At 62.5% G+C, this 54,707-nt stretch carries 43 protein-coding genes (1 of these 43 only partly in view); 24 read left to right on the forward strand and 19 right to left on the reverse strand.

All coding sequences use genetic code 11. The features are described 5' to 3' along the window. Nucleotides 1–275 carry the end of a UDP-glucose dehydrogenase family protein gene (locus HMPREF2743_RS09350; RefSeq protein ID WP_210400260.1) on the forward strand. Its footprint begins 1,048 nt before the window's first position, so the window shows 275 of its 1,323 coding nt (coding positions 1,049–1,323); its start codon lies off the left edge, out of view; it ends in the stop codon at nt 273–275. On the opposite strand, the gene HMPREF2743_RS09355 is transcribed toward HMPREF2743_RS09350, so the two are convergent. Beyond that, nucleotides 205–1,431 (reverse strand): YibE/F family protein, encoded by a 1,227-nt coding sequence (locus HMPREF2743_RS09355; protein ID WP_070525852.1) that lies wholly within the window; start codon nt 1,429–1,431, stop codon nt 205–207. The two genes, HMPREF2743_RS09350 and HMPREF2743_RS09355, sit on opposite strands and share 71 nt — an antisense overlap. A 121-nt stretch (nt 1,432–1,552) precedes the next feature. Here HMPREF2743_RS09355 and HMPREF2743_RS09360 point away from each other — a divergent pair, with 121 nt between their 5' ends. Next, nucleotides 1,553–2,746: an HNH endonuclease signature motif containing protein gene (locus HMPREF2743_RS09360; RefSeq protein ID WP_070818656.1), complete on the forward strand. Its 1,194-nt coding sequence runs from the start codon at nt 1,553–1,555 to the stop codon at nt 2,744–2,746. A 95-nt stretch (nt 2,747–2,841) separates the two neighbouring features. Here the strand turns inward: HMPREF2743_RS09360 and HMPREF2743_RS09365 are convergent, their stop codons facing one another. The 7 genes from HMPREF2743_RS09365 to HMPREF2743_RS09395 all read right to left on the reverse strand — a co-directional run bounded on the left by HMPREF2743_RS09365 (nt 2,842) and on the right by HMPREF2743_RS09395 (nt 13,128). Further along, nucleotides 2,842–4,065 (reverse strand): pyridoxal phosphate-dependent aminotransferase, encoded by a 1,224-nt coding sequence (locus HMPREF2743_RS09365; protein WP_070531971.1) that lies wholly within the window; start codon nt 4,063–4,065, stop codon nt 2,842–2,844. Between the two features lie 10 nt (nt 4,066–4,075). Beyond that, nucleotides 4,076–4,696, reverse strand: coding sequence for a DUF1707 SHOCT-like domain-containing protein (locus HMPREF2743_RS09370; RefSeq protein WP_227485910.1), 621 nt, complete (start codon nt 4,694–4,696; stop codon nt 4,076–4,078). 9 nt (nt 4,697–4,705) lie between these two features. Then, entirely contained in the window at nt 4,706–5,926 is a 1,221-nt protein-coding gene (locus tag HMPREF2743_RS09375; RefSeq protein WP_070818657.1) for a cation:proton antiporter, read from the reverse strand. Nucleotides 5,927–5,995: 69 nt separating this feature from the next. Next, nucleotides 5,996–8,791, reverse strand: coding sequence for a (Fe-S)-binding protein (locus HMPREF2743_RS09380; protein WP_070818658.1), 2,796 nt, complete (start codon nt 8,789–8,791; stop codon nt 5,996–5,998). A gap of 77 nt (nt 8,792–8,868) precedes the next feature. Further along, nucleotides 8,869–10,812: an ABC transporter ATP-binding protein gene (locus HMPREF2743_RS09385; RefSeq protein WP_070818659.1), complete on the reverse strand. Its 1,944-nt coding sequence runs from the start codon at nt 10,810–10,812 to the stop codon at nt 8,869–8,871. Continuing rightward, a complete protein-coding gene (locus HMPREF2743_RS09390; protein ID WP_070818660.1) occupies nt 10,813–12,531 on the reverse strand; it encodes an ABC transporter ATP-binding protein in 1,719 nt (572 codons plus the stop codon). Between the two features lie 180 nt (nt 12,532–12,711). Next, a complete protein-coding gene (locus tag HMPREF2743_RS09395) occupies nt 12,712–13,128 on the reverse strand; it encodes a methylenetetrahydrofolate--tRNA-(uracil-5-)-methyltransferase (RefSeq protein WP_070818661.1) in 417 nt (138 codons plus the stop codon). 162 nt (nt 13,129–13,290) lie between these two features. Between HMPREF2743_RS09395 and HMPREF2743_RS09400 the strand changes: the two genes are divergently transcribed. From HMPREF2743_RS09400 to HMPREF2743_RS09410, 3 genes are read left to right on the forward strand one after another with little or no spacing between them, the layout of a single operon-like run. Further along, complete coding sequence (locus HMPREF2743_RS09400; protein WP_070818662.1) at nt 13,291–14,073, forward strand: phosphoadenylyl-sulfate reductase; 783 nt, start codon at nt 13,291–13,293, stop codon at nt 14,071–14,073. After that, nucleotides 14,073–14,969, forward strand: coding sequence for a sulfate adenylyltransferase subunit CysD (gene cysD / locus HMPREF2743_RS09405; RefSeq protein ID WP_010188641.1), 897 nt, complete (start codon nt 14,073–14,075; stop codon nt 14,967–14,969). Before HMPREF2743_RS09400 ends, cysD begins: the two co-directional genes overlap by 1 nt. Then, nucleotides 14,969–16,261, forward strand: a complete 1,293-nt coding sequence (locus tag HMPREF2743_RS09410; protein WP_070818663.1) for a sulfate adenylyltransferase subunit 1 — start codon at nt 14,969–14,971, stop codon at nt 16,259–16,261. Before cysD ends, HMPREF2743_RS09410 begins: the two co-directional genes overlap by 1 nt. 43 nt (nt 16,262–16,304) lie before the next feature. Here the strand turns inward: HMPREF2743_RS09410 and HMPREF2743_RS09415 are convergent, their stop codons facing one another. The 4 genes from HMPREF2743_RS09415 to HMPREF2743_RS09430 form a co-directional block, all read right to left on the reverse strand. Continuing rightward, entirely contained in the window at nt 16,305–16,931 is a 627-nt protein-coding gene (locus tag HMPREF2743_RS09415) for a hypothetical protein (RefSeq protein ID WP_070818664.1), read from the reverse strand. 24 nt (nt 16,932–16,955) lie between these two features. Further along, complete coding sequence (locus HMPREF2743_RS12650; RefSeq protein ID WP_101736102.1) at nt 16,956–17,840, reverse strand: flagellar basal body-associated FliL family protein; 885 nt, start codon at nt 17,838–17,840, stop codon at nt 16,956–16,958. A gap of 92 nt (nt 17,841–17,932) precedes the next feature. Beyond that, nucleotides 17,933–18,544 carry an LppP/LprE family lipoprotein gene (locus tag HMPREF2743_RS09425; RefSeq protein WP_070818666.1) on the reverse strand — a complete coding sequence of 204 codons (612 nt, stop codon included), beginning with the start codon at nt 18,542–18,544 and terminating at the stop codon, nt 17,933–17,935. A gap of 55 nt (nt 18,545–18,599) precedes the next feature. After that, nucleotides 18,600–19,094 carry an LppP/LprE family lipoprotein gene (locus HMPREF2743_RS09430; RefSeq protein WP_070523669.1) on the reverse strand — a complete coding sequence of 165 codons (495 nt, stop codon included), beginning with the start codon at nt 19,092–19,094 and terminating at the stop codon, nt 18,600–18,602. 111 nt (nt 19,095–19,205) lie between these two features. Here HMPREF2743_RS09430 and HMPREF2743_RS09435 point away from each other — a divergent pair, with 111 nt between their 5' ends. Further along, nucleotides 19,206–19,784, forward strand: coding sequence for a nucleosidase (locus HMPREF2743_RS09435; RefSeq protein ID WP_070523666.1), 579 nt, complete (start codon nt 19,206–19,208; stop codon nt 19,782–19,784). Nucleotides 19,785–19,907: 123 nt separating this feature from the next. Here HMPREF2743_RS09435 and HMPREF2743_RS09440 read toward each other — a convergent pair whose 3' ends face one another. Both HMPREF2743_RS09440 and HMPREF2743_RS09445 read right to left on the reverse strand, forming a co-directional pair. Further along, a complete protein-coding gene (locus tag HMPREF2743_RS09440; RefSeq protein ID WP_180952073.1) occupies nt 19,908–21,182 on the reverse strand; it encodes an AI-2E family transporter in 1,275 nt (424 codons plus the stop codon). 35 nt (nt 21,183–21,217) lie between these two features. Next, entirely contained in the window at nt 21,218–24,661 is a 3,444-nt protein-coding gene (locus HMPREF2743_RS09445; RefSeq protein WP_070818667.1) for a proline dehydrogenase family protein, read from the reverse strand. Between the two features lie 508 nt (nt 24,662–25,169). Between HMPREF2743_RS09445 and dnaK the strand changes: the two genes are divergently transcribed. From dnaK to HMPREF2743_RS09470, 5 genes are all read left to right on the forward strand, one after another. After that, complete coding sequence (gene dnaK / locus HMPREF2743_RS09450) at nt 25,170–27,014, forward strand: molecular chaperone DnaK (RefSeq protein ID WP_070818668.1); 1,845 nt, start codon at nt 25,170–25,172, stop codon at nt 27,012–27,014. A 3-nt stretch (nt 27,015–27,017) separates the two neighbouring features. Further along, nucleotides 27,018–27,683 (forward strand): nucleotide exchange factor GrpE, encoded by a 666-nt coding sequence (grpE, locus tag HMPREF2743_RS09455; RefSeq protein ID WP_070818669.1) that lies wholly within the window; start codon nt 27,018–27,020, stop codon nt 27,681–27,683. 134 nt (nt 27,684–27,817) lie between these two features. Continuing rightward, entirely contained in the window at nt 27,818–29,023 is a 1,206-nt protein-coding gene (gene dnaJ / locus HMPREF2743_RS09460) for a molecular chaperone DnaJ (RefSeq protein WP_070744167.1), read from the forward strand. Nucleotides 29,024–29,035: 12 nt separating this feature from the next. Next, the gene (locus tag HMPREF2743_RS09465) at nt 29,036–29,458 is read left to right on the forward strand and encodes a heat shock protein transcriptional repressor HspR (protein WP_070744165.1); all 423 of its coding nucleotides are present in this window, start codon (nt 29,036–29,038) and stop codon (nt 29,456–29,458) included. Between the two features lie 342 nt (nt 29,459–29,800). Then, complete coding sequence (locus HMPREF2743_RS09470; RefSeq protein ID WP_070818670.1) at nt 29,801–31,321, forward strand: acetaldehyde dehydrogenase ExaC; 1,521 nt, start codon at nt 29,801–29,803, stop codon at nt 31,319–31,321. Here HMPREF2743_RS09470 and HMPREF2743_RS09475 read toward each other — a convergent pair. Together HMPREF2743_RS09475 and HMPREF2743_RS09480 are read right to left on the reverse strand one after the other, a co-directional pair. After that, on the reverse strand, nt 31,318–32,469 hold the full coding sequence (locus tag HMPREF2743_RS09475; protein WP_070818671.1) for an alpha/beta hydrolase: 1,152 nt from the start codon (nt 32,467–32,469) through the stop codon (nt 31,318–31,320). The two genes, HMPREF2743_RS09470 and HMPREF2743_RS09475, sit on opposite strands and share 4 nt — an antisense overlap. Then, the gene (locus tag HMPREF2743_RS09480; protein WP_070525796.1) at nt 32,466–32,726 is read right to left on the reverse strand and encodes a hypothetical protein; all 261 of its coding nucleotides are present in this window, start codon (nt 32,724–32,726) and stop codon (nt 32,466–32,468) included. Before HMPREF2743_RS09480 ends, HMPREF2743_RS09475 begins: the two co-directional genes overlap by 4 nt. Nucleotides 32,727–32,828: 102 nt before the next feature. Here HMPREF2743_RS09480 and HMPREF2743_RS09485 point away from each other — a divergent pair, with 102 nt between their 5' ends. Further along, nucleotides 32,829–33,638 carry a carbon-nitrogen hydrolase family protein gene (locus HMPREF2743_RS09485; RefSeq protein WP_070818686.1) on the forward strand — a complete coding sequence of 270 codons (810 nt, stop codon included), beginning with the start codon at nt 32,829–32,831 and terminating at the stop codon, nt 33,636–33,638. A gap of 32 nt (nt 33,639–33,670) precedes the next feature. Here the strand turns inward: HMPREF2743_RS09485 and HMPREF2743_RS09490 are convergent, their stop codons facing one another. Further along, a complete protein-coding gene (locus tag HMPREF2743_RS09490; RefSeq protein ID WP_070818672.1) occupies nt 33,671–34,870 on the reverse strand; it encodes an FAD-binding oxidoreductase in 1,200 nt (399 codons plus the stop codon). A 168-nt stretch (nt 34,871–35,038) separates the two neighbouring features. On the opposite strand from HMPREF2743_RS09490, the gene HMPREF2743_RS09495 reads away from it, so the two are divergent. The 10 genes from HMPREF2743_RS09495 to HMPREF2743_RS09540 all read left to right on the forward strand — a co-directional run bounded on the left by HMPREF2743_RS09495 (nt 35,039) and on the right by HMPREF2743_RS09540 (nt 48,278). Continuing rightward, complete coding sequence (locus tag HMPREF2743_RS09495; protein ID WP_070818673.1) at nt 35,039–36,409, forward strand: sodium/glutamate symporter; 1,371 nt, start codon at nt 35,039–35,041, stop codon at nt 36,407–36,409. Between the two features lie 206 nt (nt 36,410–36,615). Then, entirely contained in the window at nt 36,616–38,010 is a 1,395-nt protein-coding gene (locus HMPREF2743_RS09500; RefSeq protein WP_070818674.1) for a TetR/AcrR family transcriptional regulator, read from the forward strand. Nucleotides 38,011–38,291: 281 nt separating this feature from the next. Next, nucleotides 38,292–40,853 (forward strand): ATP-dependent chaperone ClpB, encoded by a 2,562-nt coding sequence (clpB, locus tag HMPREF2743_RS09505; RefSeq protein WP_070818675.1) that lies wholly within the window; start codon nt 38,292–38,294, stop codon nt 40,851–40,853. 94 nt (nt 40,854–40,947) lie between these two features. Then, nucleotides 40,948–41,799, forward strand: a complete 852-nt coding sequence (locus tag HMPREF2743_RS09510; protein ID WP_070818676.1) for a sulfurtransferase — start codon at nt 40,948–40,950, stop codon at nt 41,797–41,799. Between the two features lie 64 nt (nt 41,800–41,863). Continuing rightward, on the forward strand, nt 41,864–43,123 hold the full coding sequence (locus tag HMPREF2743_RS09515; protein ID WP_070818677.1) for a type III secretion system chaperone family protein: 1,260 nt from the start codon (nt 41,864–41,866) through the stop codon (nt 43,121–43,123). An 83-nt stretch (nt 43,124–43,206) separates the two neighbouring features. Further along, nucleotides 43,207–43,752, forward strand: coding sequence for an orotate phosphoribosyltransferase (gene pyrE, locus HMPREF2743_RS09520; RefSeq protein WP_070509837.1), 546 nt, complete (start codon nt 43,207–43,209; stop codon nt 43,750–43,752). Then, nucleotides 43,745–44,419: a TrmH family RNA methyltransferase gene (locus HMPREF2743_RS09525; RefSeq protein WP_070818678.1), complete on the forward strand. Its 675-nt coding sequence runs from the start codon at nt 43,745–43,747 to the stop codon at nt 44,417–44,419. The genes pyrE and HMPREF2743_RS09525 overlap by 8 nt, the downstream gene beginning before the upstream one ends. 63 nt (nt 44,420–44,482) lie before the next feature. Continuing rightward, nucleotides 44,483–45,679 (forward strand): glycoside hydrolase family 76 protein, encoded by a 1,197-nt coding sequence (locus HMPREF2743_RS09530; RefSeq protein WP_070818679.1) that lies wholly within the window; start codon nt 44,483–44,485, stop codon nt 45,677–45,679. A gap of 185 nt (nt 45,680–45,864) precedes the next feature. Further along, nucleotides 45,865–46,899, forward strand: coding sequence for a class II fructose-bisphosphate aldolase (fbaA, locus tag HMPREF2743_RS09535; RefSeq protein WP_070525780.1), 1,035 nt, complete (start codon nt 45,865–45,867; stop codon nt 46,897–46,899). Nucleotides 46,900–47,057: 158 nt separating this feature from the next. After that, nucleotides 47,058–48,278, forward strand: a complete 1,221-nt coding sequence (locus HMPREF2743_RS09540; RefSeq protein ID WP_070525778.1) for an FUSC family protein — start codon at nt 47,058–47,060, stop codon at nt 48,276–48,278. Nucleotides 48,279–48,290: 12 nt separating this feature from the next. On the opposite strand, the gene HMPREF2743_RS09545 is transcribed toward HMPREF2743_RS09540, so the two are convergent. Together HMPREF2743_RS09545 and HMPREF2743_RS13045 are read right to left on the reverse strand one after the other, a co-directional pair. Next, nucleotides 48,291–49,220, reverse strand: coding sequence for a hypothetical protein (locus HMPREF2743_RS09545; protein WP_070818680.1), 930 nt, complete (start codon nt 49,218–49,220; stop codon nt 48,291–48,293). A gap of 1,045 nt (nt 49,221–50,265) precedes the next feature. After that, a complete protein-coding gene (locus HMPREF2743_RS13045) occupies nt 50,266–50,313 on the reverse strand; it encodes a hypothetical protein (RefSeq protein ID WP_118781210.1) in 48 nt (15 codons plus the stop codon). Nucleotides 50,314–50,630: 317 nt separating this feature from the next. Here HMPREF2743_RS13045 and HMPREF2743_RS09555 point away from each other — a divergent pair, with 317 nt between their 5' ends. Together HMPREF2743_RS09555 and HMPREF2743_RS09560 are read left to right on the forward strand one after the other, a co-directional pair. Further along, entirely contained in the window at nt 50,631–51,923 is a 1,293-nt protein-coding gene (locus HMPREF2743_RS09555) for an adenylosuccinate synthase (protein WP_070448047.1), read from the forward strand. A 607-nt stretch (nt 51,924–52,530) separates the two neighbouring features. Then, the coding region (locus HMPREF2743_RS09560) for a Rib/alpha-like domain-containing protein (RefSeq protein ID WP_210400259.1) at nt 52,531–54,707 on the forward strand (2,177 nt) is incomplete at its 3' end.

Here is a 54,707-nt window from a genome sequence, read left to right on the forward strand (position 1 = left end):
CTGTGACGGTCTATGACCCGCAAGGTATGGAGAACGCTAAGAAGGTGTTCCCGACGTTAAACTACGTGGCGTCGGCAAGCGCGGCACTCAAGGACACCGAACTGGTCATCCTCGCCACCGAGTGGCAGGAATTCCGCGACCTTGACCCGGCGGAGGCCGGTGAGCTCGTGGCCCGCCGCCACATCATCGATGGGCGCAACGTGCTCAGCGTCGATGCTTGGCGCGAGGCTGGCTGGACCGTCGAGGCGCTTGGTCGCGTCCTTCCGGCACAGTAAACGCCGCAATCGCGGTGGTCAGCGGTACCGCAAGTGTCAAGGCCATCGCGCCCAGCAGGGAGCGCAGAACCTCCGTGGCGACGAGGTCACTGGAGAGGATCTGCAGGGCTGGGCGCTGCGCCGCCGTGATGAGCATGAGCAGGGGCAGGGCCGCGCCGGTATAGGTCAGCACGATGGTATACACCATGGAAGCGATATGGTCGCGGCCCACCTTCATGGCTGACATGAAAAGCGCGCCGGGCCCGGCTGCGGGGTCGGCGGCGTGGAGCTCGCGCACGGTGGAGGCCTGCGCCACCGCGATGTCGTTGAGGCTGCCGAGCGCGCCGATGATGAACCCGCACAGCAGCACGCCCACCACGGAAACCCCTGGCATGTAGAGCAGTAACTTGAGGTTATCTTCCGAGCTCGAGCCTGTTAGCGCCGTGCTGCTTATCGACGCCCACCCCAACGCCCCCGACAACGCCAGCGCCACCAATGCTCCTCCCAGGGCGGAGGCGGATTTCCAGTTCACGCCGTGCACGAGAGGAACGGCGAGGAAAAGGATGGCCGCGCAGGTCACGAGCGCTAGTGGCAGCGCCGAATGGCCCTCAATGAGAGAGGGGATGAGGTAGAAGAAGACGATTGCCAAGCTGATTACAAGACCCACCAATGCGCGCAGTCCGTGCCAAGCGGCGAAGCCGACGATGACAAGGGCCGCGATGATAGCCCACAACGCAAGGTTTCCATTGCGCTGAAAATCAGCGAAGGCATAGGTGCCGTCGCTGGAAACTGTCAGAATTACCTCGTCACCGGGGTGGAGGGTCGGGTCACTGGCCACGCCATAGAATACGAGCTGCGTCTTGCGGCCTGCGTCTGCGCCGGAGGTCAGGTCAATGAGGGCGCGGGAGCAGGAGGTGTCGTCGCCCTCGGCGGGGATGAGCGGGGCCTCATCGAAGGCGCGGCCCGTGTGGGGATCGGAGCACAGGTGGTTATCCACGGTCTCGACGGTGCCTTCGACTTGTGGATGATTGAGGGCGTAGGTGGTGGAAAAGTCCGGGCTGGTGTGCTCGGATGGCGGGGTGGTGGGGCGTAGTAGAAACAAACCCGCAAGCGTTATCAGAGCGGTGAGGCTAAGAAAACTGATGAGCCCAGTACGCCACGGATTCAGGTTAGTCATGCCTATCATTGTGAATGAGTTTCATTAAAAAGAAAACTAATGATGACGCGATCAACAAGTTATCCACAGGCTGGCGGCGGCGCCGTTGTGCGGTGCGGGTGGGGCGTTTAGCGTTGCTGGCATGAACCTTGTTGAAGCGCATCTACGCAGCCAGGCGGCAGGCATCGAGCTCGTCGCCGGCGTTGCGGGGCTCAGCTTTGAGCAGCTGCGGGCGTGGGGTCCAGAGTCCGTGGCGCGTTCTCTGCTGGCGCTTTTCGACGTCTACTTTGCCTCCACCTCCTTCACCCGCAAACAAGCGCGTGCCATTGCGGCGGCCCGCGATAATGCGCACGACCTTCCCACGTTGCTGCTCATTGAACGCTTCGCAGGAAGGCTGAAGAAACAGCGTGAGGCGTGGGATCTGCGCATTGAGCTTTGCGGAATTGCTGGCGATGAGAAGGCCGTGGCCCGCTATGCCAGCAAGCGAATTCGCGAGCTCAGCCCGCCGCCCGCGCCGAAGCCTGGCGTGACAATTCGCCGGGGAAAGGAGCTATCCAAGCTCACGCTCACGGCCCCGGCCGCGCTCATCGAGGATTTGCGGCCCAACATCGATGAAGACGATCCGGTCGGCTCGTTTACGGCTGCGTTTCGCGAGGGCCGTCTCGCCCGCCCCGTACCCCAGACCCTCGCCGTCATGGAGCTTCCCGAGTACGCCAAGATCCTGGGCCGCTTGGGCGACCCGTCCACGCCGCGCCCCGACTCCGCCGCGCCCGCGGCGCCGGACCTCGGGGATATCGTGATTCAGTTATCGAACGGCGCCAAGATCACTGGTCAGGAGCTCATCGAGCGCGAGTTCGCTGAAGAAGGCCTCGTGATGCTCGTTGACCGCGTCAAAGGCCCCGTCGAACTCCACCGCACCCAGCGCGTAGCCTCCGAGAAACAGCGCATCATGGCCAGCGGTGAGCAACCCACCTGTGCCTGGGGCCGCTGCCTGTGCGGCGCCGACTATTGCCAGATACACCACATCAAGGAATGGAGACACGGCGGCGAGACGAATCCCGAAAACCTCACTCCGCTGTGCAAGTACCACAACGCCATCAACGGCCTGCCGGGCCGGGGCCGGATCGTGCGCGAAAACGGCAAGATTAAATGGGTACCGGCTGGGCCCCGCGATCCGCGTGAACCGGCCCACCCGCATCGCGCGCCGCGTGCCCAGCGCATCCGCAAGCATGAGACAGCAAGCGCGGGCTATGGACACGCCCCTCCCCGCACCACAGAACCCGTGACGCCGCCGGCACGTTCCGAGCCGGGCAGCCCCGCCCCGCCCGAGCGCTAATGCTTGAGGCAGGGGGCGCGCACGCTTGTGTGCCGAGCGGCGCCTCTTTACGCCTGCCCGATCGTGGGAAGCCTGGCCGTCAGTAGCGTGCAGGGCTACTGGCGGTAGCTCACCAGGAAGTTGCCGAGGCGCTCAATCGCGTTCTCTAACTGCGAGGCCCACGGCAGCGTGACCACGCGGAAGTGATCCGGCGTGGGCCAGTTGAAGCCGGTGCCTTGCACCATGAGGATTTTCTCGGCGCGCAGGATGTCGAGCATGAGCTTCGAGTCATCGTGAATCTCATACACGTCCGGATCCAGACGCGGGAAACAGTACAGCGCGCCCATCGGCTTCGTCACCGACACACCCGGAATCTCATTGAGCTTCTCGTAGGCAATATTGCGCTGCTTGAGCAAGCGACCACCCTCACCGGTGAGCTCATAAATCGACTGCCGCCCACCAAGTGCGACCTGAATCGCGTGCTGCGCCGGTACATTCGGGCACAGGCGCGTGCCCGCCAGCAAATCCAGGCCCTCAATGAAACCGCGGGCATGGGACTTCGGGCCCGTCAGCACCATCCAGCCCGCGCGGTAGCCGGCCACGCGGTAGGCCTTCGACAGGCCATTAAACGTGATCGTCAGCAAGTCCGGCGCCAGGGAGGCAATCGAAATGTGCTTCGCACCGTCATAAAGAATGCGGTCATAAATCTCATCCGCCAGAATCAGCAGATTGTATTCGCGTGCTACCTCAACGATTTTCTGCAGCGTTTCACGCGAGTACACAGCACCCGTCGGGTTATTCGGATTAATGACCACAATTGCCTTGGTCTTCTCCGTTACTTTTGCGCGAATATCCTCAATGGACGGATTCCAATCATCCTCTTCATCGCACAAATAGTGCACGGGCGTGCCACCCGCCAGCGACGTCGCCGCCGTCCACAGGGGGTAGTCAGGGGCGGGGATGAGAACCTCATCGCCGTCGTCAAGCAGCGCCTGCGTGACCATCGAAATCAGTTCGGAGACGCCGTTGCCCAGGTACACGTCATTGACGTCGAAGCTGGGGAAATCCTCCAGCTCATAGCGCGTCACAATCGCGCGACGCGCCGGGATAATTCCCTTCGATGTGGAGTAGCCCTGGGAGGTCGGCAGCGCCGCAATCATGTCGCGCATGATGACGTCCGGCGCATCGAAACCAAACACTGCCGGGTTGCCGGTGTTGAGCTTCAAAATGCTGTGCCCGTCGAGCTCCATGCGCTCGGCCTCCGTGGAAACCTCGCCGCGAATATCGTAGGCAACGCCTTGTAGTTTGGTGGATTGATCAAAAATCCGGTTGTGTGTCATGCCGGATATGTTACTTCTGGTTCCACTGCTCCAGCTTGCGTTTGGCCAGATTCATCGCATCGCCGGTGATTTCGCTTGCTTGGCGACGCCTCTCCGCCCATTGCGCCTGCTCCAACGCCCGCATCTGCGCGCGTTCCTCCGCGCCCGCGGCCTTGAGCTCGCGCATGCGCTGGCGCTCGATCTGGCGCGGCGACGGGCGATGCCAGGATTCCGGGCCCACCTTGGCCACGTACAGCATGATCCACAACGCGGGGATGAGGAAAAGCAGGCCCGTTCCGGTCAGCGCGGCGGTGACGCCGGACATGGCACCGAAAGATGCAATCGAGCCGAACAACAACCCCAGCGTGCCTACCATGGCCGTGGCCAGTCGAGGCTTCTTCGTAGCCTGGTAGGCGCGCTCCATTTCACCTTGGGAGTAGATCTTGAGCTCCGTGCTGGCTTTGGTGGGGATATCCATGAAGACGGCCGCCAGCTCGCGGCGAGTCGTCGCCTCCATTATCGCGTCGGTGCGCTGTTCAAACTCGTCCATCGATAGACGGCCTTCACCCAAGGCCTGGGCGAGGTCGTTGACGGCGTTGGTCCGTTCGGCGTCGGAAAGCCGCATGCTGAAAGGATTAGTCACAATAGCCATCCTAACAGCCTATTTAGCTTGCTCCTTTTCGCGAACGAGGCCGGATAGGAACGGGAAGATTGCGACGGTGAGCGCGCCGCCGGCGATGAAGATCGAGGCCATTTCTGTATCGACGATGCCCGAACCCACCGCAAGCGTCATCACCGCCACGATGATGGGCAGGCCGGTCGCCGCGTAAAGAGCCACCTGGATGCGCTCGCGGGTGGTTTCGACGTCGGAGCCGGTTTGGTGGAGGTTTTCGCGCAGGAACACCGGCAGGCCGCGGGTGACCAAGATGAGCAGCGGAATGCCGAGGACCTTGAGGGGTTCGTTCACGATGACTTTCCAGTCAATCGCCATGCCGGAGACCACGAAGAAGACGGGGATGAGCATGGAATAAAACACCACGTCGAGGCGGTTCTCCAAGCCCTTATGGAACTCATCGGGCACGATGCGGTTCAGGATGATACCCGCCGCGAAGGCACCCAGCACGATATCGAGCTCAAAGACCGCCGTGACCGCCATGAGAATCGCCAGAATCAAAATGATGAGGCGCATGATGGTCTGATTAGTGGAACCCGCACCAGAGATGAAGGCGTCCTTGAACCACGGCATGAGCGTCGTAATGGCAAAGGGCATGATGGCCACGGCCACCGCGATTGCGATGAAGGCGAGAAGAATCAACATCGTTGTCCACGTGGAGCGCGTTCCCAAAAGGAGCGCCATCGCGGTAATCGGCGCGACCTCACCGATGGCGCCGTGGATGACCACGGAATCGCCCACCCGCGTGCCAAGCAGCTTGTCCTGCTTGAGCATCGGCGTAATGGTGCCCAGGGCCGTCGACGTCAAAGCAATTGCCATGACGATGGCGCCGGGAATGTCATCCATGAGGAAGTACGCGCCGACGCCACACACCACCATGCAGATGAGCCACGTGGACAGCCCCGTCGCGGCTTCTTTCGACTTCAAGCTGGCGAGGTCGATTTCAAAGCCCGCAAGCAGGAACAGCGCGCCAACGCCAAGTTCCTTGAGCATCCCGATGCCGGGGTCTTCATGGGCCAGGCCCAACATCGATGGGCCGATGAGCATGCCGAAGAAAATCAACAGCGCCACGGCCGGCATCTTCTTGCCCAGGGCATGAGACACCAACGGCGCCAACAGCGCCACCGCCATAATCCATGCGAAGGACACCAGCGAGTTGGTGTAGTTGGTCTCGCCCGAGGCGAGGACGTAGGTTACGTCAGTTTGCATGGGGTAGAGCGTACCTGTGGGTCATCAGGCACGCCTACCCCGAGCGTTGGTGGTGTGGCCGACGTCGCACTAGTCGCCCTTGCTTGCCGACGCCCCCGGCGCCTTCGGCACTGCTGGATCACTTGGCGCCGCCGGCGCCGCGGGTGCCTGAGGTGTGCTGGGGGCCGCCGGTGCACCAGGGGAGGAAGGAGCGGTTGGGGCGGCCGGTGGCGTCGGTGCGGACGGCGCGGCGGGAGCGCTTGGCGCAGTTGGAGGTTGCGGTGCCGCTGGAGCACTCGGCGTGTTTGGAGCAACCGGCGCCGCGGGTGCTTGGGGTGCGCTTGGCGCGGACGGTGCCTTGGGAGTGCTGGAGGCGGTTGGAGGTTGCGGTGCCGCTGGAGCACTCGGCGCTTTTGGTGCAGACGGAGCTGCGGGAGCGGTGGGGGCTGCGGGTGCCTGAGATGTGCTGGGGGCCGCCGGTGCACTAGGGGCGGATGGAGCCGTTGGGGCAGCCGGTGGTGTCGGTGCGGACGGCGCGGCGGGAGCGCTAGGCGCAGTTGGAGGTTGCGGTGCCGACGGAGCCGCCGGTGCAATCGGAGCGACAGGGGAGGAAGGAACCGTTGGAGCAGTAGGCACGGTTGGCGCGGACGGAGCTTGCGGCGCAGTGGGTGCTGCAGGAGCGCTGGGGGCGGCAGGTGGCGTCGGCGCTGCAGGTGTTTGCGGCGCAGAGGGAGCGCTTGGTGCGGACGGCGCAGCGGTGGGGGCCTGTGGGGAGCTTGTCGGGGCAGATTGTGCAGCGGGTGCTTCCGGGGAAGGCGCGTCGGAATCTTCCACGGGCAGGCGGCGAGGCGTGTCGAGGAAGGCCTTCTCGCGCGGGGCGGGAAGGTCGCCAGAGGGGGCAATGGCTTCGCGCAGCATGAGCGCCACATCGCTGACCTGTGTCTCCGGCGCAATGGACTTCACGCCACCCGTCAGCATGACATTGCAGAACGGGCAGCCCGTCGCGATCTGCTCCGCGCCCGTCGCCACGGCTTGCTCCGAGCGGAACTCGTTGATGCGCTTGCCCAGCTTTTCCTCCATGAACATGCGCGCGCCACCGGCACCGCAGCAGAAGGCTTCATCTCGGTTGTGGTCCATCTCCGCCAGCGATGCACCGGTCGCCTCGACGAGCTCACGCGGCGGGTCGAAGACCTTGTTGTGGCGGCCCAGGAAGCATGGGTCGTGATACGTAACGGGGCGGCGGTTCTCCGGGGAACGCGGCACCGGCACGAGCAGCTTCTCCCGCACCAAACGATTGAGCAGCTGCGTGTGATGCAGCACGTCGAAGTGGCCGTCGAAGTCCGGGTACTCGTTGCGAATCGTATTGAAGCAGTGCGGGCACGTCGTGATGATTTTGCGCTGGCCTTTGGGGACGCCGGCAAAGGCGTCGTTAAGCGTGGCAACATTCTGCTCCGCCATCACCTGGAACAGGAACTCGTTGCCGGCACGCCGCGCCGGGTCACCGGTACAGGTCTCGCCCGTGGCCAGCACACCGAACTTCACGCCCGCAGTGTGGAGCATGTCCACCACCGCGCGCGTCGTGGCGCGGCCCTTGTCGTCGTAGGCACCCGCGCAGCCGACCCAGAACAGGTACTCCAGGTCCGAAAAATTTTCCGCGTCCTCGCCGACAATCGGCACCTCAATGCCATCGGCGCGCGCCTCATCAATCCACGTGCGCCGCTCCGAAGCGTTGCGGCCCCACGGGTTGCCCTTCGTCTCCATGTTCTTAAACAGCCCGGTCAGCTCTGACGGGAAGTCGGACTCCGCCAGAACCTTGAAGCGGCGCAGGTCCGCCACGTGGTCGATGTGCTCGATATCCACCGGGCACTGGTCCACACACGCACCGCAGTTGGTACAGGCCCACAGGACGTCATCATCAATCGTGCCCGCCATCGCCAACACGTTGAGCCCCTCGTGCGGGTTGTAATTATCCAGCGCGCTCTGGCGCAGGTCCATCATGAGCTTCTTCGGGCTCAGCGGTTTGTCGGTGTTCCATGCGGGGCACAGGTCCTGGCAGCGGCCGCATTCGGTGCAGGAGGAGGCGTCGAGAAGCATCTTCCAGCTCCCCGGTTCGAGGTCCTCCAGGTCGGGTGTGGGCACTGAGCCCAGCGCCTTTTCACCCGTGGCGTTGCGCTGGAAGAAGATGTTGAAGAAGGCCATGAAACGGTGCCACATCACGCCCCACTGGAAATAGCGCGCGATGCAGGCGATGAACACCAGGCCCGTCAGCAGCTTCACTAGGGCAAAGAACTGCACCATGCTTGGCGACGCCTGCATAATCCCCGCCACACGCATGGTCAAGAAATCAGCCCACGGTGAGCCTCCGCCATAGGTGGCGATGGCGGAGGCCTTGACGGCGAGCATGCCTAGGCCCTCGAGGAGAACGATGGCCTCCACCAGGCGTGCGGGGAAGACTTGCGAGTTGTAGAAGCGGCTGCCGCGCTCGGTGTGGCCGAGTTTCAGGCGCACGCCAATGAGGAAGCAGATGCCCAGCACGGTGCCGATCGCGAGGACCTCTTCGATGAAGTGGTAGACCGGCCAGTCGCCCAGCCACGGCCAGCCTTTATCGGGCGCGAAGGTTTGGATATAGGCCTCGAACCAGACGATGGCGCCGAAGAGGAAGCCCACCATGACGAGCCAGTGCGCGGCATTGACCAGCGGCCGGCCCTTGAAGTGGGTATGGCCGAAGACTTCGATGAGCACGCGGCCGAGGCGCGCCATGGGGCGGTCGGTGCGGTTCAGCTGCGTGGGACCGCCGGAACGGATAAACCGAAACAGTGCCGTCAGGCGGTAGATGAAGTACAGCCACACCGGGATCGATGCGGCGATGGCAACCCAGCCGAACATGCGCGCTCCTTTAATTGCTGCTGTGCGTGCCTCCTACCTTAAATCCTTAGCCCCGAAATCAGTGAGTCAGGATTCAGCTAGTCCTCGCGGAACTGGGACTGGTGGAGGCGCCAGTAGGCGCCGTGGGCGTCGAGAAGCTCGGCGTGGGTGCCTTGTTCGACGATGCGGCCTTCTTCCATGACGATGATGAGGTCGGCGTCGCGAATTGTGGACAGGCGGTGCGCGATGATGAAGGACGTGCGGTCCGCGCGCAGCGCATTCATGGCCTGCTGAACGAGCACCTCGGTGCGGGTATCCACGGAAGAGGTGGCCTCATCGAGGATGAGCAGCGCCGGCTGCGCCAGGAAAGCGCGCGCGATGGTGATGAGCTGGCGCTCGCCAGCGGAAATCGCGCCGCCATCCTGGTCAATCTTGGTGTCATAGCCGTCGGGGAGGGAATGGACGAAGCGGTCCACGTAGGTGGCCTTCGCGGCGGCGATGACCTCCTCGTCGGTGGCATCGAGGCGGCCGTAGCGGATGTTGTCCATGATGGTGCCCTCAAAGACGACGGCGTCCTGCAGCACCATACCTACCTGGGAGCGCAGCTCGTGGCGCGAGATCTGCGCGGTGTCCACGCCGTCGAGGCGGATGGTGCCGGAATCGATGTCGTAGAAACGCATGATGAGGTTGACCAGCGTGGTCTTGCCAGCGCCCGTGGGGCCGACGATGGCCGCGGTTTGGCCCGGCTCCACGCGCAGGTTGAGGTCCTGGATGAGCGGCTTGTCGGGGTCATAAGAGAAGTTGACGTCGTCGAACTCCACGAGCCCTTTCGCGCGCCCACCCAAGCGGGAGGTGGGCTCTTCGGCCGGCTCTTCCTCGGCGTCGAGGAACTCGAAGACGCGCTCGGCCGACGCCACGCCTGATTGCACCTGCTGCATCATTCCGCCGAGCTGGCCCAGCGGCTGGTTGAATTCGCGGGAGTACTGGATGAAGGCCTGGGCACCACCCAGCGTGAGGTTGCCGGAGGCCACCTTGAGCGCGCCGAGCACCGCGATGACCACGTAGGACAGGTAGGAGATGAACTGCATGATCGGCATCATCATGCCCGCCAGGAACTGCGCCAGCGAGGCGGAGCGGAACAGCTCCTCGTTGCGCTTATCAAAATCCTCCGTCATGGAGTCGATGCGCCCGAAGACGGTGGCCAGGTCGTGGCCGGAGAAGGCTTCCTCGACCTGCCCGTTGAGGTCACCGGTGGCCTTCCACTGCGCCTTGAACTGCTTTTGCGCGCGCGAGCCGACGACCCCGATGACCACACCGGTCAGCGGCAGCGCCAGCAATGCCACGAGGGCCAGCTGCCAGGACACGGTGAACATCATGACCGTGATGCCGACGACCATGAGCAGGTTATAAAACAGCTGCGAAATGGCCTGCTGCAGGGCTGTTTGGACGTTGTCGGCATCGTTGGTGGTGCGCGACAGAAGGTCGCCGCGCGACTGCGTATCGAAGTAGTTCAGCGGCAGCCGATTGATCTTCGCCTCGATGCGTTCACGCAGATCGAAGACGACCTTCATCACCAGCGAGTTCAGAAGGTAGCCCTGCCACCACTGGAAGAGCGAAGACACGAGATACATCGCAATCACGATGCCGATGATCGTGCCCAGCTTGGAAAAATCAATGCCGAAGCCGGGGTTCAAGTCCATGGCGGAGGCCATGTCCGCGAACTTGTCCTGCCCGCCCGCGCGCAGAGCGGCGATGGCCTGCTCCTTGGTCATACCGGCGGGCAGGTGGCGGGAAATGACGCCGGCAAAAATAACGTCGGTGGCCATGCCCATGACCTTCGGCGCGGCGACAGCGAGGAACACGCAGATGATATTCATCGCGGCAATTGCCCAGAGCTGCGCCTTGAACGGCGCGAGCAGACCAAAAAGACGCTTGGCGGAGGGCCAGAAGTTCTTGGCTTTGCGCGGGGCGTTCTCGCCGGTCTTCTCCTCGAGCTCGGCGGTGGTGTCCTCATTCAAAGTAGCGTTATCCTGCTCAGTCATTTAGGCCACCTCCGAGGTCTTCTGGGATTCCACAATCTCGCGGTACGTCTCGGAGGACTCGAGCAACTCCTCGTGCGTGCCGCGGGCCACGACGCGCCCGGCGTCCATGACCAGGATCTGATCCGCGTCCACAATCGAGCTCACGCGCTGCGCCACGATGATGGTCGTCGCCTCCGCGGTGTATTCCCGCATGGCGTCGCGTACCGCGGCATCCGTGAGGACATCGAGCGCGGAGAAGGAATCATCAAAGAGGTACACCAGCGGTCGCGCCACCAGCATGCGCGCGATGGACAGACGCTGGCGCTGGCCACCGGAGACGTTGGTGCCGCCCTGGGAGATGTGCATGTCGAGGTCCTCAACGAAGTCAGCTTGCGCCACGCGCAGCGCCGCCCACAATTCCTCATCGCTGGCCTCCGGCGCACCCAGGCGCAGGTTGGAGGCCACGGAACCGCTAAACAGGTACGGTTTCTGCGGCACGAGGCCCACTCGCTTGACGACGTCCCCTCGTGCCATATCGGCGATATCGGTGCCGTCGAGAAGCACGCGGCCCTTCGTTGGGAGGTAGAGGCGCGGGATGAGGGACAGCGCGGTGGTTTTGCCGGAACCGGTCGCGCCGATGAGAGCGGTTGTGGTGCCGGGGGTGGCGGTGAAGGAGACGTCGTGAAGCACGGGCGCTTCCGCGCCGGCGTACTGGAAGGTGACGTTGTCGAACTCGACCACGCCCTCGGAGCGCTCCGGGGTGAGCGGGGTAGCGGGCTCGACGATGGAGGGATCGTGCTCGAGGACGTCGGTGATGCGGCGCGCGCAAATGACGGCGCGGGGCAGCATCATGGCCATGAAGGTGCCCATCATGACGGCCGCGAGGATCTGCAGCAGGTACTGCAGGAAGGCGGTCAGGGAGCCGACTTCCACGAGGCCATCGTCGACGCGGTGGCCGCCGAACCACAGGACCGCGCCCGTGGCTACGTTCAGGATGACGGTGATGATGGGGAACATGAGGATGAACAGCTGGCCGACCTTCAGGGAGAGGTTGGTGATGTCACGGTTGGCGGTGCGGAAGCGCTCGGACTCGTGTTCCTCGCGGGTGAAGGCGCGGACGACGCGGATGCCGGCGATTTGCTCGCGCAGGGTGCCGTTCATGACGTCGAGCTTGCCCTGCCAGGCGCGGAAGAGCGGCATGAGGCGGACGATGATGACGGAAATGGCAGCGAGCAGCACGATGACGGACACCGCGACGAGCCAGGACATGCCGGCGTCTTCGCGAATGGCCATGATGATGCCGCCGATGGACATGATCGGTGCGGCAACCATGAAGTTGAGCATCATCATGTAGACCATCTGGATCTGTTGGACATCGTTGGTGCCGCGGGTGATGAGGGTGGCGGTGCCGAAGTTGCTCATGTCTTCGGCGGAGTAGCGGGTGACGCGGCGGAAGACTTCGGAGCGCAGGTCGCGGCCGAGGCCCATGGCGGTGCGGGATCCAAACCAGATAGCGGCGATGGCGGCGCTGACCTGGATGAAGGCCACGATGAGCATGATGCCGCCGGTGTGCCAGATGTAGTCGATGTCTACTTGGGCAACGCCCTTGTCGATGATCTTCGCGTTGAGCGAAGGGAGGTAAAGCGTTGCTGCGGTGGACAGTGCTTGGAGAAGCAGCACCGCGATGACGTAGCCGGTATACGGCTTCGAGCGGGATATGAGGATACGTAGGAGTTCCATAGACCAACGTTTCGTGTGAGCGGCCTGGAAGGCCAAAGGTCAATGACCGCGCAAGTCTATCCGTTTCCCTGCGCGAGCGTCTAGCTTGCGCGTCTAGCGAGTGCGGTGGTGCAAGGACTGGCAGCAGGCTTCCCCATTTCCCTGCGCGAGCGTTGAGCTCGCGCGTTTAGCTCGCGCGCGTTAGAAGCAGACCGGTGCGCGCTGCGCGCGGGCCGTGACGGCGGCCCAGTCCTCAACGTCGTCGGTGGGGCCGCACAGGCCCTCCCACGTGGTGATGGCCACGCCGCGGGCCATGAGTTCCAAAAGAACAAGGTGGCGGTCGCCGGAGGCGGAGAGCTGGTTGAGATCCGAGTGGTTGATGTCCGCGTCCGGGCCATAGCCCACGCGGACGTTGCCGATGAGCCGCAGGCGCGGCGTTGTCCCCTTCGGGCAGGGGGCGGCAGCGGATTCCGCGCCGGAGAGCCCGGCGAAGCGGCGCAGCAAACCGAAGGGCGCGGGGCGCTCGCAGTAGAGGTCCACGCACAGCCCGGCCCTGATGAGCCGTTCGGCGGTGGAGAGCGCGGCGGGGCTGTCCCCGACAATTGCGACACGCTGCATGAGAACCTCTTCAGTTCGGTAGAGATAGACTGTCTAGTCTGTAAATCTAGTCCGCTCGGTTCATTCTGGCTAATTTTTATTCTCCCTACTACCCAAGCTCACAGCCCTCGCACCCCACTGTGGGGCTGCGCACACGCCCGCCTCCCTTTAATGTGAGGTGTCATGACCGAACCGATTAACCTGCTGGACCGCAGCGACTACCGCGACCCCAGCATTAGCCCCGAAGGCACCCGCGACACCGCGCCGCTCGAGCCTGCCGTGGCCCAGCGCAACCAGGAACTCGTCGACGAGTGGGCCGACAAGCTTTATGACGCCTCTGCCGAGACCATCACCGAATGGGCCGCCGAGCACGCGCCCGGCCGCCTCGCCGTCACGATGTCCATGGAAAACACCGTGCTGGCCGAGCTCGCGCACCGCGCCCACTTAGACGCCGACCTACTCTTTATCGATACCGGCTGGCACTTTCCGGAGACGTTGGGGGTGGCGGGGGACGTCGCCAAGCGCTATGCGGACCTGCCGCTGGTGACCGTGCGCCCGCTGCTGAGCCCCGAGGAGCAGGACAAGATTTACGGCCCGCGCCTGTATGCGCGCGACGTTGCGGCCTATAACCGCATGCGCAAGGTGGAGCCGCTCAACATGGCCATGGACCCCTATGTTGGGTGGGTTACCGGCCTGCGCCGCGCCGATTCCGAGCACCGCGCCACCGCGCCGGCGCTGAGCCTGGACAGCACGGGCCGGCTGAAGATTTCCCCGATTATTACCTGGGACCTCGATGACACTGACGCTTATATCAAGGAACACGACCTCATCATCCATCCCCTCACCCTCCAGGGCTACCGCTCCATCGGCTGCGCGCCGTTGACCTTCCCGGTAGGCGAGGGCGAGGACGCGCGCTCCGGGCGCGTTTTCGCTGACGGCAAGACAGAATGCGGGTTGCACGAATAATGACTCTTTCACCACACCTTAAAGACTTAGAGAACGAATCCCTCCACATCCTGCGCGAAGTCGCCGGGCAATTCGACAAGGTAGGCCTGCTCTTTTCCGGCGGCAAGGACTCCGTCGTCGTCTTCGAGCTCGCCCGCCGCGCCTTTGCGCCGGCCACCGTGCCTTTCGAGCTCATCCACGTCGATACCGGCCACAACTTCCCGGAGGTCATCGACTTCCGCGATCAGCTCGTCGCGGAGACCGGCGCGCGCCTGCACGTCGCCCACGTCCAGGACTGGATCGATCGCGGTGACCTCCAGGAGCGCCCCGATGGCACCCGTAACCCGCTGCAGTCCGTGCCGCTGGTGGAGACAATCGCCGAGCGCGGCTACGACGCCGTCCTGGGTGGTGCCCGCCGCGACGAGGAACGCGCCCGCGCCAAGGAGCGCATCTTCTCCATCCGCGATTCCTTCGGCGGCTGGGACCCGCGCCGCCAGCGCCCGGAGCTGTGGGACCTCTACAACGGCGGCAAGATGGCCGGCGAAAACGTCCGCGTCTTCCCCATCTCCAACTGGACCGAGTCCGATATTTGGGAGTACATCGGCGCGCGCAACCTGCAGCTTCCCTCCATCTACTACTCGCACCAGCGCGAGGTGTTCAACCGCAACGGCATGTGGCTGACCCCTGGCGAGTGGGGCGGCCCGCGCGAGGACGAGCCGCTGGAGACCCGCACCGTGCGCTACCGCACCGTGGGGGATATGTCCTGCACCGGTGCCGTGGAATCCACCGCCGCCTCGCCCGATGAGGTGCTCGCGGAAATCTCCATTTCCACCCTGTCCGAGCGCGGTGCCACCCGCGCCGATGACAAACTGTCCGAGTCCGCCATGGAGGACCGCAAGAAGGAAGGCTACTTCTGATGACGACTACCCTCGCACCGAATGTCGGCGCGCTCAAGCAGCGCGATACCCTGCGCCTGTGCACCGCCGGTTCCGTCGATGACGGCAAGTCCACCTTCGTGGGCCGCCTGCTCTATGACACCAAGTCCGTGCTGGCGGACCAGGTGGAGTCCATGGAGCGTTCTTCTGCTGACCGCGGCTTCGACGGCATGGACCTCTCGCTGCTTGTCGACGGCCTCCGTGCCGAGCGCGAGCAGGGCATCACCATCGACGTGGCCTACCGCTACTTCGCCACGGACAAGCGCACCTTCATCCTCGCTGATACCCCGGGCCACGTGCAGTACACGCGCAACACGGTCACCGGCATGTCCACCTCCCAGGTGGTGGTGCTGCTTGTCGACGCCCGCAATGGCGTCGTCGAACAAACCCGCCGCCACCTCAACGTGGCAGCACTCTTGGGCGTGCGCCACGTGATCCTCGGCGTGAACAAAATCGACCTGGTGGACTATGACGAGGCCACCTTCCGCGCAATTGAGGCGGAGTTCAACGAGGTCGCCGCGCGTTTGGGTATCACCGATTCGGTGGCCATCCCGATCTCGGCGTTGAAGGGCGATAACGTGGTGGAACGCTCTGCCACCATGGACTGGTACGAGGGCCCGACGGTCCTCGAAACGCTGGAGACCGTCCCCGTGGCCACCGGCCGCGCCGATGATCTGGACCTGCGTTTCCCGATCCAGTACGTCATCCGCGAGCACGCCTCCGACTACCGCGGCTATGCCGGCCGCGTGAAGGCCGGGCACGTGGCGGTGGGGGATGAGGTGACCCTGCCGGGTGGGCGAACCTCGACGGTTACCGCGATCGATACCACCGACGGCCCGCTTGGCTCGGATGAGGCGGCGCGCGCCGGGGATTCCGTGGTCCTGCGGCTGGCCGATGACATCGACTTGGCCCGCGGCGACCTCATCGCCGGTTCGCAGCGCCCGGAGGAGGTGCGCGAATTCGCCGCCACCGCGGTGGTCCTCACGGACAAGGAGCTGCGCGCGGGCCAGATGGTGAAGCTGCGTTATGGTGCCGCATTGGTCAAGGCGCGCGTGGCATCGGTGGAGCGCATCCTCGACCTTGATGGCGTGGCGGATGTTGAGGCACCGGAATCAGCAGCCCTCAATGACATTGCGTTCATCACCGTCCAGACACAGGCGGAGCTTCCCGTGGAGGATTATGCCGCCCGCGGCGCGGTGGGCAACTTCCTGCTCATCGATCAGTCCAGCGGCAACACGTTGGCAGCAGGATTTGTGGGCCAGCGCCTGCGTTAATCCCCCCCTGACCCGCGGCTAGATGGCCGCGGGTTTCGGCGTTTTAAACGTTCTTCTCAGCTTGCTTGCGGCCCAAGGTCTTGCGCAGGGACCAGATGAACTCCGCAATCATCAGGTAGACCGGAGTACCGCCGGCGACCATGAAGAAGAAGGCGCCGGCGGAGCAGGCCTCGTCGACGTAGTCATCAGCGCCGTAGAGGAGCTCGACGCCGCTGGCGTTTCCGACCTCCGCGAGGGCACCGAGGCCGCGAATGGTGGAGATGATCCACATGAAGGCCAGCAGACCCCACACGATGCACCACTGGATCGACTGGGCACGCTGGCGGGAGGGCTCCACGGCGAAGGAGAAGTTGCTCAGGTCGACGTTGAAGTTGGAGGAAGCCTGGGCGGTCGAAGGCTGGGGCATGAGCTGCACACCGGAGCCAGACGTGGCGATCTCGCGGATGCGGGCGACGTCCACCTCGGGGCCAAAGGGATCCGCGATAGCTCGGTCATACTGCTCGCGGCGGTCCTGGCGGGAGAAGATGCTGTGGGCGGTGGAGAGTTCGTCGTAAAGCGCGGCGTTGGACGGGTCAGTCGCGGAGAGGCGGCGCTCGATATCCGAGGTCAGGGTCGCGGAATCAGCGGAAGGGTCAAGGTTGAGGGAGTTATAGAGGTTGTAGTGTGCCACGAGGCGAAAAGTCCTTTCGAGGGGTTAGCAGGGATCGCTGAAATCTGCATTGTTATTGAGCGAACGGGCGTTGCCACCGTATCGCGCCTTGAGCTTACAGACCTCATCCACGCTGTGGCCGGCGTCGTAGTAGGCCGCATAGACCTGCTTGCCTTCGTGTTCCGAACGCAGCGAGCTGCATGCTGTTCCCGGCATGATCTTGACCCCGGCGTAGTGGGCCTCCACGCGGTTGATTTCGGATTGCGGGGACTCGCCATAAGGGACGAGGAGGGAGTCCACGATGAGGATATAGCGGCCATCGCAGGTCTCTTGCGCTTGTGTGCTCTCAGCGCTGTCCTCAGTGCTCTGCTCGCAGAGGGGGATGTCATCCGTGATTTGCTTCGGGACATTGTCGGCACTGAGGCGGTTGGAATCCCAGCATTTGATCGTCGTTGAGTCAACGAGGCCGTCGTTTTTATAGGAAACCCATTCTCCGCCGCCCCAGGAATAGAGATAAAAAGAGGAGCTGTTTTCTGAGGCGAGGTAGAGCCAGTCGTCATTGCAAAACAGCGTCATCGGGCGGGGAATATCGTTCCTGGTCTTTTCAGCTGCTGTACCGCACCTGTCTGCCTTCTGAGGTGTGGCTTTAGACGTCACGGGTTTCGCAGTGCTCGTCTTAACGCTGGTAGTGCGGGTTTCACTGCTTGTTGTGGTGGCCTCAGCATTTGTTGTGCTGGTGCTCGGGGCCACCTGCGTAAAGAGGGCCTCCTGCTCTGTGGTTTCAGAAGAGGAGCGCGACATTAACAGCCACGTGACACCAGCAATGATCGCAAGGAGTACGACGACGGCGATGATCACAATGCTTCCCGAGCGTGCAGGACGTTCCGGGCCCTCGTTGCTTGGCGGGGCCCAGGGGTTGCTATTAGTCACGCAGGAAGCTCCTGAAAACGGGGGCGGCAGACAGCAGCTTCCACAGGAAGCCGTGTCACACTATAGCCGCATTTACCCTCACAATAAGGGGTTTAATTCGGTGGGACATCACCGCTCATGACTGTTTTCTGCTGGTCTTCGTCCCAGCGGAATCCGGCATGCGTTTCGCCGGTGCGCCCGGCGGTGGTCTCGCCCTCACGCGCCCAGTGGTAGGTCACGGCGATCACAGTGTCACTCACTCGCTCGACGGTGGGGAAGAAACCATAAGGCTCGAAGGTGGCGGTGCCAAGGTATTCGCCTTTGTGGAAGAGCATGATGTGGTGCGGTGAGGAGGCCGTGGCACCCTCGATGGTGATAATTTGCCAGCTCAAAGCCGCGCAAGGGTCGAAACCGGCGGAAGAGGAAAGCTGCCAGCCGTAGTCATTCCACGGCGCGATGCTGCCAATGCCTGATTGATAGGCCTCGTCGGCGTCAATATCCTCGCAGGACTCCGACTTGTCCGCGCTCTGGGTAGGGGAAGGTGCCTCGTTGCTCGTCGGCTCAGGGCTTATCTCCTCTTCCGTGGTGCTTTCGGCGGCAACGCTCGCCGAGCTGTTGTGGACCGCACTGAACATAGGGGTCTCTGCCTCGTCCTGATGGCTTTGCGCACAAGCAGCGAGTGGGAGGCAGATGAGGATAGCGCCCACAAAGGCAGGCCTGAGCATTATTTTTCCTTCCATAAAAAGTGCGCCTCGTGTGAGGCGCACGATTAGTTTTATTTTAGCGAGGAGGAACGTCACCGCTCATGACGACTTTGTTCTGGGCGGCGTCCCAGCGGAAGTTTGCTTCCGTGGTGCCCGTCGGAGCGGCATTGGCGTCGCCTTCTTGCGGCCAGTGGTAGGTCACGGAAATCTCACTGCCATTGACTTGCTCGACGCTGGGGAAGAAGGCGTAGGGCTCGGCGGTGGCGGTGCCGATGTACTCGCCGTAGTGGAAGAGCATGATGTGGTGCGGTGAGGAGGCAGTTGCGCCTTCGACGGAAATGGTCTGCCAACTCAGCTCCGCGCACGGATCGAAGTGGGCGGAATCAACCAGTGCCCATTCATGTCCATTCCACTGGGGAACCTGGGCGATGTTGTCGGCGAATGCGGCGTGGGCATTGCCAGCCTCGCAGACTTCGGCGACGGGGCTAGCCTGAACCTCTTCTGGGCTGCTGCATGCAATGAGGGGGAAGCAAAGTAGTGCGGCTCCGGCGAAAACTCGTGGTGTGAACATTGTGTTCTCCTTTCTGAGGTCTCGGTGTGGTTCCAGACCCTACAAAGGCCGCAGAGACCCCGGCCAGAGTTACGGAGAGCATTCCTCGGGTCAGCGGGTAGTCTCTCAGGCATGGAGAATCTGTCTGGTCGTACACTGTTCGTCGCCGCCGTGGATGCCGAAGCCACGCATGTTCCTGAGGGAGCGCCGCTGCTCATCACGGGTATTGGTACGGTTCCCGCCGCCATCGAGCTGACAACGGTGCTGGCGTCGGCAGAGGTGTTGCCGGAGCGTGTCATCAACATCGGTACTGCGGGCGCGCTTCGCGACGATCTCTCAGGCGTCTTCGAGATCTCCCACGTACGCAAGCACGACTTTCACCTGGAGGTGCTCAGCGATGTCTCCCGCTATCTGCTCCCGGAGGTCATCGAGCTAGAGACTTCCGGTAAGCTGCCGACCGCCACGCTTGCCACGGGTGACGCCTTTATTTCGGATACCCCGACCCGCACGCGCCTTGCCCAGGATTCTGCGCTGTGCGATATGGAGGGCTACGCCATCGCTGCGGTGTGCCGAAAGTTTGGTGTGCCGTGCACGCTTCTCAAGCAGGTTTCGGACACCGCTAACGAAGAATCCTATGGCTCGTGGGCCTCGGTGCTCGACCGCGCGGCGGAGGAGTTGGCCGCCGCCTTCGGCACGGTGTCCGCGGATTAGACCCCACATACGGAAAGTGCCCTAGTTGCCAAAACCATCGCTCCCGCCGCGGGTGGTGGGGGAGAAGTTTGGCAACTAGGGCAGTTGCACGGCCAGGGCTAGAGCCATGCACCGGTTGTGTGGCTAGCGGGCGCCGCTGGCCTCTAGGTTCTCGTAGAGCTCCATGACGTCCTCATGGCCCTCCGCCGTGGAAATCTTAATGTTTTTAGCTTCGATTTCGCCGGCACGCAGGCTGGCCATCTCCTGGTGGTAGCGGAAGACCACGGCAATGGTGGCAGCCACCGGCACAGCCAGGAAGGCGCCGATGATGCCGGCCAAGGCGGAGCCGACCGTGACGGAGAGCAGCACCATTGCCGCGTGCAGGCCCATGGCCTTGGATTGCAGCATCGGCTGGAGGACGTTGCCCTCCACCTGCTGGACGATGATGATGAGAGCCAAGGCGAGCAAGGCCTTCGTCAGCCCATCGGAGACCAGCGCGATGATGACGGCCAAAGCGCCCGCAGTGACAGCGCCAATGACCGGGATGAAGCTGGCGAAGAACGTAACTACGCCGATGACAAGGGCCAGCGGTACCTGGAGAACCCAGAGGCCGAGGCCGATGAGGATGCCGTCGACGGCCGCGACGGCTGCTTGCGCCTGAATGAAGCCAGATAACGTGTTCCACACGCGAGTCAGCAGCTCGGTGGCGTGCCAGCCGGCGGAGTAGCCGGTGTAGGTGCGCAGCCACGGCAGGAATTTATCGCCGTCCTTGAGGATGAAGAAGGCTACGAAGAGCATGATGGCGAGCGCCATGGCGATGGAGCTGGCCATCGATACACCGGAAATCACCCCGGTGGCGATGTTGGAAGCTTGGCCCTTGATGAAGGTGATGGCATCATCGAGGACTTCCTGGACCTTCGCCGCATCAATCTCAAAGGGCAGATCCTTGGCCATATCGACGAGCTTGTTTAAGCCGCCTTCGGCCTGGCTGACCAGGGAGGCACCTTGGGAGGACACCACCGGGGCCATCGCCGCGAACACGCCGCCGATGATGGCTAAGAATCCCAACAGCGTGGTGATGGAGGCCAGCGCGCGGGGGAACTTGTGCGCGCGCAACCAGTTGGTCACGGGGAAAAGCACCGTGCACACCAGGATGGCCAGGATGACCGGCAACAGGCCAACCCAGATGAACTTCAACAGGTAGCCGGCCAGGCCGACGCCCGCGACCACGATGATGAAAATCAAGCACACCTTGGCCAAGGAGATGGCATCGCGCCCGAGGACGCGAGACTTGTCATCGGTCTTCGACACCGGGAGGGTAGCTTCTTCATTAATGGGCTCCGCGGCGGCAGAAGCCGCCGCGCCAGAGGCCGTGGAGGACGTGCCCGAGCGGGCACCGTCATCATTGTTGTTTGTCATGCGCTCCATCTTCTCATATGAGCGCAGAAAACGAACTATGCGCGGATGCTGCTTACCTGGCGGATGATGCCGAAGCGGTGCATCGTCACCGAGACCGCCTGCTCGAGGAGGAAGGGAAGGAGCTCGCGGCGGCCGTCGGCCAGCACCGGCTGGTCTAGGACCACGGAGTTGGATTCCACCGCGGCCTCATAAACACCCGGCTCGACAGAACCCACGGTTCGAATGCGCGCGGACTCCAAGCCGGAAACCTCGCGGGCGAAGGCGCTTGCCTCCACGGCATCGACGTCAAAGCCCAGCTCGCGCAGCTCCGCGGCCTTTACCGGGGCGGCGCTGAAGCGCACGGGGGAGCCGGTGCGGGTGGCGGCGAGGGCGAGGCGGGAGACGTCGCGAAGCGCGGCATCAGTGCCAATGCGCACCTGGAGCGGGGTGAGCACCGGGCGGTAGCGGAAGACGTTGGCCTCGCAGACCAGGCCGGCGCGGTCGTGCTTGCGGCCGAATTCCTGCTGCCAAGCCAGCTCATCGAGCTCCGCCGCGCGCCACAGCCAGGCGGTGTCCTCCTCCGAGAGCTCCAGATTTCCAAAGGCACGCAGCTGGGCTGCCACCGGCTGCGAGATGTCCACGTCGAAGGGGCGCAGCGGACCCTCGGACCAGGTGCCGAACTGGGTCACGTAGTTCGGGCCGCCTGCCTTGGCGCCCGGGCCCATGACGGACTTCTTCCAGCCGCCGAAGGACTGGCGCTGCACAATCGCGCCCGTGATGCCGCGGTTGACGTAGGCGTTGCCCACCTCGACGCGCTCGAGCCAGTAATCGATTTCGTCGTTATCCAGCGTGTGGATGCCGCCGGTCAGGCCGTAGCCGGTGGAGTTCTGCCACTCGATGGCCTCATCCAGGGTCTCCGCATGCATGATGCCAAGCACCGGGCCGAAGCACTCGTTGACGTGGAACCAGGAACCTGGGCGCACGTTATCGCGGATACCCGGCGACCACAGGGTGCCCTCCTCGTTGAGCTTCTCCGGCTTCACCAGCCACTTTTCACCCGGCTCCAGCTGGGTCAGGCCGCGCAGCAGCTTCTCGCCCGGGGCCTCGGCTAGGCCATTCATCGTCGTGGTGATGTCGTAGCCGGGGCCGGTGATGAGGGTCTTGACGGCGTCGACAAGCTGCGAGCGCAGGCGCTGCGACTCGCCAGCCGCGCCGACGAAGATGACCAGGGAGGATGCGGAGCACTTCTGGCCGGAGTGGCCGAAGGCGGAGAGGTAGAGGTCCTGGATAGCCAGGTCCGGGTCCGCGGACGGGGTGATGATGAGCGCGTTCTTGCCGGAGGTCTCCGCCATGATGTTGAGCTCTGGCTTCCAGGAACGGAAGAGCTTGCCGGTATCGGAAGCGCCGGTGAGGATGACGGCGTCGACATCGTCGTGGGAGATGAGCGCGCGGCCGGCGTCACCCTCATCGGTGAAGACGAGCTGGACCAGATCCGGGTCGAGGCCCTGTGCCTCCAGACCGGCGCGGAAGGCCTCCACGACGAGCTTCGCGCAGTGCACGACCTGCGGCGCTGGCTTGATGATGACGGCGGAACCCGCAGCGAGGGCTGCCGCGATGCCGCCGGTGGGGATGGCCACCGGGAAGTTCCACGGCGGGGTCACCACGGTCACGCGGTGGGGCGTGAACTCGGCGGCGTAGCTCTCCAGCAAGCGCGCGGACTGCGCGTAGTAGGTGCAGAAGTCGATGGCCTCGGAGATTTCCGGGTCGGTCTGCGTGACAGTCTTGTTGGCCTCGTAGGCGGCCACGGAGATGAACTCGCCGCGGTGGTTGGCCAGCTCATCGGCCACGGCTTCGAGGGCGCGGGCGCGGTCCTCGGCAGGGCGCGCGCCCCACTCGGCGCCGAGCTCGGCGGCGCGGGCCACGTGCTTGTCGACGACCCCCGCATCCGTCACCTCCTCCACCCCGTGCTCACCCGGGTCGGTGGCCAGGGCCTTAAGCGCCCACTCGCGGTTGGCTTCCAGGGCCGGGTCGGTGTCTGGCTCGTTGGCGAAGCGCCCTGTGCGCGGTGCCTGGCGGCCGGCAGCCTGCTCGGCCTCCTCCAGGCGGTTTTGGGTGCGGCGCGGGCCGGCGAAGGTATCCCAGCGCTGCTCGACGGCCTCGCGGAAGACCTGCTCCTGGTCCTTAAGCGCCTGCTCCTCCGGGGCGAAGAGGGCGTAAAGGAAGTTCTGTGGTGCGGAGTTTTCCTCCAAGCGGCGCACCAGGTAGGAGACCGCGACATCGAAGTCCTCCATGTGCACCACTGGGGTGTAGAGGATCTGGCGGCCCTCGAAGGCATCGCGGACCGCGGCCTGCTGGGCCGGGGACATGCCCTGGAGCATTTCGGAATCCATCATGCGCATGACACCGCGCTTGGTGCCCAGCTTGTAGGCAAAAGCCGCGGTGTAGAGGTTGTGGGTGGCCACGCCGATGCGCACGCAGTCGGCGAACTCGGGGCGCAGAATGTAGTCGAGTAGGCGGTAGTAGTTGGCGTCCACCTCTTCCTTCGTGGCGTAGGGAGCAGACGGCCAGCCGTGGATTTCTCCCTGCACGTGCTCCATAGAAAGGTTGGCGCCCTTGACGATGCGAATCTTGATGTGCGCACCGCCTTCAGCCACGCGATTCTTGGCGAACTCCGCGAGGTGGGCCAAGGCGTCGAAGGTATCGGGCAGGTAAGCCTGCAGCACGATGCCGGCTTCCAAGTGCATGAACTCCGGCTCGCTGAGGAGCTCAGTAAACAGGCGCACGGTGAGGTGGAGGTCGTGGTACTCCTCCATATCCAGGTTGATGAAGACCTTGTCCGGGCGCTTGACCGCGGCTTCATACAGCGGGCGCAGGCGCTCCTTGAGGCGAACCAGCGAGCCCTCGATGTCCCACGGGTTGAGCTGGGCCACCATGGAGGAAGCCTTGACAGACACGTAGGTCACGCGCGGGTTCTGGATGAGCTTCAAGGTGCGGTCAGCGCGGGAGCGGGCTTCCTTATCACCGAGCACGGCCTCACCGAGGAGGTTCAGGTTGAGCTGCTCGCCGGATTCTGCGGCCTTGTCCAAGGTCTTGTTGAGGGCTTCGCCCTCGGCATCGAGCACCAGGTGGCCCACCATCTGGCGCATGCGCATGCGGGCCAGTGGCATGACCAGGTTCGGCAGGATAGGCCCGAAGAAACCGCCCAGGCCCACCAGCGATCCGTTGATGAGGCCGAGGAAGGAAGCGTCATAGGTGGTGGTGACGGACTTCAGCGCGTGGGCGGCTACCTTGTCATCTTCGGGGCGCATGACGCGGTCCACGAAGTCCATGGTGAAAGCCACTCCATCCGGGTTGCGCAATAAGTCAGCGAGCTGTTCTGTGGCCGGGTCCTGCTCGTCGGCGGTGGAGGCGAGCCAGGAGTGGGCTTGGGCCGCGGCGGCGTCGATCAGCGCGGCGTCGATGTCGGTGGATTCGGGCACGGGGGTGTGAGCGTTTGTCATTGGGATTCCTTCTGTGTTGGTGGTGGGTAGGTCAGGTGGCTAAGCCGGGTGGACCGGCGGTCGGTCGCCAGCACGACGGGTGCGCAGCACAGGAGAAATCATCGAATCCGTGTCCCTTTTCTCAATGGGTACTTCAGGCGCGACGGCGAGGGCCTGAATGATGTGTCGCGTCGAATGTGCGGACAGTATATGAAATCCTTATCACTCATTCCAGCGTGGGGGCAGTTAGGTCACGTTCGGCTAGCCCCGTTTCCTGAGAGCTGTGATTTGCATGACATTTCCGCTTGGCATAGCCCTGTTGAGCTGGGGAAATGGAGGGGCGAAAAAGAAAGTTGAGTCGGGCGGGAACAACTTTGGCGTTGGTGCCGTTGCGTAGGTTGAGTGACCAGCACTCAGGTTTGGATGACTTTGGGTGTCGCTTCTGTTAGAGTCGCTGACTGGACGCGGCAGAAGTTGAGTCGCGCATTATCAACTTAAGAAAAACCCCAACAAGCAAGGAGAAAAGATCATGGGACGCGCAGTAGGAATTGACCTCGGTACCACCAACTCGGTCGTATCCGTACTGGAAGGTGGCGAGGCCACCGTTATCGCTAACTCCGAGGGTTCCCGCACCACCCCGTCTGTCGTGGCTTTCGCTAAGAACGGCGAAATCCTCGTCGGTCAGTCCGCGAAGAACCAGGCGGTCACCAACGTCGACCGCACCATCCGCTCCGTCAAGCGCCACATCGGCACCGACTGGACCATCGATATCGATGACAAGAAGTACACCCCGCAGGAGATTTCGGCCCGCACGCTCATGAAGCTGAAGCGCGACGCCGAGGCTTACCTGGGTGAGGACGTTACCGACGCCGTTATTACCGTCCCGGCTTACTTCGAGGACTCCCAGCGTCAGGCCACCAAGGAGGCCGGCCAGATTGCAGGCCTCAACGTCCTGCGTATCGTGAACGAGCCGACTGCCGCTGCACTGGCCTACGGCTTGGAGAAGGGCGAGCAGGAGCAGACCATCCTGGTCTTCGACCTCGGTGGCGGTACCTTCGACGTCTCCCTGCTGGAGATTGGTGATGGCGTGGTTGAGGTTATGGCCACCGCTGGTGATAACGCACTGGGTGGCGATGACTGGGATCAGCGCATTGTCGACTGGCTCGTGGATAAGTTCAAGGCTTCCCAGGGCGTCGACCTGACCAAGGATAAGCGCGCTGTCCAGCGCCTGCGTGAGGCTGCTGAGAAGGCCAAGATTGAGCTGTCCTCCTCCCAGTCCGCCAACATCAACCTGCCGTACATCACGGTGGACTCCGAGAAGAACCCGCTCTTCCTGGACGAGACCCTGTCCCGCACCGAGTTCCAGAAGATTACCCAGGACCTGCTGGACCGCACCAAGACCCCGTTCAACCAGGTCATCAAGGATGCTGGCCTGTCCCTGTCCGAGGTTGACCACGTGGTCCTCGTCGGCGGCTCCACCCGTATGCCGGCCGTGTCCGACCTGGTCAAGGAAATGACCGGCAAGGACCCGAACAAGGGCGTGAACCCGGACGAGGTTGTGGCAGTCGGCGCTGCTCTGCAGGCTGGCGTGCTGCGCGGTGAGGTTAAGGACGTGCTGCTTCTCGACGTCACCCCGCTCTCCCTCGGCATCGAGACCAAGGGTGGCGTGATGACCAAGCTCATCGAGCGCAACACCACCATCCCGACCAAGAAGTCCGAAACCTTCACCACGGCTGATGACAACCAGCCTTCCGTGCAGATTCAGGTCTACCAGGGCGAGCGCGAGATGGCTTCCGCCAACAAGCTGCTCGGCTCCTTCGAGCTCGGCGGCATTGCCCCGGCACCGCGTGGCGTGCCGCAGATCGAGGTCACCTTCGACATCGACGCCAACGGCATCGTCTCCGTCTCCGCTAAGGACAAGGCCACCGGCAAGGAGAACACCATCAAGATTCAGGATGGTTCCGGCCTGTCCCAGGAAGAGATCGACCGCATGGTCAAGGACGCCGAGGCACACGCCGAGGAAGACAAGAAGCGCCGCGAGGAGCAGGAGACCCGCAACCAGGCCGAGTCCACCTCCTACCAGACCCGCAAGTTCATGGATGAGAACTCCGACAAGCTGCCGGAGGACTTGAAGAACCGCGTGACCGAGGCTGCCGATGCCGTCGATGAGGCGCTGAAGGGCGATGACATCGAGGCGATTAAGTCGGCCGTCGAGAAGCTCGGCACCGAGTCCCAGGAGCTGGGCAAGGCCCTGTACGAGGCACAGGCTGCTGAGGCGGGCGCCGAGGGTGCCGCTGCTGGCGACGCCGCTGGTGACCCGAACGTCGTCGACGCCGAGGTTGTCGACGAGGACGACGAGAACAAGGAGAAGTAAACCATGACCTCCCCTCAGGACCCGGGCAACCCGGCCAACACCGACCCTGATGCAACCTCCGCTGAGGCTGCGGAGGCTGCCGCCGCTGAGGCTGCTTCTGCCGACGGCGTCGTGGATGACGCCACCGCGGGCACCGCTGAGGCAGAGGCTGCGGTTGAGGATGCCGCTCGCGACATCGCTGATGAGAACGCCAGTGCTGAGAACTCCCTGGAGGCTCAGCTGGCTGAGCGCACCGAGGACCTGCAGCGTCTCAACGCGGAGTACACCAATTACCGCCGTCGCACCGAGCGTGACCGTCAGGCCGTGATCGAGACCACCAAGGCCAAGGTCCTGGCAGATTTCCTGCCTATCCTTGATGACCTGGAGCTCGCGCGCCAGCACGGTGACCTCAACGAGGGGCCGCTCAAGGCCATCGCAGACAAGCTCACGGGCGTGCTGACTAATAACCAGCTGGCCCCGTTCGGCGCCGAGGGCGACGCCTTCGACCCCGAGGTGCACGAAGCAGTCCAGGACCTCTCGACTGGTGACGAGCAGGTCGTCGGCACGGTCCTGCGCCGTGGCTACACGGTGGGCGAGCGCGTCGTGCGCACCGCCATGGTGATTATCGCCGACCCCGCCGAGTCAGCCGATACCGCTGACAGTCCGGATAGCTCGGATAGCGCAGAATAGGTATCGCAGGTGGCGTCAGGGTTCAGTGTTCCTTGGCGCCACGCTTCTTTTCATTACTTAATTAGCATTTTTACTTAGCAAAAAATCTTAAACCCTAACCATTTATCGACTCTCCTGAAAGGAGGAGATGCCCAGTGAACGCTAAGCCAGAATGGGCAGACAAGGATTATTACGCGGATCTGGGGGTCTCCTCGTCCGCAACCGCCGAAGAGATTAAGCAGGCTTATCGCAAGCTGGCCCGCAAGAACCACCCCGACGCCAACCCGGATAACCCCGCGGCGGCGGAAAAATTCAAGCAGGTGGCGGAGGCCTATGATGTGCTCTCTGATAAAGCTACCCGCAAGGACTATGACCAGTTCAAGGCCATGATGCGCGGTGGCGGCTTTGGACGGAGAGGAGGCGCCGGGTTTCCCGGCGGGTTTCGATCCACGCACATGGGTGGACCGGGTGCGCAAGAATTCGACCTCTCCGACATCTTCGGAGGATCCGCTCGAGGAGCGTCTCAAGGCGGCGGTCTTGGGGATATCTTCGGTGGCGTTTTCAACCGCGGCGGTGGTGCTGGCCACACAGCTCGGCCGTCGCGGGGGGCCGACGTCGAAACGCAAATAACCCTCGACTTCCGCGAGGCAGCGAAGGGAACGACCATTCCTTTGCAGCTCAGTGGCGAAGCTCCCTGCACTACGTGCCACGGCTCCGGCTCGAAGAGCGGGAAGCTGACGACGTGCTCGACGTGCGATGGCACCGGGTTCACCTCTGAGCAGCGCGGTACCTTCGGTTTCTCGGCGCCGTGCACGGACTGCGATGGCACCGGCCAGCGCGCCGAGGATCCGTGCCCGGATTGCTCTGGGTCCGGAACGGTGCACCGCACCCGCTCCATCACGGTGCGTATCCCCGCTGGAGTGATCGATGGTCAGAAGGTGCGCCTTGCCGGGCAAGGCGAAGCCGGCCCGAACGGCACGCCGTCCGGTGACCTCTTCGTGGCGGTCACGGTAAAGCCCGACAAGGTATTCACCCGGGAAGGCGATGATCTGCACGTGACCGTCCCGGTCTCCTTCGCGGAGCTGGCCTTAGGGGACACCATTACGGTGCCGACCCTCGATTCGCCCGTGCGCGTGAAGGTACCGGCGGGCACCCCCGATGGCCGCACGTTGCGCGTGAAGGGCCGCGGTGTGGCCAAGCGCGGCGGCAAGGCCGGTGACCTCATGGTGACCGTGCAAGTTACGGTGCCCTCTACGCTGGATGCGGCGGCCTCCTCGGCGCTGCGCAGTTACGCCCAGGCGGAGAAGGACTCCGGCTTTGATCCGCGTGCCGGCTGGGCCGGTAACACGGTAGCGCGCTAAAGGAGGTGTGAGATGAGCAAGGACAGAACAAACCGAAGTGATGCGGCGCAGCCCAAGGCGATGTATGTCATCTCCGTGGCCGCGGAACTGTCCGGCATGCATGCTCAAACTCTGCGCACGTATGACCGGATGGGGCTGGTTTCCCCAGCCCGCACCTCCGGGGGTGGGCGCCGTTATTCGGAGAGCGATATTGAGCTCTTGCGCAAGATTCAGACGCTCTCGCAGGACGATGGCGTGAACCTGGCTGGCATTAAGTCCATCATCGAGCTGACTGCGGAGCGCGACCGCCTCGCCGCCGAGCGCGATGAATTGCAGGCAGAAGTTGAGCGCCTGCGCAGCCAGGCCCGCCCTTCCCGCGGCGAGCTGGTCCACGTACCGCGCTCGACCTCCGTGGTGATGTGGACACCTCGCCGCAACCGGCGCCGCGACAGCTAGGCGCTTTCCCCCCTCCTCTATGGAGGGGGGTTCTGCTGTTTTGGCCATCTACAGCCTGCTTGGCTGAAGTCTTCATGCTCTTTGCTTAACAAGTGTCATTGTTGCCAAAGTTCGTGCTCAAAATTGCTCTGGACCGTGAAACTTTGGCAACGAGGGCAGTTAGGGCAGTAGGTTCGGGAGCCTTTGGGTAACAACCCCAAAAGCTTTCTTCTTTGAAAACGTGAGTTTGGCAAAACTGATCGCTACACTCGCATTCAATGTTGTGTTGCCCATCACTTTCCTGAAGATTTGTGTGGGCGGCCGCCGTGAGGAAACTGAACCCACTAGAAAGGCAGTAGGCACATGACTCTGTATGCAAACCCCGGAACCCCTGATGCCATCGTCAACTTCCGTGAGCGCTACGACAACTACATCGGCGGCGAGTGGGTTCCGCCGGTTGATGGCGAATACATGGACAACATCACCCCGGTGACCGGTGAGGTCTTCTGCCAGGTGGCCCGCGGCAAGGAAGCCGACATCAATCTGGCCATCGACGCTGCTGAGAAAGCCTTCGAGACCTTCGGCAAGACCACCCCGGCCGAGCGTGCGCTCCTGCTGCATCGCATCGCGGACCGCATTGAGGAGAACCTGGAAAAGATCGCCGTCGCGGAAACCTGGGAGAACGGCAAGGCCGTACGCGAGACCCTCGCCGCTGATATCCCGCTGGCCGTAGATCACTTCCGCTATTTCGCCGGCGCCATCCGCGCCCAGGAGGGCCGCCTTTCCCAGATTGACCAGGACACCGTGGCTTATCACTTCCATGAGCCGCTGGGAGTGGTGGGCCAGATCATTCCGTGGAACTTCCCGCTATTGATGGCGTCGTGGAAGATTGCGCCGGCGCTGGCCGCCGGCAACACCATCGTGATGAAGCCGGCCGAGCAGACCCCGGCATCGATCCTGCTGCTCATTGAGATCATCGAGGACCTCCTTCCCAAGGGCGTGCTCAACATCGTCAACGGTGTTGGTGAGGAAGCGGGCGTGGCGTTGTCTGCCTCGGATCGCATCGCCAAGATTGCCTTCACTGGCTCCACCCCGGTGGGCAAGATCATCAACAAGGCCGCTGCGGACAAGGTCATTCCTGTCACGCTGGAGCTCGGTGGCAAGTCGCCGTCCATCTTCTTCGCGGACATCATGGACAAGGACGATGCCTACCTGGAGAAGTGCGTCGAAGGCTTCGTTATGTTCGCGCTCAACCAGGGTGAGGTCTGCACCTGCCCGTCGCGCGCGCTCATCCATGAGGACATTGCGGACAAGTTCCTGGAGCTGGCCGTGGAGCGCGTGAAGAAGATCAAGATCGGCCACCCGCTCGATACCGAAACGATGATGGGCGCGCAGGCTTCCCAGGAGCAGATGGACAAGATCGCCGAATACCTTGAGATCGGCCCGAAGGAAGGTGCGGAGACCCTCATCGGTGGCCACGTGAACAAGGTGGAGGGCCTGGAGAACGGCTACTACATTGAACCGACCGTCTTCCGCGGCACCAATGACATGCGTATCTTCCGCGAGGAAATCTTCGGCCCAGTACTCTCCGTGGCTACGTTCAAGGACTTCGAGGAAGCCATCCAGATTGCTAATGACACCAACTTCGGCCTGGGCGCTGGCGTGTGGTCGCGCCACCAGAACACCTGCTACCGCGCCGGGCGCGAAATCCAGGCCGGCCGCGTGTGGGTCAACCACTACCACGTGTACCCCGCTCACAGCGCCTTCGGTGGTTACAAGGAGTCCGGCATTGGCCGCGAGAACCACCTCATGATGCTCACTCACTACCAGGAGACGAAGAACATGCTGGTGTCCTACTCTGAGGAGCAGGCTGGTCTGTTCTAATACCTGCTGGCTATGACCCCCAGACCCCGCAGAAATGCGGGGTCTTTCCAATAGGAGCCATGATCCCCCGGCAGGCCGCTCGTGCCGGGCACGGCCGTTGCGCCGAAGGTCGGGGAAGAGGGATCGGGGCCGTGGATTCCGCCGTGCGGGCCGGTGGCAATCGCGATGGGGTCCTCGGTATTCCGCGCACTCCACACTCGGCCGTGCAGCTGCGAGGCGCTAGCCACGGAAGCGCCCGGGCTGCCGATGAGCACGATGTCATCCGCAACATAGTCCTGCTGTGCTGCCTTGCCCACCACCACGGAGCCATAGGAGTAACCCAGAAGGATGTGCTGCGCGTGAGGAAAGCGCTGCCGCAAAGCGCGCTGGAAGCGGCCCAGCTCAGTAGCACCGCGGCGCGCTGGGTCCTCGTGTGCAGCGCGGGGCAGCGAGGTCGGGGCGGCATATCCAATCCACGCCACCGTGGGGCCATTGGTGGCGCGCGCGATGGCGCGGGCGCGCTCCACGGCGGTGGGCCAGCTCGCTGCATCAGAAGAACCTACTCCGCCCACAAACGTGCTCACCTGCGCGGCCTGAGTGCCGATACCTTCGGGGTCCACGAGCGCCACCAATCGCCCGGGGCTGGCCTCCAGCACGGTGATATCCGGGTTGGCCGCGGCGAGGGAGCGAACTTCCTCGCTAGCCATGGTCAGTTGGATCTGGTGCAGCTCAGTGAGAGACAGGTCGCTGAAATCCTCCAAGCGGCTCGGCGGCTGTGCCATCTCTGGAGTGCACAAGGCGTTTAGTTGGCGGGCGCAGGCCCAATCGAGGACGTCGGCCAACGCATCTAATTGCCCAAGCGCCACGCTGGTGGGCTCAGCAAATGCAGGGGTCGCAGCGAGCTGCAGGGCGCGTGCGCGCAGCTGTTCAATCCTCTCCTGCAGCGGCGCATAGAGGCTCAGGATCCGCGCGGCCAGGCGCATCTGCTGCGCGGGTTCTAACAGCGTGTCGGTGGCGCGCTGCAATGCCCGCCGCGCAGCATCGGAGGCTGTACCGGAAAGCGCTAGGCCTGACCAATGATGGCGCGAGTCAGCGATATAAAGCTCAAGCTCAGAAGCGGAACCTTTCATCCGTTCGGCCTCCGCGCGCAGTTCTGCCGCCGCACTCATTTGCTTCCTGCCAGACGTGTGGAAAGCTCGGAATCAAGATCCTGGGTCACACCCACGAAGCTCTCAAGCTCTTCTAAACGCGCCCGCCGAGACTGTTCGCTGGCGCTCCGCGCATCCTCCCACCGCGCGCCGAGGAGAGCTAGCGCGTGGGCCGTGCGAGGAGGCTCTAGCAAGGAAGGAGAGGCGGTGGGGGAGGCATGGCCGAAGAGGTCGCGGATCTGCTCGCGAGCAGCACTGTCAATGTCAAGGTGGTTCATAGCATCGAGAGTGCGCCAACTGTCCTATCGCCGTAAAGAGCGGCAACCGTGAATCCACGGAATCTGTGGATAACTAGTCCGGGCTCGTCTACCGTGGGCCGCATGAAGGTAGCAGCAGTTCAATTGACCAGTACCGGAAACGTCGAGGAGAACCTCGCCGTTGCACTCGACAAGATCCGGGAAGCCGCAGACAACGGCGCGCAGCTCATCGTCCTGCCGGAAGCTACCACCCAGAGCTTCGATTCCGGGCGCCTCGATACACACGCAGAAGGTCTCGACGGCCCCACTGCCACCGCCGTGCGCGCGCTGGCAGAAGAACTCGGCGTGTACGTGGTGCTGGGAATGTTCGCCCCAGCAGATACCGTTCAGCGTGGAGAGAAGACCATCAACCGCGTGGCCAACGTTGCGCTCATCGCCGGGCCTGGTGTTCTCGGCGGCTACGAAAAAATCCACACCTACGACGCTTTCAAGTACAAGGAATCCGATACTGTCCGCCCGGGTGAGTCACTCGTTGCCTTCGATGCCGGTGACCTCACCGTGGGTGTCGCCACCTGCTACGACATCCGCTTCCCTGAGCAATTCAAGGTGCTTGCCCGCCAGGGCGCTCACCTCATTGTCGTGCCCACCAGCTGGGCCGATGGCCCGGGCAAGCTGGAGCAGTGGCGCCTGCTGAGCGCTGCGCGCGCGCTTGATTCCACGAGCTATATTCTGGCCGCAGGCCAGGCACGCCCCGGCGGCGAGGCTAAAGCAGGGGAGGCCTCCGGGCCCACGGGCATCGGGCACTCCGTCCTCGTGGCTCCGGATGGCACGCGCCTGGCCGAAGCTGGTTATGAGCCGGAAATCCTCTACGGAGAGGTGGACCCAGGCACCGTGGCGAAGGTCCGTGAATCCCTCCCCGTTCTGGACGCCTAAGCTCCGCTTGTACGTCTAAGCGCTTATAGCGCTTAGACCCATTGGGACTTCTTCCACGCCGCCCAGGCTTCCCAGTCATCGCCCCAGCCGTCGAGTTCGGCGGCGGAGGCCGCCCACTCGTGGCCACGCTGCCAGCTATCCGTGGTGATAGCTTCCTCCGCGACGCCACCTGCGAGCAAGGCCGCGCGCGCTAGTTCCACGCGGTCGGCCGGACCGATGAGTACAAAGCGGCGGTCCGTCCCTTCAGCGAGCACCGGTTCCATCGGCTCCTTGGCCACCACGGGCTTAAACCCGTGGGCAGCCGGCTGCGCACCCAGCAGCCAAGGGTCCTGGCCCTCCCTCACGATGTGGTGCAGCTTCAGCTTCGGAAGCAAAGCCTGCAGGTTGGCCTGAAATTCCGTGTCATAGTGCTCGCCCGGCGAAGGGGCTACGGCATAGACCTGGAGACCAGAGGGGAGGGTGTTCTCCAGGGCGTCGAGAAGCAGCGCCCGGGCGCCCGCCCACCCGGTGCCGAAGGAGATCAGTGTGGTCTCGGAATCGAGCTGTGGCGGCTCACCGGCGGGCATGCCCAGCGTCCACCAATCTCCCGGCTGCGCCTTGGCCAGCATGGAGGAGGCCTCACCGGCCAGCGCGAGGTGGAAAATGAGTTGCCCGGAATCATCAGCAGGCGCAGCCGGCGTCAGCGGACGCCAGGTTCCCGGCGTGAGCTGCGAAGTCACCGGCACGTGCTGACCCGCGCGATAGTCCAGCGCCGTACCGGATTCCAGCCGGACCACAGCGGTGTTCCGGTTGGGCTTCTCCACCGCCACCACCTGGGCGCTGTGAGCCGGGGGAAGACCGGCGATATCCGCCTCCTCGGCGGCGCTGCGCATGATGGAACACACGTGGGAAATAGTGCGCGTGGCGACATCGTACTGATACTGGGTGAGTCCTAGCACCTCCAACCCGTGCACCAGCGATGCCTCAAATTTCGGATAGATCTCGGGAGGGAAACCGTGGCGGCGATGATCACGTCCCATCTGGGCTAGGCGCTTGGCGACGTCCCCCCGAACCTCACCGTCCTCCACATTTTCCAGCACCCACGCGAGTGCCGGGGCCATGGAGGGGTGCGTGTCTTTCATCGACAGAGCAAAGACTTGGCGGGATTCGGCCACGGTGGCGAAAAAGTGCCCGTGTACTGCGTCGCGATAGTCTTCCGCGTGCTTGCGTAGGTGCTCACCCAGTTCCCTCATGCTCGCCCATCCTAGCGCCTGGGGGTAGTGCCACATCACCCTCGGGTTATATGCCAGGGGTGGCAAAGTGGGGAGGGAGTTGTAGTGTAATCTACGGTTCATTTCCCGAAAGTGGGTGAGTCTCGTCTCAAGGATGCCGCGATGCGCGGCATGGAAGGAAGATCTCGCATGGAAGATTTCTCTGCGTACACAATCATGACCGACGTGGGCTGGATTTCCTTGCTCATGGTTATCGGCAACGTTTTGCGCCACCAGATCAAGTTCGTATTCCAGGACTTGCTGCTGCCCGCCCCCATCACCGCCGGTCTGCTCGGCTTGCTCTTGGGGCCCAATGTCTTGGGGTGGATCGGTTTTTCCGACAACCTCGGCGATTACACCTCGCTGCTCATCGCCGTGGTCTTCGCCTCCATGGCCTTCTCCATGGAGATGGGCGGCAACATGGGCAAGGGCGCTCGCAACATGTGGGGCTATTCCACCATGATGTTTACCGGCCAGTGGGGCTTGTTCATCATCCTTGGACTCTTGCTGTTTAAGCCCACTTTTGACACGCCTGACTGGTTCGGCATGATGCTGCCCGTCGGCTTTACCGGTGGTTTCGGTACCGCCGCGGCCGTCGGCGGTGCCTTGGAGGGCGTGGGCGCTGAGGCGGCCTCCTCGCTGGGCTTTACCTCCGCTACCGTGGGCACCTTGGCCGCCATCGTCGGCGGCATCATTGCGGGTAACTGGGGCATCCGCAAGGGCAAGGTTTCGCACGTTCCGAAGCAGCTCCCAGAGGAGCTGCGCCGCGGCTACATCTCGCGCCTGGAGGATCGCCCCTCGCTGGGCCGCGCGACGACGAACCCCTCCGCCATCGAGCCCATCACCCTCCACGTTGGCTTCATCGCCCTGACCGTGATGACCGCCTACGGCATTAACAAGGGCATCGCCTCCATCTGGGAGAACGTCTCCATCCCGCTGTTCGCCATGTCCATGGTCGTGGGCCTGCTCTTCCGTGCCGTGATGAACATGGTGGGTGCTAAGGACTACCTGGATAAGGACACGGTCAGCTCGGTCTCCGGTGCGGCGACTGACTACCTCATTGCCTTTGGCGTGGCGGCCATCGTGCCGGCAGCCGTCGCAGCCTACTGGCAGGCTCTGCTGCTGCTCTTCGTTCTGGGCACCATCTACTGCATCTTCTTCCTGATGTGGTTCCCCGCCGAGTTCTTCGGTGAGCGCTGGATTGAGCGCGGCATCTTCGGTTGGGGCTGGGCCACGGCCACCGTGGCTACCGGCATTGCGATCCTCAAGATCGTGGACCCCAAGCTCAAGTCCGGCACGCTGTCGGAGTACGGCATGGCCTACATCGGCTTCGGTCCCTTCGAGATTTCCTGGACCATCATCGCGCCGCTGTCCGTTATGTACGGCTTCACCGCTGGCTTTGGCTGGATCTCCCTGGGCATCGCGGTGGTCATCTACCTCGTGTTCAAATTCACCGGAATGATGCCGCCGCGCGGCACCATCTTCAAGGAAGGCATTGGGCACGTCGGCTCATCGAAGTAGACGCTGACCATCTCTTGCGCAACCTCCAGGCAGTGTGGCCTGGGGGTTTTCTTCATTCTCGGCGTGATGCGCATTACGGGGACAGTGTTCACTGATTACATTGCTGTTTAGCGGAGAATGGGGATAAAATTCAGGAAGTTGTTAGCGTGGTGCTCTCTCATTCTTTCTTTTTCTTCCACTAGGAGAGCGCAAACTTAGGAAGCTGTATGCATTTTCTTTATGAAGACTCACCTCGTGAGGTTGTACTCGAGTCTGCGCTTCATATCGGAGCTGCGGAGGGAGATGAGGCCATCTCCGTCGAATCCGTGGCCAAGCTGGCGGAGCTTAGTGCTGCTCAGGTGCTTGCGGAGTTTCCTGACCGCGAGGCCATCGTGCGGGCGATCCCCGAATATGTGACTGACCGCAAGGTCAAGTTTCTTGAGGAAACGCTCGATGCGGCCCCAGGCTACGCCGATCTTTTTACCAAACTGACAACTTTTACTGAGGCCTATTACGAGTATGCCGAGCGTGAGCCGGAGCTGTTCCGCTACCTCTTTGAAAAGAAGGCCTATGTCTTCGAGGACGAATGGCAGGCTCTCTTACAGGGTAATTTGTCCTATAACCGGACCTTGGACCTGATCTATGAAACCATCGCGCTCATCGCGACGGAGGAAAAAATCCAGGTTGGAAGCGATGTGTGTTTTGAATCGGTGGCAAAGCTCAGCGTTGCTACCTTGGCCACTGTTCATGGCATGGCGCATCTCAGTGTTCTCGGCGTACTGCGGCACCAACACTCGGTGGTGCGGCGCTTCAATCTCCGCGAGGTATGCAAGGCGCTCATCGGAACCCTGTTTAAGGCTGCGGAATCTTTGGAGATGCCGGATCTGCGCAGCCCGATGCAGGAGTATCGCGAACTGCTCGCTGGGTTTGTTCCGGACCGTGACATCTCCCTGGATATCTCCGCGATTGAGGACCTGCAGGAGCTTTCCGCAGAGCGCGCACGCATGGCCGTGATGGAACGTGCCATCCAGCTGGCTGCACGCGAGGGCCTGCAGTCCGTAACCATTGAGAACGTGGCCGAGTATTTCGACGTCTCCGATGTCTTCATTGCCTCGCTGGTGGACAATGACTTCGTGCTGCGTGAATCCGTGGAGCAGGAAACCGACTGTGAGCTTGAAGCCCGCAGCCTCTACCTCTTGGAGCAGCTGCCGGAGGATGCATCGGCCGTCGACAAGCTCCTGTGCGTAGCGGTGGCCTATTTTGACTACGCGGTGACGTACCCCGAACGCTATAGTGCCTGCATCGCCGCTGCCTCTGGGTCCGTGGTGCCGCTGAGTGCGGATGGCGAGGAACAGACCAAGATGGGTGTGTCCTTCGCGTTGTTGATGCGTTTTGCCCGCGAAGCGCTGCGGGAGGCCGGGTACGAACCGGAGGATCGCCTGGTTTATGTCAAGAACTTCACCCTATGGGCCGGTGCTGACGGCATGTGCCACCTGGCTTCTATGGGTGAGTTCCGTGGTATCGACCTCGAGGAAAAGTGGTCCATCTATTACCTCGTGACGGGCGTGGTCCTAGCAACCTTTGCCTACGATCTTCCCGGCAAGCATCCGCAGACTGTTTAGCCCGTTTAATCGTAGATAAACTAGATAAACACCGGCTCTTCCGTTCTGCTGAATCCAGCAGGCGGAGGGGCCGGTTTTCTTGTGTCCACGGCGTGACACAATCAGCGGAAAAGGGAAACTTGAGTGTATATCGATCAACCTGGCGTAGACGCGGAAATTTAAAAAAGTTCTAGTTGAGTGGAATAGACTCAAGTTCTGTAGCGTTATAGACAGTGAAGCTTCCTTCCCTGCTGTAGCCGCAGGGAGGTTTGGATAAACAGTAGAAACGGAGAAACACAATAATGAGTTCTTTTAACCCCACCACTAAAACCCAGGAGGCCCTGCAGCAAGCACTGCAGACGGCTTCCGCCAACGGTAACCCGGACATCCGCCCGGCGCACCTCTTAGCAGCCATCCTCGAGCAGAAGGATGGCATTGCCGCCCCGGTGCTCAAGGCCACCGGTGTGGATCCGGAGACGGTGCTCAAGGAGGCGCGCCAGCTTATCGACGCCCTCCCGAAGGCCGAGGGCGCCAACATGGCGAACCCGAACTTTAACCGCGACGCCCTCAACGTCCTCACCCGCGCCCAAGAGCTGGCCGGTGAGCTCGGTGATGAGTACGTCTCCACCGAGGTGCTGCTCGCCGCTATTGCGGGCTCCAAGTCGGATGCCGCCGAGCTGCTGACCTCCCGGGGGGCCACCTATGACGCGCTCAAGGGCGCTTTCCCTTCCGTGCGCGGCGCGGCCAAGGTGACCTCGGAGAATCCCGAGGAACAGTTCCAGGCTTTGGAGAAGTACGCCACGGACCTCACCGCTCGCGCCCGCGAGGGCAAGATTGACCCGGTCATCGGCCGTGATCAGGAGATCCGCCGCGTGGTCCAGGTTCTTAGCCGCCGCACGAAGAATAACCCGGTGCTCATCGGTGAGCCCGGCGTGGGTAAGACCGCCATCGTGGAGGGCCTGGCCCGCCGCATCGTGGCCGGTGACGTACCGGAATCCCTCAAGGGCAAGACGCTGCTGAGTCTGGATCTCGGCTCCATGGTCGCCGGCGCGAAGTATCGCGGCGAGTTCGAGGAGCGCCTCAAGGCCGTCCTCGATGAGATTAAGGCTTCCGATGGGCAGATCATCACCTTCATCGATGAGCTGCACACCATCGTCGGCGCCGGTGCCACCGGTGAGGGCTCTATGGATGCCGGCAACATGATTAAGCCCATGCTGGCCCGCGGTGAACTCCGCCTGGTGGGTGCCACCACCCTCGATGAGTACCGCAAGTACATCGAGAAGGATGCCGCTCTGGAGCGCCGCTTCCAGCAGGTCTACGCCGCCGAGCCTTCCGTGGAGGACACCATCGGTATCCTTCGCGGCCTCAAGGAGCGCTACGAGGTGCACCATGGCGTGCGCATTCAGGACTCAGCCCTGGTCTCTGCCGCGGAGCTCTCGCACCGCTACATCACCAACCGCTTCCTGCCGGACAAGGCCATCGACTTGGTCGATGAGGCCGGCTCTCGCCTGCGCATGGAGATTGACTCCTCCCCGCAGGAGATCGATGAGCTGGAGCGCATCGTGCGCCGCCTCGAGATTGAGGAGCTGGCTCTCAAGAAGGAATCGGATGCCGCCTCGAAGGACCGCCTGACTGCCCTTCAGCAGGAGCTGGCGGATGAGCGTGAGAAGCTCGGTGAGCTCAAGGCCCGCTGGGCCAATGAGAAAAAGGCCATCGATGATGTGCAGACCATCAAGGAACAGCTGGAGGATCTGCGCCGTCAGGCAGAGATTGCGGAGCGCGATGGTGACCTAGCACTGGCCTCCGAGATCAACTACGGCAAGATCCCGCCGCTGGAGAAGGACCTGGCTGCCGCCGAGGAGAAGGCCGCGCAGCAGCACAACACCATGCTCAGCGAGGAAGTCACCCCGGACACCATCGCGGAGGTCGTCTCCGCCTGGACCGGCATCCCGGCCGGCAAGATGCTGCAGGGAGAGACCGAGAAGCTGCTCAACATGGAGTCCGTGCTGGGGCAGCGCGTGGTGGGCCAGAAGGAGGCCGTCACCGCGGTCTCCGATGCCGTGCGCCGCGCCCGCGCCGGTGTGGCTGACCCGAACCGTCCGACCGGTTCCTTCCTCTTCCTGGGGCCGACGGGCGTGGGCAAGACGGAGCTGGCGAAGGCTCTGGCGGACTTCCTCTTTGACGATGAATCCGCGATGGTTCGCATCGACATGTCCGAGTTCGGTGAGAAACACTCCGTCGCCCGCCTTGTCGGTGCCCCTCCGGGATACGTGGGCTACGATGCCGGCGGCCAGCTCACCGAAGCTGTGCGTCGCCGCCCGTACACGCTGGTGCTTTTCGACGAAGTTGAGAAGGCCCACCCGGATGTCTTCGACGTGCTCCTGCAGGTCCTCGATGAAGGCCGCCTGACCGATGGCCAGGGCCGCACCGTGGACTTCCGCAACACCGTCATCATCCTGACCTCGAACCTGGGTGCCGGCGGCACCAAGGAAGAGGTCATGGAGGCAGTCAAGCGCAGCTTCAAGCCGGAGTTCATCAACCGTCTCGATGATGTCGTGATGTTTGAGCCGCTGACCTCGGATCTGCTCTCGGGCATCGTGGATATCCAGCTCAAGGGCTTGGCCGAGCGCCTGTCCGGCCGCCGCCTGACGCTGCAGGTCTCCGACGCCGCCAAGCTGTGGCTGGCCGAGCGCGGCTACGACCCGGCCTACGGCGCCCGCCCGTTGCGCCGCCTGATCCAGCAGGCCATCGGTGACCAGCTAGCCAAGAAGCTGCTGGCCGGTGACATCGTGGACGGCGATACCGTGCACGTTGACGTCGCCGACGGTGGCGCGCACCTCGAGCTAGCTGCCCGCACCGCCTAAACCGCCGACTAACCGGTGAGCACGATTAGTACTTACCGCGCTCACCGCGCTCACCGGTCGCCACCAACCGCTCATGCCCCTATGATCTGGGGGCATGAGCATTTTGATCTCCCCTCACGAGTTGAGTGAGAAGATTTACCGCGGTGACAAGACGACCATCCTCGCTTCCCTCTGGGCTCCAGGGGAAGGCGAGGCCTTCAATCTCTTTTCTTCCCTTCACATTCCAACCGCCCAGTACGCGGACGCCGCGTCAGCCTTCGTGGGCCTGCCCGGCTCCAAGGTGGGACGCAACCCACTCCCGCAGACCGAGAAGATTCAAGAGTGGATCGACCACTGGGGCCTGGAGAAGGACAGTGAAGTCGTGGTCTACGACGAAGGCCGCGGCCTCTTCGCCGGCCGTGCGTGGTGGACGCTGCGATGGGCGGGCATCCATAACGTCCGCATCCTCGACGGCGGCCTGTCCAACTGGCGCGCCCAGTCCCTGCCCACACTTACCGGCCCGGGTAACTTGGGCATGCCCTCAGACTTTGAAGTGACTACGGGCTCGATGCCCACGGCCACCATCGATGAGGTCAAGGAACACAAGGGCCTGCTTCTCGACGTTCGCACGCGCAACCGCTTCGCCGGCCGCCGCGAGAACCTCGACTTGAAGGCCGGTCACATCCCGGGTGCGGTTAACCTTCCGGAGCGCCTCTTCCACACGCAGGACATCACCGTGTGGAAGTCCAAGGAAGAGATCCTGGAGATCCTCGACCAACACGGCGTGACCAAGGAAAACGTGGACGGCGCCATCATCTATTCCGGCTCCGGTAATCACTCCGCGCTCACCATCGCCGTTCTGGAACACGTGGGCTTTACCGGCCTGCGTCACTTTGTGGGCGGATGGTCGCAGTGGTCAGCCAACCCGAAGAATCCGGTGGAGCGCGGCGACCGCGAGCACGTCTAGAATCCGCACGTGACCAGCGCGTCAGCGCGGATCGAGCGCGCCGGGCGATTAGAGTCAGGCAGTGATGCCTTTCGTACTCTTATCCCTCGCCGCCGTCGCGCTCGCGGCTGGTCTCATCGTGCTCTGGCTGGACCAGCGCCAGCGCGCCACGCTCTCCGCCGACGAGAATGTCGCCGACGAACCTACCGCAGCAGCCGATACCGCTGCACCAGAACTCACCGCTGACTCCCCCTCAGAGCCCGCGCTCGCCGAGGAGCCTGCGCTCGACGAGGAACCTGAGCCTGCTCCAGAGCCCGATATCATCGCCGAGCCGGAGCCAGAACCCGAGCCGGAGCCAGAACCCGTGGCTGAGCCGGCAACCGAGCCAACTGCGGATGCCGCTGAAGAACCGGCCGCCGAGCCCATCGAGGAGCCATCCGCCGAACCGCAGGCTGCAGCACCCAGCTTTGCGGAGCGGGCAGAGCGCGCCAAGTACCTCGTGCCGGGCAGTGCCCGCCGTGAGCGCAAGGCCTTTGGCCAGCAGCGCGGCTGGGAATACCTCAAGCATGATTCCTACCTGGCGGATGAGTGGACCCGCGGTGCCGCCGCCCGCGGCCACGAGCCCCGCGACATCGTCGCCGGAACCGTCCGCGGGCACGAGACGCTGCTCTTCGATATGGGGGCCATCCCCGTCATGGCCATGCGCACCGGCGCGGCCTCCGACATCGTGGTGGATTTCCGCAGAGCAGGCGAGGAGATGGAGAACCTCTCCGAGGACCTGTTGTACGTGCGTGAGGAGGAAGGCTTCGAGGTCTTTGCCTCCGATGCTGGCGTGGGACGGCGCTTCATCGATGCCCGCGTGAGCACGGCGTTGAATCATCTACCCGCTGCGGTGACCGCCGTGTGGATGGAGGGGGAGTGGGCGCTTGCCCAGACCACTCGGCAGGCGCGCAGCGCCGAGTGGGAAGCGCTGCTCGAACCGCTGGCCACGCTCGCCGATTCAGCCCGCGTGCTCCCACCGCGCTCCGAGGCTGCTCAGGTGCTGCGCGTTGATGAGCTGGATCCTAGCCGCGATATCCCGGAGCCTCCGCAGCCGGAACCCACCGGGCCCACGGCGGTTCCGGACCGCGATGATTCCCTCGACGCCCCCACCATTCAGCGCCCCACCGAGCCGGTGGTCATGCCGAGCCGCACCACCAGCGAGGCTCGCGGCACCATCGACCACTCCAGCCTGGGTGCAGATGAAGTCGACGCGATTGCCGACGGCCACGAACGCCCCACCCACGAAAACAACCAGGCCCGCCTGCCGCGTCGCTTTGATGGCGGCTCCTCCATCTTCGACTAGTCGCAGGCAACCGTGCGGGAAGAGGGTAAACTACAGGGCGGATTTTTCACGGCGCAACAGCCACAGACTTTAAGGAGCGAGCGATGAGCCTGGATCAGCAGAAGAAGCAACGCCTAGCAGAACTGGTGAAGGAGCTGGCCGTCGTCCACGGCAAGGTCACGTTGTCCTCCGGCAAGGAGGCTGACTACTACGTAGACCTGCGCCGCGCCACCCTGCAGCACGAGGCCTCGCGCCTTATCGGCTCGCTACTGCGTGAGCTCACCGCCGACTGGGATTATGCCGCCGCCGGTGGCCTGACCATGGGCGCGGACCCGGTCGGGTTGGCCATCATGCATGCCGATGGCCGCGATATCGACGCCTTCGTTGTCCGCAAGGAGGCCAAGAAGCACGGCATGCAGCGCCAGATTGAGGGCTTCAACGTTGAGGGTCAGAAGGTGCTCGTCGTCGAAGACACCACCACGACCGGCAACTCGCCGCTGACCGCCGTGAAGGCTCTGCGCAAGGCAGGCGCCGAGGTCGTCGGTGTGGCCACCGTGGTGGACCGTAATACCGATGCCGGCGCAGCTATCGCCGCCGAGGGTCTGGAGTACCGCTACCTGCTGGGCCTTGAGGATCTCGACCTTGCCTAAGCCCGAGGAAGAGGCGGAGGCCAAAGGACCCACCGAGTGGAATGAGGGCCGCCACGGCGTTGGCCCCTGGGAAGGCCCGCTGCCGGAAGGTCCCGAAGCGGAGAAATACGATCCCGAACTGCTCGCGGAGGGAGACCGCCGCAACGTCGTCGACGCCTACCGCTACTGGACGCGCGAGGCGATCCGGGAGGACATCGATAAGCGCCGGCATGGGCTGCACATCGCCATCGAGAACTTCGAGAACGATTCCAACATCGGCACCGTGGTGCGCACCGCCAACGCCTTTGCCGTCGACACCGTCCACATTGTGGGACGCCGCCGCTGGAACCGGCGCGGCGCCATGGTCACCGACAGGTACCAGCACCTCATGCACCACGCGGACGTGAGCGAACTGATGGCCTGGGCGGCCGACCAAGACCTGACCGTCGTGGCCATCGATAACACCCCCGGGTGTGTCCCCTTAGAAACCGCGGAGCTGCCCGAGCGCTGTCTGCTCCTCTTCGGACAGGAAGGCCCGGGAGTCAGCCCGGAAGCCCAGGAGGCGGCAGTAATGACCTGCTCGATCGCGCAATTTGGTTCTACTCGCTCCATCAACGCGGGCGTGGCCGCGGGCATCGCCATGCATGCATGGATTCGACAGCACGCCGATTTATCAAAAGCTTGGTGAGATCCTGCGCACTGTGTTTACATCTAGGTAACGAATTCACATTGTGAGAATGATGAGACAAAAGTGTTAGAGAAATGGTCCCACCGCGCCGACCTTGCGGAAACAGCCATCAATGAGCGCCACGCGCAGGCCGTGTGGGGCTTGCCCCGTACCAACCTTGCCGTGGTGAGTTGGCCACCCACCACCAAGGAATCGCTTTTTGTGCACTGGCACTATTGGTGGCAGGCGCATTATCTGGACTGTCTTGTCGACGCCGCCCTGCGCAAAAACACCAAGGCCCGCCGCGCGCGCATCGCTGACACCATCCGCGGCATTCACGTACGCAACCTCCGCGCGCTGACGAAGAACCGCTACTACGACGACAAAGCATGGCTCGCCCTGGCCATCGCCCGGGCCGGTGAGCTCAAGAAGCAGCGCCCCTATAAGAAGCTGGGCACCCTGCAGAACAACATCCGCGATGGCATCGACTCCCAAGTAGGCGTGCTGCCTTGGCGCGAAGGCGAGACCTTCCTCAACGTTCCCTCCAACGGCCCGGGCGCCATCATGCTGGCCCGCATGGGGCGCGTGGAGGAGGCCCGCCACATCGTGGACTGGATCTACGATCACCTCATCGATGACGATGGCTTCGTCATGGACGGCATCCGCATGCGCATGGATGGGCAGGAAATCGTCCGCAACATTCACCCCTACTGCCAGGGTGTGGTGCTCGGTGCTTGCTTGGAGATTGTGCTGGCGCTGCGGAAGCAGACGGGCCTGCGCTCCGTGGAGGATATCGACTCCGTCCATGAGGCCGAGCTCGCCGCGGACATGATGGATTACACCACGCGTATCCGTGGCCTTGTCCAAGCAGTGGCCACGGGCATGGCGACGTACACGGGAGTCATCGACTGGCAGACTGGCGACGGCGACGGGGGCCTGTTCAAGGGCATCCTCGCCCGCTACCTCGCGGACGTGGCGGTGCGCCTGCCGGGTGATTCCCCGGCCAACCGCGCGACGAAGAAGCTGGCCGCTCGCCTCGTGACGGCCTCGGCAGAATCCGTGTGGGAACACCGCCTAGAAGTGGACGGCCTGCCTATCTTCGGGTCCGATTGGACCGCGGATGCGAAGCTGCCTCATAACTACGGTTTTGGGCCCTCTTCGCTGAGCCAGAAGATGGGAATTATCCGCGTGGCTGAGCGCGATTTGTCCGTTCAGTTGTCCGGTTGGATGTTGTTGGAGGCCTGCACCCGGATTGTGAAGTACAAGTCAGAATCCAAATAAAAGCGGCATCGTCCCAGTTAGGCGGGCTGAAAATGCTCGTGCGCGGCGCGGTTTAAGTGAGGTCACACCTCATCTCGCGGCGGAAAACCACAATAACAGGCATACTTGGATGTTGGAACGTGTTGTTTCGCTGGTTTGTGAGACGGCACGGCTTACTGCACAGCAACTCCAAAGGATGGAATTTCATGCCTATTGCAACCCCTGAGGTTTATAACCAGATGCTGGATACCGCCAAGAAGGGCGGCTTCGCATTCCCGGCAATTAACTGCACCTCCTCCGAAACCATCAACGCCGCACTCCGCGGCTTCGCCGAGGCTGAGTCCGACGGCATCATCCAGTTCTCCACCGGCGGCGCCGAGTTCGGTTCCGGCCTGTCCGTGAAGAACAAGGTTGCCGGCGCCAAGGCACTGGCTGCCTTCGCTCACGAGGCTGCTAAGAACTACGGCATTAACGTTGCGCTGCACACTGACCACTGCCAGAAGGAAGTTCTGGATGAGTACGTGCGCCCGCTGATCGCCTTCTCCCAGGAGCGCGTTGACCGCGGCGAGCTTCCGCTCTTCCAGTCCCACATGTGGGATGGCTCCGCTATCCCGATCGATGAGAACCTTGTGATCGCTCAGGAGCTCCTCGAGAAGGCCCACAACGCCAACATCATCCTCGAGGTTGAGATTGGCGTCGTCGGCGGCGAAGAGGACGGCGTTCAGGCCAAGGCCGGCGCAAACCTCTACACCTCCCCGGAGGACTTCGAGAAGACCGTCGATGCCCTCGGCACCGGCGAGAAGGGCCGCTACCTGCTGGCCGCTACCTTCGGCAACGTCCACGGCGTGTACAAGCCGGGCAACGTGAAGCTGCGCCCGGAGGTCCTCGACGAGGGCCAGAAGGTTGCTGTGAAGAAGCTCGGCCTGGAAGAAGGCTCCCAGCCCTTCGACTTCGTCTTCCACGGCGGCTCCGGCTCCGAGAAGGAGAAGATCGAGGAGGCCCTGCGTTACGGCGTCATCAAGATGAACGTTGACACCGACACCCAGTACGCCTTCACCAACCCGGTTGCCCGCCACATGTTCGCTAACTACGACGGCGTCTTCAAGATCGACGGCGAGGTTGGCAACAAGAAGGTCTACGACCCGCGTTCCTACATGAAGAAGGCTGAGCAGGGCATGGCGGACCGCGTGGTTGAGGCCTGCACCGACCTGCACTCCGTGGGCAAGACCGTTTCTAAGTAATCTAATGCCCAGCTGACACCGGCCCCTCCTGGACGCCGCTGCTTAGCAGCCGCAGGCTCTAAGCTGCGTCAGCGCATGCCAACAAGCCACCCCTTGACCTCAAAGGGGTGGCTTTGTTCATCCAAAGCTGCCGCCAGAACGCGTAAAATACCGGAGTCATGGAAGCGCAAGAGTCATCGTCGAATTCGTCGAGTACCGTCAAGCGTGTTCGCAAGACCACCCGCGAGCAGTTGCGGTTGGTGGATAAGTCGCTCAAGGCGCGCCTCACGCGCATCCGCAACCGGCTCGTGTTCATGATTCAGTGCACGCTGGGCGCGGGTCTGGCCTTCTATGTTGCGCACGATTTCTTCGGCCACGAGCAGCCCTTCTTTGCCCCGATGGCCGTCATCATCATCCTTGGTCTATCGGGCAGTGACCGCCTCAAGCGCGCGGTCGACATGTCCATCGGCGGCATCGTGGGCGTGCTGGTGGGCACGCTGCTTGTCGACGCCCTCGGGACCGGCCCCATTCACATGACCATCATCATCGGCCTTGCCCTAGTGATCGGCTCCTTTGTCACGGGCTCGCAGATGGTGAGCAACCAAATCGTCATCGCTGCCATCCTTATCGCCACCATCCTTCCCCCGGAAGATATGGGTGGTCTCTCCCGCGCTGTTGACGCCATCATCGGTGCGGTCATTGGCATCACAATGATCGTGTTGATTCCCTCCTCGCCTTTGCGTGCGGGGCGCTCGGAAGTCTCGAAGGTCTTGGGTATTACCTCCCTGGTCCTCTCCGACGTGGCTAAGGGACTGGAAGAAAACGATCCCGAGACCATCACGGAGGCCCGCGATGCCGTGCGCGGCACGCAGGATGACATCAACAACATGCTCAACGCCACCAAGGGCGGCGCGGAAACCGCACGGTTATCACCCTTCCTGTGGAGCACGCAGCGCACCGTGCGCTCCCTGGAACGCATTCTCACTCCTGTTGACAACATGGTCCGCGGCACCCGCGTGCTCTCCCGCCGTGCACTCGTGCTCGCCGAGGACGGCGACCAGCCCACGGCCGAGCAAGTTGAGATCATCGATGAACTCGCTGACATCACGATGAAGCTCTCCGATCTCTATACCCACCAAACCGCGCGTGAGCGCCGCGTGGATGAGGCGCACGCCATTCCTGAGATAGTCAACCGCCTACGCCAGCTGGGGGCGCGCTGCTCGATGGACATCGCCGGCGAGGAAGCCGTACTCTCCGCCTATGCTGTGCTGGCACAGACGCGCTCCATCATCGTGGACCTGCTCATGGTGTGCGGCATGTCGCGCGAGTCAGCCGTGGCACAACTCGTGCCCACCTCCAAGCACCCGGCCTACCCGCCGGAGGTCTGGGAAGAGAACTAGGGCTGTACTTGCCTAGGGCCGCACTATCTGTAGGTCCCGCAGGTGGCGGTAGAACGTCACGCGCTTGACCGGCCGTTTTGCGCGGACTCCATCAACGCTGACGCTGAGCGAAGGCCCGCCAGCCTGTACCGCCCGGCCTTGCATGACGCTGGCGGGGTCGAGCTGCCCAGGTTGGGCAGGCTTGCGCAGGCGGGCGAGGAGCCCACGACGCGGCGCTTCGTCCGCTTCAAAACTGGTCACCGCCTTTGCCGCCACGATGCCCGGCGCATCCGTCATCGGCACGAGCTTTGCGCCGAAGACATCCTTCTCGCGGTCCGCGCGCAGCAGCACGGCATCGTCAACGATGATCTCACCAGTGATCTCCTCGTTCGACCACTCCGCAATCGTTGCCGAGCCCGCCACGGCGAGGCCCGCGTCATTGCGGATAAGCGGCGCCGGCTTGACGGGCGCGGACATGGCAAAGGAGAGCGCCTCCTCCATCACTGCTCCATGGTCGCCGAGCCCCTGGCGGCCCTGGCCCGTTTCGCTAGCTTTTAAGCCCCAATTCATCGCCGCGGTGGAGTGCTCCCCGGTGGGAACGTAGCCCACCTCGGCCCACAGGTAATCCGCCCGCATCATGCGGGTCAGCACGGCGCTCAGCGCGGCATCGTTGCCAATGACCACGATGCGCAGCGTTTCGCTCAGGAACGGGGCCTGGGGTGCTGGCCCCGGTGCGCCGAGGTGGCTCACGTCTGGCTGCGCGGCAATCTCATCCAGCGATGGGGTGGGATCCTCCGGAAGAATCTCGCTGGCCAGGGTGTCAATAGCCTTCAACTCCTGCCGGCTGGGAACCTCTGCGAAGCGGAAGTGCTCGACGCGTATTCCGCGCTGGGAGGCCTCAACGAGGGCAGTGGTGTGGGCGTCAGTGAGGTGGCCGCCGCAGTCTACAAGCGCACAGATCATACAAGAAGCATAGAAGCGTGGAAAGAGCTTCGCTAAAACACTCCATGCGCGGCGTGCAGACAGTGGAGCTTTCCCCAGAAAAGTAGTGCACATCACAGTACGCCGGTAGGCTCCGAGGCAATACACAACGTCTTAGCAACCAATTCTTAAGCCCCTAACAGCCGGAGGTAAGTACCATGTCCACCCGAATGACAACTCTTGCACTTGTATCCACCGCCGGGCTCCTGATGAGCTCGTGCAGCTTCATCGGCGGCTCCCTGACGGAAGCTGAGGAGCCTGGATTCACCGAGGCCGCCGCCGAGTCCGTGACGAGTTCTGCGACGACTACTTCTTCGACGGCCACGTCGACATCCAGCAGTGCATCCTCATCGAGCACCAACGCTGACTGCGAGGAGAAGAAAGACCTCGAGGACACCGAACTCAGCAAGATCCTGGAGAATGAAGAAGCCTACGTGAAAGGTTCCACCGAGAAATTTGAGGACGTCAGCGTCGGTGAGGATGAATACGATCCCTGCAAATTCCTCAGCTACGTGGTGCTGGAAGGCGAGTTTGATGGGGAGGATGTCAAAGTCCCCGTCTTCTTCTCCAAGGGCGAACTCAAGGACGAGGATGCCCTTTACATCACGTCCTCTTCTTTAGAGGTAGAAGAGGATGGTGAAGGTTATACCTATGAGTCCAAGACCGATGGCGACATCGTTGGTGTCGAGGGCAAAGTAAACAAGCGCCCGGGTACCGAAGCCACGTCCATGGAAAACTCCTTCGATGGTGTGAATTCGGACATCTTCTTCATCGACGTGGATTCGGAACCGGCCGAGTCCGCGGATTTGGCTAAGGATGAAGAAGACCTCCGCGGCGAAGAGCTCTTCACCATCTCCGCCGATGGCTGGAACATGGTCTGCGGCATTATTGAGGAAAACAACGCCATTGACTGTGCGCATGGCGACGGCGGGACTTGGGCCATCAAGGGTGCCAAGACCCCAATGCCGGAGGGCATGGAATTCAACTTGGTGACCTTCCTGCCGCTAGAGGGCAGCACTGAGTTCACTCAGTATGACGACGAAATCCCTACTAACGGCACGAAGATTGAGGGCAACGGGCTCTACCGAATCGGCGTCGGTGACATTGAAGGCCAAATCGCTGTTGTTGATGACAGCATCATCGTCAGCACCCCAGACAAGTCGCGCCTGATGTTCACTAATGACACCATTTACTTCGATAACGAGGGCTCTGGCAGCAACGACTCGGCCACCGAAACCGCCTAGCCAGTCACGTACTAAACCCACTGCGGACTCTGCCAAGCCTCGCCAACGAAGCAATTCTTGATGACCATGTCACAAACTCAACACTGCTCCACCATGGCGGGTAAAGTAGGTGCGTATTTGACTTCAATAAATAGGAAGTGACACCAACATGGCAGCGATCGTCATCGTCGGCGCCCAGTGGGGCGATGAAGGCAAAGGCAAGGCTACTGACATCCTCGGCGGCAAAGTCGATTACGTAGTGAAGCCCAACGGCGGTAACAATGCCGGCCACACCGTCGTGGTCGGCGGCGAGAAGTACGAGCTGAAGCTCCTTCCCGCCGGCATTCTTTCTGAAAACGCCACCCCGGTCCTGGGTAACGGCGTGGTGATTAACCTGGAGGCCCTTTTCGATGAAATCGATGGTCTCGAAGCCCGCGGCGCTAACGCTTCGCGCCTGAAGATTTCCGCCAACGCGCACCTCGTGGCGCCCTACCACCAGACCTTGGACCGCGTGCAGGAGCGCTTCCTGGGCAAGCGCGCCATCGGCACCACCGGCCGTGGTATTGGCCCGGCCTATGCCGATAAGGTCGCGCGCATCGGCATCCGCGTGCAGGACATCTTTGATGAGTCTATCCTGCGCCAGAAGGTTGAATCCGCCCTGGACATTAAGAACCAGATGCTGGTGAAGATGTACAACCGCAAGGCAATTGATCCGGAGCAGGTAGTGGAGTACTTCCTGAGCTACCGCGACCGCCTGCGCCCGATGGTTATTGAGGCTGAGCTGGAACTGAACCAGGCACTGGATGAAGGCAAGAACGTCCTCATGGAGGGCGGCCAAGCTACCATGCTGGACGTTGACCACGGCACCTACCCGTTCGTGACCTCCTCGAACCCGACTGCTGGCGGCGCCGCTGTGGGCTCCGGCATTGGTCCGACGCGCATTACTACCTCCCTGGGCATCATCAAGGCCTACACCACCCGCGTGGGCGCTGGTCCTTTCCCCACGGAGCTTTTCGATAAGTGGGGCGAGTACCTGCAGACCACCGGCGGCGAAATCGGCGTCAATACCGGCCGCAAGCGCCGCTGCGGCTGGTACGACTCTGTGATCGCCCGCTACGCCACCCGCGTCAACGGCTTCACGGATTACTTCCTGACCAAGCTGGACGTGCTCACCGGCATCGGTGAGATCCCCATCTGCGTGGCCTATGACGTCGACGGCAAGCGCTACGACGAGATGCCGCTGACCCAGTCTGAGTTCCATCACGCCGAGCCCATCTTTGAGACCATGCCGGCCTGGGATGAGGACATTACTAATTGTCAGACGTTTGAGGATCTTCCGCAGAAGGCTCAGGATTACGTCCTGCGCCTGGAGGAGCTCTCCGGCTGCCGCATCTCCTACATCGGTGTAGGCCCCGGCCGTGACCAGACCATCGTGCGCCACGACGTCATGCAAGACCAGTAAGGCGCAGGCCGGTCCAAGATAAACCAACCTAGGAACTGCCTAACGGCGACGGCGTTCCGTAGAAACAGCGCAACAACCACCGCCCCGTTTCTCCCACAGCATCGTGGACACAATTGTCGATATGCACGATGCGGGGAGAGCGGGGCGGTTTGTGTTTCTGTGGCTCCATTTGTGCGCTCAATATGCCCTGCTTGGTGCCCTGCTTGGCGACGCCTCCCGCAATCCCACCTGACACAGCCCTCTATAAAACACCCCCGTTAGGAGTGCATTCCTGGGGCAAATGTTGCCAAAGTGACGACGTGATTTATTTAACAATCCAGCCGCGTGTCGCAGTCGTTCGAAAAGAGCAGGTCAAACATGTGCCTTTTCTGGTCGACGACAGAAAACTCCGTTTATGAAATTTTCAGGATGCCGTACGGTTTCTTTAATTCGTAAACGGGGCTAACATTAGGGGCGAGTTTGTTCATAGACCTTTGGAACCTCTGACCTTCTTCCAAGGTGACTGAAATGAGCTGCTCTCGGTTGCGTAAGCCGGTTTTATCCCTTGCGCGGTCACGTATCCCTAACGTGATCACTCTTTCAAGACTTAAGGAAAGGACTTCTTGCTATGAACAAGAAGGAAATAAAGCGTACTGCTGTACGCCGCCGCGGCACTACTCTTGCTGCCGCTGCGCTCTCTATTGCTATGGTGGGCCCTTTCGTCCACGCAGTAACTCCGGCATCCCCCTTCGCTGCGGTTGCCAATGCACAGGAAAACCAGCCGGATGCTGAGGCTCCGGCAGCTGGTGGTGATAAGGATAAGGCCATCTACTCGCCAGGCCAGGCTGATCAGAAGGGCACCATCTCCGGTTCCGTGAAGGAGATTGTTGAGGCCAAGGTTGGTTTCGGTGATGTCCAGGATTCCGGTAACCCGCTGGAAGGTGTGAAGGTCTACGCCCAGTGGTACGAGGGTGAAAACACTCAGCACTCCTCGCCGGTGTACTACACCGAGTCTGATGCCAACGGTAACTTCACCATCAAGATGGGGCCGTACACCGATGCTCTCGGTAAGACCCGTCACTTTGATGCGGATGCATCTGCCGGCCTGACCACTGGTGATGACCGGGGCAAGCGCGATCAAAAGCGCGAGAAGATCCGTGTCTGGACGGAGCTTCCGGAGAACATGACGGATAAGTACCGTCTGGTGCACCAGCCGGCGGCTGGTATCTTCCCGGGCATCGGCGCAAACACGACGCCGACCACCCAGGGCGATGGCGTATGGGGCGGCCACAAGATCACGGGCATGACCATCCAGTACGCCCAGAAGGACAAACTGCCGCAGCATCTCCCAGAGAATAAATGGGCAGAAAGCACCGGCGCCGGTGGTAACGGTGGTACCTACGCGGGTCGAGCTTTCTGGAACCTTGACGTGCTGCAGGGCGCTAAGAACCATAACACTGTGAGCGCCTTTGGCGGAAAGGACCTTCCTGCACCTGGCATGAAGGTTGTCGGTTCCTACCTCACCGATGACGCGGTGAACAAGATCGAGGCGTACGCGAAGAATAACTTCGCGGGCAAGACGCTGCGCGGCAAGGGCTGGACCCCTGCTGATGAGCAGGGGCTGCAGAAGTGGATCAATGAACAGATTGCTGCTGATCCAGAAGGCTGGATCGCAGAGACCATGACGACCACTACTGGCGCTGACGGCACGTTCGAGCTGCGGTGGAAGGGCCTCTATGGCTATGACCACAAGACGCGTGGATTGGTGCCTGAAGATAAGTTCGGCAAGCTTGCCGGCTCGCATGGCGAAGGCAAGTGGGCTTTACCTTGGAAAGACTCCAAGCACGTCAATATGCATTGGAGCTACGTCAGCATTCTTGGCAAGGACGGTAAGCCGCTGCCGAACAACATTGGTGTGCTGTACCCGTGGTCGCTTGGCCAGTGGGCTGGTCCGGGCTTCGGTAGTGATTTGAAGGCTGGTGCTAACGCGCAGCTCTTCGGTGGTGATGGTGCTTTCATTGGTAACACTACTAGTGGCTACACTGGCTGGAACATCGCGCTTGCTCCGCAGGCCCTGAAGTTCGACGTTGTTGATAAGAACACTACGGACAACTGGGCCAAGCTCGGTGACAAGGTCCAGACCTATACTGCTGGCCTTCCGATCTCGGATGACCTGAACTACTACATTGAGTGGTTTGACAAGGGCGGCAATTCTGTCAAGAAGTGTGATGCTGTCAAGGCTGACTCCGCAACCGAGATCCCGAGCTGTGAGTTCGAGGTTCCGGCGGATGCTCAGACGGGTGATACGTTTACGGCTCGTCTGAAGGTTGCTGACGGCGAGCCAGATCCGAAGAACGATCTGGTTCTCGCATTGGACGCTTTTGCAGTCTCCCGTGACTACCTCGAGTACAAGCCAGTTGATGCGAAGGCCGACGAAAAGGCTACCTCTGAACCGAAGTTCGACAACCCAGAAACCGAGCCTGAGGAAACCAAGCCTGAGAAGGCTAAGTTTGAGCTCGGCAAGCTGCCTGAGGGCGTCAAGGAGGATCAGGTCAAGGTTGACCCGGAGACCGGTGTGGTGACCTTCAAGCCGACCGCTGACCAAGCTGGCAAGGCCTTCAAGTTCCCAGTCATCATGCGTAACGAGGAACTGAAGGTTCCGGTTCTTGATGAGAACGGCGACCCTGTAAAGGACGACGAGGGCAACCCGAAGACCCAGGGCCGCATTGTTGCTCGCGCTGATGCTACCTTCGACGTTGAAGCTGCAAAGACCTCGGTTGATGATTCCGATGTGAAGACTGTTGA

It is taken from the genome of Corynebacterium sp. HMSC036D02 (assembly GCF_001836165.1).
Lineage (GTDB): Bacteria > Actinomycetota > Actinomycetes > Mycobacteriales > Mycobacteriaceae > Corynebacterium.

Bases quoted from the DNA above. Each gene is read 5' to 3' on its own strand.
- HMPREF2743_RS09355 (WP_070525852.1), bottom strand. From the start codon at position 1,431: ATGACTAACCTGAATCCGTGGCGTACTGGGCTCATCAGTTTTCTTAGC.
- HMPREF2743_RS09360 (WP_070818656.1), top strand. From the start codon at position 1,553: ATGAACCTTGTTGAAGCGCATCTACGCAGCCAGGCGGCAGGCATCGAG.
- HMPREF2743_RS09365 (WP_070531971.1), bottom strand. From the start codon at position 4,065: ATGACACACAACCGGATTTTTGATCAATCCACCAAACTACAAGGCGTT.
- HMPREF2743_RS09370 (WP_227485910.1), bottom strand. From the start codon at position 4,696: ATGGCTATTGTGACTAATCCTTTCAGCATGCGGCTTTCCGACGCCGAA.
- HMPREF2743_RS09375 (WP_070818657.1), bottom strand. From the start codon at position 5,926: ATGCAAACTGACGTAACCTACGTCCTCGCCTCGGGCGAGACCAACTAC.
- HMPREF2743_RS09380 (WP_070818658.1), bottom strand. From the start codon at position 8,791: ATGTTCGGCTGGGTTGCCATCGCCGCATCGATCCCGGTGTGGCTGTAC.
- HMPREF2743_RS09385 (WP_070818659.1), bottom strand. From the start codon at position 10,812: ATGACTGAGCAGGATAACGCTACTTTGAATGAGGACACCACCGCCGAG.
- HMPREF2743_RS09390 (WP_070818660.1), bottom strand. From the start codon at position 12,531: ATGGAACTCCTACGTATCCTCATATCCCGCTCGAAGCCGTATACCGGC.
- HMPREF2743_RS09395 (WP_070818661.1), bottom strand. From the start codon at position 13,128: ATGCAGCGTGTCGCAATTGTCGGGGACAGCCCCGCCGCGCTCTCCACC.
- HMPREF2743_RS09400 (WP_070818662.1), top strand. From the start codon at position 13,291: ATGACCGAACCGATTAACCTGCTGGACCGCAGCGACTACCGCGACCCC.
- cysD (WP_010188641.1), top strand. From the start codon at position 14,073: ATGACTCTTTCACCACACCTTAAAGACTTAGAGAACGAATCCCTCCAC.
- HMPREF2743_RS09410 (WP_070818663.1), top strand. From the start codon at position 14,969: ATGACGACTACCCTCGCACCGAATGTCGGCGCGCTCAAGCAGCGCGAT.
- HMPREF2743_RS09425 (WP_070818666.1), bottom strand. From the start codon at position 18,544: ATGCTCAGGCCTGCCTTTGTGGGCGCTATCCTCATCTGCCTCCCACTC.
- HMPREF2743_RS09430 (WP_070523669.1), bottom strand. From the start codon at position 19,094: ATGTTCACACCACGAGTTTTCGCCGGAGCCGCACTACTTTGCTTCCCC.
- HMPREF2743_RS09435 (WP_070523666.1), top strand. From the start codon at position 19,206: ATGGAGAATCTGTCTGGTCGTACACTGTTCGTCGCCGCCGTGGATGCC.
- HMPREF2743_RS09440 (WP_180952073.1), bottom strand. From the start codon at position 21,182: ATGACAAACAACAATGATGACGGTGCCCGCTCGGGCACGTCCTCCACG.
- HMPREF2743_RS09445 (WP_070818667.1), bottom strand. From the start codon at position 24,661: ATGACAAACGCTCACACCCCCGTGCCCGAATCCACCGACATCGACGCC.
- dnaK (WP_070818668.1), top strand. From the start codon at position 25,170: ATGGGACGCGCAGTAGGAATTGACCTCGGTACCACCAACTCGGTCGTA.
- grpE (WP_070818669.1), top strand. From the start codon at position 27,018: ATGACCTCCCCTCAGGACCCGGGCAACCCGGCCAACACCGACCCTGAT.
- HMPREF2743_RS09465 (WP_070744165.1), top strand. From the start codon at position 29,036: ATGAGCAAGGACAGAACAAACCGAAGTGATGCGGCGCAGCCCAAGGCG.
- HMPREF2743_RS09470 (WP_070818670.1), top strand. From the start codon at position 29,801: ATGACTCTGTATGCAAACCCCGGAACCCCTGATGCCATCGTCAACTTC.
- HMPREF2743_RS09475 (WP_070818671.1), bottom strand. From the start codon at position 32,469: ATGAGTGCGGCGGCAGAACTGCGCGCGGAGGCCGAACGGATGAAAGGT.
- HMPREF2743_RS09480 (WP_070525796.1), bottom strand. From the start codon at position 32,726: ATGAACCACCTTGACATTGACAGTGCTGCTCGCGAGCAGATCCGCGAC.
- HMPREF2743_RS09485 (WP_070818686.1), top strand. From the start codon at position 32,829: ATGAAGGTAGCAGCAGTTCAATTGACCAGTACCGGAAACGTCGAGGAG.
- HMPREF2743_RS09490 (WP_070818672.1), bottom strand. From the start codon at position 34,870: ATGAGGGAACTGGGTGAGCACCTACGCAAGCACGCGGAAGACTATCGC.
- HMPREF2743_RS09495 (WP_070818673.1), top strand. From the start codon at position 35,039: ATGGAAGATTTCTCTGCGTACACAATCATGACCGACGTGGGCTGGATT.
- HMPREF2743_RS09500 (WP_070818674.1), top strand. From the start codon at position 36,616: ATGCATTTTCTTTATGAAGACTCACCTCGTGAGGTTGTACTCGAGTCT.
- clpB (WP_070818675.1), top strand. From the start codon at position 38,292: ATGAGTTCTTTTAACCCCACCACTAAAACCCAGGAGGCCCTGCAGCAA.
- HMPREF2743_RS09510 (WP_070818676.1), top strand. From the start codon at position 40,948: ATGAGCATTTTGATCTCCCCTCACGAGTTGAGTGAGAAGATTTACCGC.
- HMPREF2743_RS09515 (WP_070818677.1), top strand. From the start codon at position 41,864: ATGCCTTTCGTACTCTTATCCCTCGCCGCCGTCGCGCTCGCGGCTGGT.
- pyrE (WP_070509837.1), top strand. From the start codon at position 43,207: ATGAGCCTGGATCAGCAGAAGAAGCAACGCCTAGCAGAACTGGTGAAG.
- fbaA (WP_070525780.1), top strand. From the start codon at position 45,865: ATGCCTATTGCAACCCCTGAGGTTTATAACCAGATGCTGGATACCGCC.
- HMPREF2743_RS09540 (WP_070525778.1), top strand. From the start codon at position 47,058: ATGGAAGCGCAAGAGTCATCGTCGAATTCGTCGAGTACCGTCAAGCGT.
- HMPREF2743_RS09545 (WP_070818680.1), bottom strand. From the start codon at position 49,220: ATGATCTGTGCGCTTGTAGACTGCGGCGGCCACCTCACTGACGCCCAC.
- HMPREF2743_RS09555 (WP_070448047.1), top strand. From the start codon at position 50,631: ATGGCAGCGATCGTCATCGTCGGCGCCCAGTGGGGCGATGAAGGCAAA.